The sequence below is a fragment of the Staphylococcus sp. HMSC062A01 genome (assembly GCF_001836805.1).
Taxonomy (GTDB): Bacteria; Bacillota; Bacilli; order Staphylococcales; family Staphylococcaceae; genus Staphylococcus; species Staphylococcus haemolyticus.
Genome location: NZ_KV830599.1, coordinates 57,672 through 115,342, shown reverse-complemented (window position 1 = coordinate 115,342; position 57,671 = coordinate 57,672). Strand labels below are relative to the sequence as shown.

Genomic DNA, 57,671 nt, shown 5'->3' with positions numbered 1-57,671 from the left:
AGACAACTAAATCAACATTTTCTGGTGTACCACTATTATAAATTTTTCCTGGTTCCACTTTATCAATTAAAGAATTAGGCACTACTTTAACATTGTTTTCACGGAACCATTTAGCGATATAATTGCTTAATTTTTCAGGAAAATTCCTTAAAATTCGCTCACCACGGTCATAAAGTATGACTTCTAAATCTTCACGACTTTCACGAAGCTCACTTGCTAACTCTATGCCGCTTAAGCCAGCACCAACAATACCTACACTAGCGCCACTAGGTAATTCACTAATACTATGAAATGTTTCGCGTGCCTTGGAGAGTGTTTGAATACTATGCGTGTATTCCTCAGCACCAGGAACATTATGATATTTATCTTCACAACCTAAGCCAATAACTAATTCATCATAATCTACTTTTGTATTACCAACAGATACGATTTGAGCATCTAAATCAATATCATTAATTTCTCCATAAATAGTATTAACGCGTTCTGAATCAGGAAAGTTCATACGAACATCACTATCAGACTTAGTACCCGCAGCTAAAGCATAAAATTCTGGTTTCAAGCCATGGAATGGCATACGATCAATTAACGTTAAAGTATAATTTTCTGGTAATGCATCAGGTAAGATACGCGACATGATACGCATATTACCATAGCCGCCACCAAGTAATACTAAATTTTTCATCTGTTATACCCCTTTATAAAAATTTGTTATTCCGAAATGATTTTGACTAATACCCTTTGAATTAAGCAAACTTTAGTAAATTATTTAAACTTTTATTTAAAAATTTCAAACAATCAAAGTAGTTTATCCACCACATTTATTGCCCCTAACAATAAAGTGCATGATATATGTATATGGTTATTATATCTTTTTTTCAAAATGACTACAATGAAATGTGTGGTAACGAAACTAAGCTAAAGATATAGGTGTGTATTGTTGTTCCAAATAATATAAAAATGATGAGCGAGGACAATGCAGGCCAAATCAAGATTTGTTATAATAATATAATTAAAAAAATGAAGAAGAAGGTGAAGTATGTTTCCATTAGTCGAATTTTGCATTTCAAATATGGCAAAAGGCGGAGACTACGTTTACGATAAGCTTGAGAATGATCCTGATGTGGATGTATTAGAATACGGATGTTTAAATAATTGTGGCGTATGTTCATGTGGGTTGTATGCATTGGTAGATGGTGATACTGTTGAAGGTGATACACCAGATGAGTTATTAAATAATATTTATAAACATATAGAAGAGAATGACTTTACTAACTTATTATAGGAGGAATGGTTTATGTCAACTGTAACATTAACTGAAGCGGCAGCTTATGAAGTAAAAGATATGTTGAAAAGTAATGACATGGCAGATGGATATTTAAAGATTAAAGTAAACGGTGGTGGCTGTACAGGTCTGACATATGGTATGTCAGCTGAAGAACAACCAGGAGAAAATGATGAAGTACTTGAATTTTATGGATTAAAAGTATTAGTAGACAAATATGATGTGCCTGTATTAAATGGTACGACAATTGATTTCAAACAATCTTTAATGGGTGGAGGATTCCAAATTGAAAACCCTAACGCAATCGCTTCATGTGGTTGTGGTAGTTCATTTAGAACTGCTAAAGTAGCTGGAAATCCGGAAGAATGCTAATATAATTGCAAGTAATTTATCACTAAGAGTAATCCTTTAAGACAGTAATTTTCAGGATAATATGATTATTTTAATAATAGTCTTGTTGTTGCTTGAAAATGAACTATAAAAACTATAGAATTGAAGATGGATTGAACTTTGTCTTTTTTGTGAACTAAAGTTCATAAAATCGAATTGAAAATGAAAGTGTTGACTAAGACTATAAATGGGGATGAACAATAGGTTAAGTGCAAAGTCTTTTGAATGAATCAGATAAACATATATTAAGGTAAAATATATTGTTACATCTGAACTTTGTTATGTTCTGAAATTTGTAGCCTTTTTCTACATTTAAGAAAATAATTATGAAAGCTTAGGTGAATGAAATGGCACAAGATCGTAAAAAAGTACTTGTTTTAGGTGCAGGTTATGCTGGTTTACAAACAGTAACTAAATTACAAAAAGAACTTTCTGCTGACGAAGCGGATATTACATTAATTAACAAAAATAAATATCACTACGAAGCAACTTGGTTACATGAAGCTTCAGCTGGTACATTAAACTATGAAGATTTAATTTACCCAATTGAAAGTGTAATTAAAGAAGATAAAGTTAAATTTATCAATGCAGAAGTAACTAAAATCGACCGTAACGCTAAAAAAGTAGAAACAAATCACGGTATCTATGATTACGACATTTTAGTAGTAGCATTAGGTTTCGAAAGTGAAACATTTGGAATTAATGGTATGAAAGACTATGCATTCCAAATTGAAAATATTGAAACTGCACGTAAATTATCTCGTCACATCGAAGATAAATTTGCAAACTATGCAGCTTCTAAAGAAAAAGATGATAAAGACTTAGCTATCTTAGTTGGTGGTGCAGGCTTTACAGGTATCGAATTCTTAGGTGAATTAACTGAAAGAATTCCTGAATTATGTAATAAATACGGTGTTGATCAAAGCAAAGTTAGAGTAACTTGTGTTGAAGCTGCGCCAAAAATGTTACCAATGTTCTCTGATGAATTAGTTAATTACGCAGTTAACTACCTAGAAGACCGTGGTGTTGAATTCAAAATTGCTACACCAATCGTTGCTTGTAACGAAAAAGGTTTCGTAGTTAAAATTAATGATCAAGAACAACAATTAGAAGCTGGTACAGCAATCTGGGCTGCTGGTGTTCGTGGTAGTAAATTAATGGAAGAATCATTTGAAGGTGTTAAACGTGGTCGTATCGTGACTAAACAAGATTTAACTATTGAAGGTCATGATGATATCTTTGTTATTGGTGACGTTTCAGCATTCATCCCAGCTGGTGAAGAACGTCCATTACCAACTACAGCACAAATTGCAATGCAACAAGGTGAACACGTTGCGAAAAGCATTAAAAACATCTTAAACGGTCAAGCAGCTACAGACTTTGAATATGTTGATCGTGGTACTGTATGTTCATTAGGTGCACATGATGGTGTTGGTATCGTATACGGTAGAGACATTACTGGTAAAAAAGCTGCATTCATGAAAAAAGTTATCGATACTCGTGCAGTATTCAAAATCGGTGGCGTAGGCTTAGCATTCAAAAAAGGTAAATTCTAAGTTTCTCATATAAATTATCTAATATGATTTTGAAAATAAATACTAATTTAAAGCTACAATGCCAATTCGCAGTAGCTGACTGAACTGAAAAAGCGTATAAATCAAGCTTTTCTCATTTCTAGTCATCCTTATGGGGGTGGAATAACGAATTCATTGTGAATTCTGTTCCACTCCTTCTTTTATATGATATAAAAAGGAAGTGTAGAGGTTATGGTTAATTTCAATATAAGTAATACAGTTTTAAATTCAGAAGTATTTATTATAGGGTTGCCTGATCACATCAATCAACTTGGTTATATTAATTACAATAATGAAGATATAACAAAACAAATTGATACATACCGTCATCATCATTTAATTAGCAGTCAATTAGGTAAAATATCTTCAACTTTGTTACCTTTAAAAGACTCATCAAAACGACTTATTACTGTTGGATTAGGAAATTTAAAGACGCTTGATTATGGTACGCTATTGAGAGCTTTCGGCAATTTGTTTCAATTTTTAAAAGAAGAACGTGTAACTGAAGCAGATGTATTATTCGATACATTGATTTCAAAGAAAATAGAGCAAACCAAAGTCGCAGAGGTTATGGGACTACAAAGTGAACAGGCAGTTTACAGTTTTGACAACTATAAATCTGATAAATCTGCACCCTATCAATTAGAGTTAAACATAAGTACGAATAAAGAGGACTTACATCGATATTTTATCAATGGTGCTATAATCGGACAATCGGTTAATGTTGCACGTGACTATAGCAATATGCCACCTAATATACTAACGCCTAATTATTTTGCTGAACAGGTTACGCAACACTTTGATGAAACATCAGTAAAAGTTGATATTAAAGATGGAAAACAATTATTAGATGAAGGATTCGGAATTATTCATGCTGTTGGTAAAGGGTCGGAGAATCCTCCAGTTGTAATAACTATGACATATAATGGTGGTGACAGTGAAGACGCACCAATTGCATTAGTAGGAAAAGGTATTACATATGATTCAGGTGGCTATAGCATTAAATCGAAGATAGGTATGCAGACTATGAAATTTGATATGTGTGGCGCAGCTAATGTAGTTGGAATGATTGATGCGATATCACGCTTGCAAATTCCTATCAATATTGTAGGAGTTATTGCTTCTGCTGAAAATATGATAAGTAGTAATGCAATGAAACCTGATGATGTATTGACGGCATTGAGTGGTGAAACAGTTGAAATGTTAAATAGTGATGCGGAAGGGCGTTTAGTACTAGGAGATGCTGTATTCTATGCTAATCAATTTCAACCTAAGATTATTTTAGATTTCGCTACATTAACAGGAGCTGCAGTTGCAGCACTAGGTGAAGATAAAGCAGCTTTATTTAACTCTAATGCAGATAAAGAGATTGAGGAAATACGAGTTAGTGCTAAAGAAATGGATGAATATGCTTTTGAATTACCTATGACTAAAACTGAGCAACGATTAATACGTCAATCTGACGTTGCAGATTTAGTCAATCATACAAACGGTCATGGAAAAGCACTCTTTGCAGCCACATTTATTACTCATTTTAGTGGATCTACACCACATATCCATTTCGATATTGCTGGTCCTGCGACAACTAACAAGACTAGCTATAAAGGTCCAAAAGGCCCAACTGGCAGTATGATTACTACTGTATTAAATTGGTTAAGATAAATAGAAAAGTAGAAATCATTTGGTTAAGGAGTAGAAACATGTGCTATTGCGTGTTTCTACTCCTTATTTAATATGAATAATCTTATTAACTTAGAATGTAATTCTACATTGACAACGTACCAGTTACTTGGTATGATAAGGAACATATTAAATACTTTAGTTCGGTAGAGAGATAAAGGATGTGTTGTTATGTTTAATGCAGTTGTAATAGCCGTATTATTAATGATTGTTTTATGCTTATGTAGACTAAATGTAGTTATTAGTCTGTTCATTAGTGCATTAGTAGGCGGTCTCATTTCTGGAATGAGTGTTGAAAAGGTAATCAGTGTATTTGGAAAAAATATTGTAGACGGTTCCGAGGTAGCGCTAAGCTATGCATTATTGGGTGGATTTGCAGCATTGATTTCATATAGTGGTATTACAGATTATCTTGTAACTAAGATAATCCGCGCAATTCACTCTGAAAATAGCAGACTATCAAGAATAAAAGTAAAAATCATTATTATCATAGCTTTACTCGCGATGAGTATAATGAGTCAGAACCTTATACCGGTTCACATTGCTTTCATTCCAATAGTTATACCGCCACTATTAAGTCTGTTTAATGATTTAAAAATTGATAGAAGACTTATTTCTCTAGTCATCGGATTTGGTTTGTGTTGGCCTTATGTCTTATTACCATATGGCTTTGGACAGATTTTCCACCAAATTATTCAAAGCGGTTTCCAAAAAGCACATCACCCTATCGAATTTAATATGATTTGGAAAGGCATGTTGATTCCTTCACTTGGTTATATAGTTGGTTTAATCTTGGGTATGTTTTATTATCGTAAACCACGAGAATATAAAACAGAAACTTATGTAGAAGATGAGAATACAATTAATGAAATTAAACCGTATGTACTCGTAGTTACAATAGTCGCTATATTAGCTACATTCTTAGTTCAAACTTTTACTGATTCAATGATTTTTGGTGCATTAGCAGGTGTACTCGTATTCTTTATTTCGGGTGTTTACAAATGGAGAGAATTGGATAGTCAATTTGTTGAAGGTATTAAAATCATGTCATTTATAGGTGTTGTTATTCTTTCAGCTAATGGTTTCGCAGGTGTCATGAATGCAACAGGAGATATCGAAAAATTAGTATCAAGTTTGACTGACATTTCAAATGGTCACAAGTTATTAAGTATTGTCATCATGTACATTATTGGTTTAATTGTAACTTTAGGAATTGGTTCATCATTTGCAACGATTCCTATAATTGCAACATTATTTATTCCACTTGGTGCTTCACTCGGCTTAAGTACTATGGCTCTAATCGCTTTAGTAGGAACTGCGAGTGCTTTAGGTGATTCAGGATCTCCTGCAAGTGATTCTACGCTAGGGCCAACAGCTGGGTTAGATGTGGATGGACAGCATGATCATATTCGCGATACATGTATCCCGAATTTCTTATTCTATAATATACCTTTAATGGTATTTGGTACGATTGCAGCTATGATATTATAGGTGTAATGAGGTGAACAATTAAATGACTAACTTATTGGAAACGTTCGAAATGCAGATTGAAGAAACATCAGAGGGTAAAGTAGTAATTTCAATGCCTGTTACTGATAAAGTTAAACAACCATTTGGTTATTTGCATGGTGGTGCAACAATTGCTTTAGGTGAAACAGCGTGTTCATTAGGCGCTACTAATCTAATCGATACGAATTCGTTCATACCACTAGGTTTAGAAATGAATGCTAACCATATTCATTCGGTTAAAGAAGGTCGTGTTATTGCTACAGCAACGATTATTCATAAAGGAAGTACAACTCAAGTTTGGAATATAGAAATAAAAAGTGAACAAGGCCAATTGATAAGTGTTATGAGAGGAACAATTGGAATTAAACTTTTAAAGCAATAAAATACCAAACGCTACTTTAGTTCAATTAAGTATCGTTTTAAATATACTAATTGTAAAAGTATTTGTCTAAGAAAGAACGCAGGCGTGGGATGGTGAATTCATAAAGAATTCTGTCCTGCGCCTGCTTTTTTTTATAAGAAATATACAAGAAATCGCATTTAAAAATAGTTTATAGTTGTTACGTTGACAATTACTTCTAATGAAATTATGCATGTTTTTGGATATGTTGAGCTGATAAACGTTTATAGGCCTGCTTAATTCTTTGAGCGGCTTCTCTTCCACCCATGATATTTCTAGCAAAAGGACCCAGTTCTAAATCTGCTAAACCACCTGACACAAACAATTGAGGTAACCACTCTAATTCAGAACTAATAGAAGGTAATCCACAATGTGTTAAAGGTGCACTTTCATTTTTAATTAATGATTGAATCATAGTCTGTTTTAATAGTGTTGGTTCAAAACCTGTTGCTAATAAAATGAAATCATACGGGACAGACGCTTGTTCTGTATGAATTTGATGTTGGTCAACTGATAAAATATTGTCTTTGTGAATTACGAGTCGTCCAGATTGAATATGTTTCTTAAGTCGTAAATATAACTCTCTAGGCATTGAACCTTTATGTCTTTCGTGTTGAATGATAGACTGCCGTTCTAAAGAGGATTCAATATTTAAAAAGTGATTCATATTTTTAGGACCTAACCAACCTGGATCTGCATCGAAATGTTGGATATCAATGTCTTTATTCATCCATAAATGAATAACTTTATCATGAGATTGATTTATAAGTTTTAAAGTTAAATGGGCAGCAGAAATACCACTTCCTATAACGTGAGAACTGAGTCCATACATAGTTGTATTAAATGATTTATCGAAAATGTGGCACACATCATCAGCATCTTGATAAATATTAGGAATGTAGGGTTTATGCGTACATCCATTTGCTAATATAACGCAATCCGTGAGTATGATTTGATTATCATTTAATTGTATTTGCCATTGCCCATCTTTCTTTGCTAATGCTTCTACATAGCCTTGAATATGATTTTCGTTTAAATCATAATGATGAACTTGTTCGTGAACATGATGCATAAACATATCTCTTTGTGGACGTTGGTATTGACCATAAGTACCGTGTGCATATTGTTGAACTTTAGCGAATTGTTTTAAATGGAATGGGTTAGGGTGGATGTGATGTACAATTGGTGAACGCAAATAGGGCATGCTGATACGATGAGAAAAATCATTAAATTGTTCACATAGTGAGACATATGGGTCTATAATTGTTAATTTCTCTTTAGATAGCCCTAATTCTCTTAGTTGAATCGCAATTGTTGTACCTTGTAAACCGCCACCGATAATTGTCCAATGCATAATAACACTTCTTTCTTTATAAAACGTAATAATTACGATTTATATTATCATAAATATGTAGACTAGACAATAAAAAATGAGCGGAGACAGAAATCATTTTGAATTCTGTCTCCACCCACAATTGTGACTTGAGCTATATAAAGTTTGCTATAAGAACTTTTTCATATTAGTCAGTTGCTTTTTTTAGTTAAATCATTTTATCTTTAAATTCATTTTTTAGTTCATCGATCTTCGTATCTTTAGTATAAGGTGTTTTATTATTATAAGCTGCTCTCATTATTAAATGACTTGAAAGTGGGCCAGTTATAAGAATAAAAAGAATACCAAAGATTAATTGCATATTAATATATCCATCTGTAGCGATAAAGTATAAGAATGTGCCAAACAATAGGAAAATAGCACCTAAAGTTGCTGATTTTCCTGCAGCATGACCACGCGAATAAATATCTTTTAATCTTATAATACCAATAGCAGTAACGGCACTTATAATAGCTCCTAAAATGACAAAGATAACTGCTAAACTAATGATAATGTTCGTTATCACGTTCAATCACCTTACCTTTATCCATATATTTTGAGAAGACAGCTGTTCCTAAAAAGGCCAAAATACCAATTAATAAAATAGCAACGAGTAAATATTCTGAACCTATGAATATACTATATAACGCGATACACGCCATTAGTTGTAAACCGATTGCATCAAGCGCTAAAATTCTATCGGCTAATGTGGGACCTTTGATGATACGTACAAACATCGCTAACATTGATATTGCAACAACAATTAAAGCAATAATCATGATGATTTTTACCATTAGTCTTCGCCCACCTCTCTAACTACTCTCTCTAATGAAGATTTTATACCTTCAACTTCTTCTTCTTTAGTACTGAAATCTATAGAGTGAATATATATTTTTCTTCTATCATCACTAATACCTAATACGACTGTTCCTGGCGTTAATGTTATTAAATTAGATAATAAAACGATTTGCCAATCAGTTTTTAAATCAGTGTGATATACGAAGAAACCTGGTTCATTCTTAAGTTTAGGTTGTAGAACAATTTTTAAAACGTCGATATTAGCTTTTAATAATTCTACAAAAAATACAACCGCTAATTTTAATATTTTATAAATTTTTATGAAATAAAATCTTCCTGGTAATATTCTACTAAATAAATATACAAATCCGAGTCCTAGTATGAAGCCGAGTAAGAGGTTATTTAATGTATAGCTACCACTTAAGAAAATCCAAATAAAAGCTAAGATAAAGTTTAAAATAATTTGAATAGCCATTATGATCTACCTCCTAAGACACTCTCAATATAGATGCTAGGATCGTAAAACGATTGAGCCGCCTCAGAAATTAATGGATATAATAAATCAGCAGATAATCCAAATAAGACTGTGATGACGACAGCAATTATTGAAATAGTAGTAGCGTGTTTAACGTTAACACTTTGAGTAGGCTCATAACCTTTAGGTTTCCCGAAAAAGCCTTTTAAGAAAATATGAATGACTGAATATAGCACAACTAAACTTGAAAGTAATACGATAATACCACTTACATAAAATCCTTTTTCAAAGGTTGCTTGTACAATGTAATATTTACCATAAAAACCACTTAGAGGCGGTATACCAGCGAGACTTAGCGCTGCGATGAAGAAAGTCCATCCTAGTACAGGGTAGTGTTTAATTAAACCGCCAAAGTCTTTAAGACTTGTAGATTTCGTAATTTGATACATCACACCTATAAGTAAAAATAGGGCAGTTTTGACTAACATGTCATGAATTGTGTAGTAAATCGCACCTATAATACCTGCTTCATTCATCATTGCTACGCCAACTAAGATAACTCCGACTGCAATCATGATATTATAAATAATAATCTTTTTAGTATCATCGTATGCAATTGCACCTACCGAACCAAAAATGATCGTTAATAACGCTAAGAATAAAATTGTATAGTGCGAGAAACTCATTGTGTTGTGGAAGAACAAGCTCAAAGTTCTTAAAATCGCATATACGCCTACTTTTGTTAGTAGGGCACCAAAAAATGCAATGATTGCAAATGGTGGTGCATAATATGAACCTGGCAACCATACGTACATAGGGAAAGCACCGGCTTTAGTTGCGAACACGAAGATAAATAAAATAAAGACTATACTTAAGAGTCCGCTATGTGTGTTAGACAATGTAGATAATTTTTCACTAATATCTGCCATGTTTAACGTACCAACGATGGAATATAAAATCGCTACTGCAATTACAAAGAATGTTGAGGTTACTATATTAACTAATAAGTATTTGACAGTTTCACGTAATTGAATTTGAGTGCCACCTAGTACAAGTAGTGCGTAAGATGACATTAGGAAGACTTCGAAAAATACAAATAAGTTAAATATATCTCCAGTTGTAAATGCACCTATAATTCCTACTAACATAAATGTGATAGAGAAGTGATAATAATAACGTTCTCTATCAATTCCTGCTGTGGTACTTGAAAATGCAGTAATTAAAATGGTGATAATGATACTAGTCACAATCAACATTGCACTAAAACTATCTAGTAAAAAGATAATGCCATAAGGTGCAGGCCAAGAACCCAATTCTACTTTAAGCGGACCATCGACATATACATTTCTTAAATTGATTATTGCCACAATTAGTGTCAGGACTAGACCAGTTAAAGTGATATATCGTTTCGCACGATAACGTTGTCCTAAAAAGACCAATATAATTGCTGTAAAGATAGGTACGACTAATGAAAGGACGACTAAGTTATTTTCAATCATCATCTAACACTCCTTTCATTCTTTCTACGTTGTCAGTACCTAATTCTTTGTATGTTCTAAATGCTAAGACTAAGAAAAAGGCAGTTGTCGCAAAAGCGATAACGATTGCCGTTAGTATTAATGCATGGGGGATAGGATCGACATATTGACTAATATTTTTTTCATAGATTGGCATTTCGCCATGTTTCAATCCACCCATAGTAATTAAAAATAAATTTGATGCATGTGTAATTAAAGTTGTCCCCATAACAATTCGTATCAAACTTTTAGATAAAACGAGATAGACACTAATTGAAGTGAGGATGCCACATACAAATATCATGATTATTTCCACTATTCGCTCTCTCCAATCGTTATAATAATTGTCATAATCGTTCCAACTACTGCGCAAAGAACTCCGAAATCAAAGAACATCGGTGTGTTCATATGAACAGGTTGAAGTAGGGGCAACGGTATATTAAATTCCGTGTGTGTGAAAAAGTTTTCACCATAGAACCAACTCGCTAATGGAGTACCAACACAGAATAATAAGCCAATTCCAATTAAAATTTTAAAATCCCACGGGAATACCTTTTCCATCGTTTTAATATCAAACGCAATTGCGATGATAGTTAGTGCACATGATAATAGTAGGCCACCTACGAAGCCACCACCAGGTGTATAATGTCCTGCAAAGAATAAAGTGACCCCAAATAAGGCGATTAGAAAGGCGATAATAACAGCAGCATATTGAAACATTAAATTATTGTTCTGTCTGTTCATCACGTTTCACCTCACTTGATTGATGTTTACGACGCAACTTAATCATTGTATACACACCTAAACCAGCAATACCTAATACAGATGATTCAAATAAAGTATCCATACCACGGAAGTCAACAAGTATGACATTTACCATGTTCTTACCGTGAGCTAAATCATAAACATGTGCTTTATAGTATTCTCCAATAGATGTAAAATGTCTGTTTCCGTACGCAATTAAACCTAAGATAATTACAACAAGTCCGACACCAATTGAAATAAGTGCGTTCGTTAATTTAAATGATCGTGTTTCATTATAACGATTTAAATTAGGTAAATGATAGAAACATAATAAGAATAACGCTGTAGAAATCGATTCTACTACGAACTGAGTTAAGGCAAGGTCTGGTGCTTTGAAAAATACAAATAATACAGATACTGAATAACCGACCACACCTAGCATGATAACGCTAAATAAACGTGATTTAGCAATAACAACCATAAATGCTGCGATAATTAATAATATTAAAATCGCAATTTCGTAAATATGAATATTATTTATATCTTTAAAATTAAAGTCAAAAGGAACACTTAGTAACGTCACAATCGTAACGACAATAAGCATACCGAATATAATGACTAAGCTATCTCTAACATAACCATTTACATAACTATTCGTCATATTCGCTGAATAATTAGGCAAGTATTTTCCAGTAGAATCGTACCAATGATTTAATGTTAGACGTGTTGGCTGAGCGTGTAAGAGTCGGATCCAATAACTAAATGTTAGTAATAAAAGAATACCTAATATCCAAATAATTAATGTTGAAATAAATGCAGGAGTAATACCATGGAATAAATGAAATTCCGCATTAACATTACTCATACCACTAATTGCAGTAGTCGCTGGATCTACAATAGATTGCGTTAATAATCCTGGGAATAACCCAAAGACAACAACGAGTACTGCTAAAATGATTGGAGATAATAACATCAATATTGAAGCCTCATGTGCTTTTTTAGGTAAAGCATTAGGTTGATGTTTACCAAAGAAAATATACATAATAAATTTAATTGAATATACAAACGTAAATATACTACCCACAATAGCTAAAATAGGAAAAACAATACCTAATGTATCTAAACTGAAAACATTAGCGTGAGAAATCTCAATCATGGCTTCAAGAAATTTTTCTTTAGAAAGGAAGCCGTTAAACGGTGGAATACCTGCCATACTTAATGCTGTAATAACAGTAATTGTAAATGATATAGGCATAATCGTTAGCAAACCACCAAGTTTTTTAACATCTCTTGTGCCTGTAACATGATCTACAGCACCTGTAATCATGAATAACGCACCTTTAAATGTGGCGTGATTCACTAGATGAAACACTGCTGCAGTAAATCCAGCAATGTACAATTGGCTTTGACTTCCCTCGAAATGATAACTTACGGCACCAATACCTAACATCGACATAATCATGCCAAGTTGAGATACTGTTGAGAATGCGAGTATACCTTTCAAATCTTGTTGTTTTGTTGCATTTAAAGATGCCCAGAAAAGTGTGATTAAACCAACTAAAGTAATTGTCCAAATCCATCCTTGTGATATCGCAAAAAGCGGTGTAACACGTGCAACTAAATATAATCCTGCTTTCACCATTGTTGCCGAGTGTAGATATGCACTGACTGGGGTAGGTGCTTCCATAGCGTCAGGCAACCAAATATAAAATGGAACTTGTGCAGATTTAGTAAATGCACCCAACATAATAAGTACCATTGCGAAGATAAAGAATGGACTATGTTGAATCTCAGATGCATTAGCAATTAGCTCGTGTAAGCTAAGTGAATCACCTGCTAGAGAAATTAAAATGAATCCCCCTAATAAACTTAATCCACCAAATACGGTAATGATTAATGACTTCTGTGCACCATAAATAGATGCCTTTTTTTCTCTCCAGAAAGAGATAAGTAAAAAACTTGAAAACGAAGTCAATTCCCAAAATAGATATAAAATAATTAAATTGTCTGAAAGGACAACGCCTAACATTGCACCCATAAATAGTAATAAATAACAATAAAAATTACCAAGCTGTTCAGATTTACTTAAGTAACCAATGGAATATAAAACCACTAACGATCCTATACCTGTTATAAGTAAACTGAATAAAATGCTTAAGCCGTCAAGATATAAATCAAAATTCATACCTATATGTGGCATCCAGTTTAATGTTTTTATTACTGTATTACCTGACTGAGTAGTCGAAATTAGAGATAAGAAATAGATAAATAAGGCAACAGGAATAGGTAATACAAACCAACCTAAATGAATCTTTTTAAAGAATCGATATAGAATTGGAATAATGAGTGCAAATATTAACGGTAAAATGACCGCAATATGTAACAAACTCACTATGTTATCCTCCTTAAAAAATATTTATGCAATATATTATACATGAATCATATTGTTCTGAAAAACGACGAAAACGCATATAAGTAGTGATTTTTCAGAACTTGTTAAATAAGAAGAAACAGGTTCAAATGACCTATAAAAATTTTTGTTTATATTGAATTGAATAGTCAATTTTTATATTTTCAAGATTGTTTAAGGCTAGTTTTGCAAATTCAGTATTTTGCTGTTTTAAATCATTTTCCATTTTTGTAATAGCTTGTTGAAGTGACGCTTCATAAGTCATTTCCTCAACATTAAACTCGCGCAATTGTGAACGCGTTGCATAACGTTTCTCATAATGACTTAGAGCACGTCTTTCATGGAAAAAGACACCTTCAGTTTGTCCTGGATTATGTAAATCACCTTGTTTCGGATGTTTAATCACTTGCTCAACTTGAACTAGAACTTGGTCGTCATTCTCTTCTTTAATTGTAACGCCGTAAGCGCCAGTCTTATGTGAGAATCGGTATAACATGCTATATTACTTCCTTTCAAATGTGTTAAGATGTATCTATATCATCATAACATGAATGGAGAATTGAAATGACTAACTATCCACAACTAAACAAAGAAATACAAGACAATGAAATTAAAGTTGTTATGCATACAAATAAAGGCGATATGACATTTAAGTTGTTCCCAGATATCGCGCCAAAAACTGTTGAAAATTTTGTGACACACGCTAAAAATGGTTATTATGACGGTATTACTTTCCACCGTGTTATTAATGACTTCATGATTCAAGGAGGAGATCCTACAGCAACTGGTATGGGTGGTGAAAGTATTTATGGAGGTTCTTTTGAAGATGAATTCTCTTTAGAGGCTTTTAACTTATATGGTGCGCTTTCAATGGCAAATGCAGGACCAAACACAAATGGTTCTCAATTCTTTGTTGTTCAAATGAAAGAAGTTCCAGAATCTATGGTTAACCAATTAGTAGATGGTGGCTGGCCTGAACCGATTGCCAAAGCATATGCGGATAATGGTGGCACGCCTTGGTTAGATCAAAAACACACTGTGTTCGGACAACTAATTGAAGGCGAAGCAACTTTAGAAGATATTGCAAATACTAAAGTAGGTGCACAAGATAAACCTGTACATGATGTAGTTATTGAATCTATTGATGTAGAAGATAAATAATGATTGATTATGAACAAATCTTACGAATCGACGGTTGATGTCGATTCGTTTTTTTATGGTTTAAACTTTCTATTCAATTGCAATTTTAAAAACGATAACCTTAAATGCGAACGTTAATTTAGTATTTGTCGGAAGGGTTATTATATTTTTGAAAAAATGTGGATTTTTATTGATTATAGTTAGTCCAAGTTTGTGATTTATGCTATTATAATTATGTTAAGTAAATCGAAGTAAGGGGTTATCAAGTTGAATAATCACTATAAAGAAGGTCAGCATATTAAAGTGCGTGTGACTGGAATTCAACCGTATGGCGCTTTCGTTGAGACCCCTGACCATACTGAAGGACTTATCCATATTTCTGAAATTATGGATGATTATGTCCACAACTTAAAAAAATTTCTATCAGAAGGACAAATCGTTAAAGCAAAAATTTTATCAATTGATGATGAAGGAAAACTAAATTTGTCTCTTAAAGATAATGATTACTTTAAGAATTATGAACGAAAAAAAGAAAAGCAGTCAGTATTAGATGAAATTAAAGAAACAGAAAAGTATGGGTTTCAAACACTTGAAGAACGCCTACCGGTCTGGATTAAACAGTCTAAACGTGCGATTCGTAATAATTGATTGACTGTTAACACGCTAAGCTAACGTTATATTTTAATATAGCGTTAGCTTTTTTATGCGTTTGATTATAAAAAAGTGACACAAATATATGCATATACAGTCAAGCAGAATATTGGAGGAGCTTTAATTCTGTGTGCTATAGTCTGGTCATAATTAAAAAGGAAAGGACTTACCTATGAATAAAAAATATGAAAAATTATTTGAAACCGTAACTTTGCCAAATGGGGTTGAATTAAAAAATCGTTTTGTATTGGCTCCATTAACGCATACTTCATCTAATGATGATGGTACAATTTCTGACGTGGAAATACCGTATATTGAAAAGCGCTCTAAAGATGTTGGTCTAGCCATCAATGCTGCAAGTAATGTTAACGATATTGGTAAAGCTTTTCCGGGACAACCTTCTGTTGCGCATGATTCAGATATAGAAGGACTCAAGCGTTTAGCACAAGCTATGAAGAAGAATGGTGCTAAAGCTTTAGTTCAAATTCATCATGGTGGCGCACAAGCATTAGCTAATTTAACACCGAATGGAGATGTTGTTGCACCAAGTCCTATCACTTTAAAAAGCTTCGGACAACAACATGAACATGATGCTAGAGAAATTACGCCTGAAGAAATTGAACAAACAATTAAAGATTTCGGTGAAGCGACGCGTCGAGTAATTGAAGCTGGGTTTGATGGCGTAGAAATTCATGGTGCTAATCACTATTTAATTCACCAATTTGTATCTCCATATTATAATAGAAGAAATGATGAATGGTCTGATCACATGAAGTTTCCAACTGCTGTTATAGATGAAGTATTAAAGGCTAAATCAGAATATGCGAGCGATGATTTCATAGTAGGGTATCGACTTTCTCCTGAAGAAGCTGAAACACCGGGTATTTCAATGGAAATTACCGAACAATTAATTAATACAATTACTGAAAAATCAATTGATTATGTTCATATATCTCTTGGAGATATTCATTCAACTACAAGAGAAGGTAAGTATGCAGGACAAGAGCGATTGAAATTAATTCACCAATGGGTGGATGGTCGTATCCCAGTTATTGGTATAGGATCTGTATTTAAAGCTGATGACGCATTAGACGCTATTAAATCAACAGGTGTTGAACTCGTAGCACTTGGTCGTGAAATATTATTAGATTATAATTTCATCAGCAAAATTCAAGAAGGAAAAGAAGACGAAATTTTATCAGAATTTGACCCTCATCGTGAAGATAAGCATGAATTACCACCTAATTTGTGGAAACAATTTAACCAAGGTTTTTATCCGTTACCTCGTAAAGATAAATAGTATTAATGAGTGAATAAATGTTAAACTTTGCGGTTAGTTTTAATCTAGTTAAAAAGAAGATGTTCAAAATATCTTTATAAATGTAGTTTGATAAATGTAGATGAACTTAGAGAGTTTATAAAAGATTATGGCAATCATTCTTGTCATAATCTTTTTTACGTAAACACCAAAGGAATCTTAATTAATTTTATTTATCGGAAAATTTTTAATATTTTGCTTGTAAAAATATTGATAGATATGTCATTATATCTGTAAGGGCTTTCATTTAGAAACGAAGGGCATATTTGATGTAACAATGAGTCATTTAATGCTCTTATTAATTTTGCAATTATACTTCTTTGTATATGACATCGAAAGCCGTAATCGTATGGCCATTAGTTTTAATATAAATTAAGCAAAGGGGAGATATTATGACTAAGTCAGAACAAATCATTGAATTAACCAACCATTATGGAGCTCAAAACTACGTACCACTACCAATCGTTGTTGCAGAAGCGGAAGGTATTTGGGTAACTGATCCAGAAGGTAATAAATATATGGATATGCTTTCAGCTTATTCAGCTGTTAACCAAGGACACCGTCATCCTAAAATTATTCAAGCACTTAAAGATCAAGCTGACAAAGTAACTTTGGTTTCTCGTGCTTTTCATAGTGATAATTTAGGTGAATGGTATGAAAAAGTTTGTAAATTATCAGGTAAAGATAAAGCACTACCAATGAATACCGGTGCGGAAGCAGTTGAAACTGCATTGAAAGCTGCACGTCGTTGGGCATATGATGTAAAAGGTCTTGAACCAGATAAAGCTGAAATTATCGCATTTAATGGTAATTTCCATGGTCGTACTATGGCGCCAGTATCTTTATCATCAGAAGCTGAGTACCAACGTGGTTATGGTCCGTTATTAGATGGTTTCCGCAAAGTGAATTTCGGCGATGTTGATAAATTAAAAGAAGCTATTAATGAGAATACAGCTGCTATTTTAGTTGAACCGATTCAAGGTGAAGCAGGTATTAATATCCCACCTGAAGGTTATTTAAAAGCTATCAGAGAATTATGTGATGAACATAATATTTTATTTATTGCCGATGAAATTCAAGCTGGTTTAGGACGTTCTGGTAAATTATTTGCGACTGATTGGGATAATGTTAAACCTGATGTTTATATTTTAGGAAAAGCGCTTGGTGGCGGCGTACTACCTATTTCTGTAGTCTTAGCTGACAACGAAGTACTGGATGTATTTACACCTGGTTCACATGGTTCTACGTTTGGTGGTAATCCATTAGCTTGTGCCGTTTCAATCGCTGCGTTAGATGTCATATTAGATGAAGATTTACCTGGCCGTTCACATGAATTAGGGGAATACTTTAAATCTGAATTACAAAAAATTAATCACCCAGCTATTAAAGAAGTACGTGGTCGTGGTCTCTTTATTGGTGTTGAATTACATGAAAGTGCTAGACCTTTCTGTGAAGCATTAAAAGAAAAAGGACTATTATGTAAAGAAACTCATGATACGGTGATTCGATTTGCTCCACCTTTAGTTATTTCTAAAGAAGAATTAGATGATGCATTAGATAGAATCAGAAGCGTGTTTAATTAAGTTCAAAAAGTTGTAACATTCATTTTGAAAACCCTTTAAAAAGCAAAGACATGTGTTACAATATGTATGAAAGCGAAATCATTTGTTAAAAAGAGGCGAAAGTGATTATGACTGAGAATAATAATTTAGTGACTTCGACACAAAGTATCATTAAAGAAGCTTTACACAAATTGGGATTTGACGATGGTATGTATGATTTAATCAAAGAACCATTAAGATTTTTACAAGTTCGTATCCCAGTACGCATGGATGACGGTACTGTTAAAACATTTACAGGTTATCGTGCTCAACATAACGATGCTGTTGGTCCAACTAAAGGTGGGGTCCGTTTCCACCCTGAAGTAGATGAAGAAGAAGTTAAAGCATTATCTATGTGGATGACTTTGAAATGCGGTATTGTTAATTTACCATACGGTGGTGGTAAAGGTGGTATCGTATGTGACCCACGTCAAATGAGTATTCATGAAGTTGAACGTTTATCTCGTGGATATGTACGTGCAATTTCTCAATTCGTTGGTCCTACTAAAGATATTCCAGCACCAGACGTATTTACTAACTCTCAAATTATGGCTTGGATGATGGATGAATATAGTGCTTTGGATAAATTTAACTCACCTGGTTTTATTACAGGTAAACCTATCGTATTAGGTGGTTCACAAGGACGCGATCGTTCAACTGCATTGGGCGTAGTGATTGCTATTGAACAAGCAGCTAAACGTCGTGGTAAGGAAATCAAAGGTTCTCGCGTAGTTATCCAAGGGTTTGGTAACGCAGGTAGTTTCTTAGCTAAATTCTTATATGACATGGGTGCAAAAGTCGTAGGAATTTCTGATGCTTATGGTGCATTACATGATCCAGAAGGTTTAGATATCGATTATTTATTAGATCGTCGTGATAGTTTCGGTACAGTTACAAACTTATTCGATAACACAATTTCTAACAAAGAATTGTTCGAGTTAGATTGTGACATTCTAGTACCAGCTGCGATTTCTAACCAAATCACTGAAGATAATGCGAATGATATTAAAGCCGATATTGTTGTTGAAGCGGCAAATGGACCTACTACACCTGAAGCTACACGAATTTTAACTGAACGCGGTATCTTATTGGTACCAGACGTACTAGCAAGTGCTGGTGGTGTAACAGTTTCATACTTCGAATGGGTGCAAAATAACCAAGGTTATTATTGGTCTGAAGAGGAAGTTAACGATAAATTACGTGAAAAATTAGTAGATGCTTTTGATTCAATATACGAATTAGCACAAAATAGAAAAATTGACATGAGACTAGCAGCTTATATTATAGGTATTAAACGTACTGCAGAAGCAGCTCGCTACCGTGGTTGGGCATAAACCGATATATAAACATAAATAAACGCTATAGCTTGTTATGGGAGTGAAACAAGTTATAGCGTTTTTGTTTTGATTCAAGAGCCTGGGACTTACATTATATAATGATGCTATTTTGCAAATTCGCAGTAGCTGAATGTATTAAAATTTTTACTTACTTTTGTGAACTTATTGCTTTATATTGATCAGCATAATTCGTAAACACACCATCAACACCGTATTGGTTCAAGCGCTGCATATCGGCAGTTTCATTCACGGTAAATGGATGTACGAGGAAACCTAAATCTTTTAAATGAGCTGTATTTTGTGCATTTAAATCACTATATTCAGGACCGACGCCAATTGCATAAGAATGAATACGTTGTAAATCTGTTTCACTTTGTTGAGCTAATTCACCTTTGTCCAATAGGCGTATTAATGGCACATTTGAATTTAATTGATGCATTTTTAATAAGCTAGCTTCTGAAAATGATTGTACCAGGACATGTCCATTTTCTAGAGAATTTGAAGTAAGCATGTTATGTCGGTTTAGTGTGTCTAGCAGTTGCTGTTCCATACCTGGATACACATCGGGTTGCTTAGTTTCAATATAATAATTTGCATTTGTACCATAACGTGACAATATCTCGTCTAACGTTGGCACTGTAGCCCCTTTATAACTATCTTTGGCTAATTGAGGATTTTGTTCATTAAATGATGAACCTGCATCTAATTTCTTTAATTCAGCTAATGTATAGTCCTCGACACGACCTGAGCCGTTTGTTGTACGATCAACTGTTTCGTCATGCATTGCAACTAAATGACCATCTTTAGTGCGTTGTTAATCTATTTCAATATATGAGGCACCTAATTCGTTATGACTTTTATCGTACGCTGCAAAAGTATGCTCTGGTGCATAGCCACTAGCACCACGATGTGCAATAGTAGTATGGCGCTCTCCTGTTAAATTTCTTGACCAATTAGTAAGATTGTTTTGATTTTTAGATGCATTAGTTAGATTCGTAGTTGTAGTGTTTGATGATTCACCACCACTTGCTTCAACGGGCGTATGTATAATCGCTAGACTCAAACTGGCTACTGTTAAACATGAAATGATACCTTTATTACTTGCTTTCAACAAACTCATCCTTTCATAGTTAAATATATAATTAAAATCTATCAGAGCAATTTTGTGTAAGAAAGTGAATTTGCAGAAGCTTTAAATAACTATTATATACTTAATGTTAACTCAATATATTTAACAAAAGGGTTGGGAATGGATAGAATTCATTCAGAATTCGTTAGCCCATACCCAACCTCTAAAATTAATCGTTATTTAATAATTTTTCAGCAACTTTAAGTTGATGACGTACTGCGTCTTGGCCTGTTGAACCATAACTTTTTCTTCGGCTAAGACAGTTTTCCGGTTTAAGATAATCATAAACATCTTGATCAATATTTGAATTTAATTCTTTGTAATGTTCAAGAGGTACATCTAATAAATAGATACCTTGTTGAATGCACTCAAAGACAATTTTACCAACAATTTCGTGTGCCTTTCTAAATGGTACATCTTTAGCTACTAAATAATCAGCTAATTCCGTTGCATTTGAAAAGTCTTGATGCACAGTTTCGTTTAAACGGTCTGTATTAACAGTCATTGTATCTAACATACCTTCAAAAATTCGTAGTGAACCTTTTATAGTACGTACTGAATCAAATAAACCTTCTTTATCTTCTTGTAAGTCTTTATTATATGCAAGTGGCAACCCTTTTAATGTTACAAGCATGCTCATTAAATGTCCTGTAGCACGTCCTACTTTACCACGAATAAGTTCTGCCATATCTGGATTCTTCTTCTGAGGCATAATAGATGAACCTGTAGAGAAAGCATCAGATAGGGTAATGAATTTCGCTTCATCCGTAGACCAAAAAATAATTTCTTCAGCAAAACGTGATAAATGAATCATAGTTAATGAAATATTATGCAAAGTTTCAATAATGTAATCACGATCACTCACTGCATCTAAACTATTCTCATAAACTGAACTAAATTCTAATAATTGTTGCGTTTCGTGTCTATCGATAGGGTGTGTTGTACCACTTAATGCAGCTGCACCCAATGGTGAAATATCAATACGTTTCATACTATCAATGAAACGTGAATAGTCTCTTTCTAGCATCCAGAAATATGTCATAACATGGTGTGCAAAAGAAATCGGTTGAGCACGTTGTAAGTGTGTATATCCTGGCATGATTGTATCCACATGTGATTGAGCTAGTTTAAGAATGGATGTTTGGAATGAACGAATAAGGTCTTGAATTTCAAGTACTTCTTTTTTTACGTATAAATGCAAGTCAGTAGCCACTTGGTCATTTCTACTACGACCCGTATGCAACTTACCTCCAGCGTCACCGACACGTTGAATGAGTTCATGTTCAATGTTTAAATGAATATCTTCAAGCGATTTTTTAAACGCAAGCTTCCCATTATGAAAGTCTTGTTGAATCTCTTTTAAGCCATTAATGATTGCGTCTTTATCATCTTGTGAAATGATATTTTGATTAGCTAACATGGTAGCATGTGCAATACTACCTTGGACATCTTCATCCAACAATGTTTGGTCGAAATCTATGGAAGCATTAAATTCATCTACCCAATCTTCCGGCTGTTGTTGAAAACGGCCACCCCATGCTTTACTACTCATTACTATAACCTCCATGAAGATATGCATTTACTTGAGTAGGTAAACCATAAATATCGATGAAACCTACTGCTGCTGATTGATTGAATGCATCTTCTTTAGTGTATGTTGCTAATTTTTCATCATATAGCGTGTATGGAGATTTTCTTCCATTAACAATGGCATTACCTTTAAATAATTTAATTCTAACATCACCTTCAACATATTGTTGCGTGCTATCAATGAATAATTTTAAGCTATCAGTTAATGGTGAGAACCATAAACCATTATAAGTTTGTTCAGCAAATTGTTTTTCAATCACTGGTTTGAAATGAGCTACATCTTTAGTTAACGTTAATGTTTCAAGTGCTTTATGTGCTTTTAATATTACTTCTGCACCAGGAGTTTCATATATTTCACGAGATTTAATACCAACTAGACGATTTTCTACATGGTCGATACGTCCAATTCCGTGTTTTCCAGCTAGTTCATTCAAAGTTAATATTAATTGATCTAAGTCATAATCTTGATGATTTAATTGAACTGGAACACCGTTTTTAAATGAAAGGATAATTTCATCAGGTGTATCTGGTGTATCTTCTAACTCTGCAGTCAAATCATAAGCGTCTTTTGGAGGGGCAGCATACGGATCTTCTAAAATACCACACTCATTTGCTCTACCCCATAAGTTTTGATCAATTGAATAAGGAGAATCGTGATTGATGCCAACGGGGATATTGTGTTTAATGGCATAATCAATTTCTTCTTCACGACTCCAACCCCATTCTCTTACTGGCGCAAATGCTTTTAGGTTAGGGTTTAATGCTTTAATAGCAACTTCGAAACGAACTTGGTCATTACCTTTACCAGTACAACCATGCGCGATACCGACAGAATTAGTTTGTTCAGCAATCTCAACTAATTTCTTAGCGATAAGTGGACGAGATAAAGCTGAAACGAGTGGATAACTATTTTCATACATTAAGTTACCTTTGATTGCATAACTTACAAAGTCATCACTAAATTCTTTAGTAGCATCAATAATATGACACTCAACTGCACCCATATCTAGTGCTTTAGAATATACAACATCTAAATCTTTACCTTCACCAACATCTAAACATACAACTACGACATCATAGCCTTTATCTATAAGCCATTTAACGGCTACACTTGTATCTAATCCACCTGAATATGCTAATACGATTTTCTCTTTCATTAAAATTCACCTCATAATTTTTCTGAAAATTGATATAAATTTATACTAACAGATATCAAATGAAAATAAAACCATTTTTTTACATAAATATACAAAAATTTGAAAATGTCTTTTTTATCAACATCTCAATTGTATTAAAGGATATGTTACATATTGATATAGAAATATAAGTATTATTTTATTTAGAAATTATTCATTTTAAAATTATTAAAAATGTCTTAAAATTGTTGAATTAATTTGAAAATATTCGAATAGTCAGTCATGTCAATTGAATAGCAGGCTTAAAGTTAGTAAAATTAAATCAACAAAGATATACAGGAGGCTTTTATAAAATGACTCATATTCAATTAGATTATGGAAAAGCATTGGAATTCTTTGGTCAACATGAAATTGATCAACAACAAGATATCGTTAAAACAATTCATAAAACGATTCACGAAGGTACTGGTGCAGGTAGTGATTTCTTAGGTTGGGTGAATCTTCCGGAAGACTATGATAAGAAAGAATTTTCAAGAATTGTGGAAGCATCAAAACGTATAAAATCTAATTCAGACGTATTAGTAGTAATTGGTATTGGAGGCTCATATTTAGGTGCACGTGCTGCTATTGAAATGTTAACTTCATCATTCCGCAATTCAAAGGAATACCCTGAAATTGTATTCGTGGGTAATCATTTATCATCAACGTACACTAAAGAATTAGTAGACTACTTATCAGATAAAGATTTTTCAGTAAATGTTATTTCTAAATCTGGTACAACTACAGAACCAGCAGTAGCATTTAGACTATTTAAACAATTAGTTGAAGATAAGTATGGAAAAGCAGAAGCTAAAAAACGTATCTTTGCTACTACAGATAAAGCAAAAGGCGCATTAAAACAATTAGCAGATAATGAAGGTTATGAAACGTTTGTAGTACCAGATGATGTTGGTGGTCGTTATTCTGTATTAACTGCTGTGGGTCTATTACCGATTGCAACAGCTGGCATAAATATTGAATCAATCATGATTGGTGCAAACAAAGCGCGTAAAGAATTATCATCAGATAAATTAGATGAAAATATTGCTTATCAATATGCGACAATCCGTAATATTTTATATAGCAAAGGCTACACTACTGAAATGTTGATTAATTATGAACCGTCAATGCAATATTTCAATGAGTGGTGGAAACAATTATATGGTGAGTCTGAAGGTAAAGACTTTAAAGGTATATATCCATCTAGTGCAAACTATACAACTGACTTACATTCATTAGGTCAATATGTCCAAGAAGGACGTCGTTTCTTATTTGAAACAGTTGTAAAAGTAAACAACCCTAAACACGATATTACAATTGAAGAAGATAGTGATGATTTAGATGGATTAAATTACTTAGCAGGTAAAACAATTGATGAAGTTAATACTAAAGCATTTGAAGGTACACTATTAGCTCACACTGATGGTGGCGTTCCTAATGTTGTTGTGAATATTCCACGCTTAGACGAAGAAACATTTGGTTATGTTGTATACTTCTTTGAATTAGCGTGTGCAATGAGTGGATATCAATTAGGCGTTAATCCATTTAACCAACCTGGAGTGGAAGCCTATAAACAAAACATGTTTGCATTATTAGGTAAACCTGGATTTGAAGATAAGAAGAAAGAATTAGAAGAGCGTTTATAATTCTCTAGTCATTCAATAGCGTCAATTAAATATGTCTTACAAAGTCGATATGGATCAAATTCCGTATCGACTTTTCTATTATATACCTTTATATTAAAGCTAAGGAATAAGTTCTAACTACTACCTGTGACTGATTTATTGTTATATAGGTAGATTTATAAATGAAACAGTGTACAATATTTCTATGAAATAATAACTGTTAATCCAATAGGAAGGATTTGATGTAACTATGTTTCATCAAATTGAACAATGGTTTGATTTATTACAAAGTTTTGGTTATCTAGCTGGATTTATTATTTTATTTTTTAGAGCCATTGTGCCAGTACTTCCTTTAACATTGTATGTTATTTTATGTGTTCATGCGTACGGCTTTATAGCAGGTACAATCATTAGTTGGTTAGGTGTTGTAGCAGGTACTTATACAGTGTTCTTTTTCTGTAGAAAATTTGTTAATGCTAACTTTATGAAACGGATTAAATCAAGACGATCGGTTGAACGCCTAATTCATTTTATAGATAGACAGGGCTTAGTACCAATATTTATATTAATGTGTTTTCCGTTTACACCCAATACACTAGTTAATTTTGTGGCAAGTTTCTCTCATATTAGAGGCAAATATTATTTTATAATTTTACTTATATCTAAGTTAATTTCTATTACATTTTTGGCGATTATGGGAAAAAGTGTAAGCTCATTTTTCACACATCCTGTTAGAGCAATAATGGTATTAATAGTTACTATAGCGTTATGGTTTATTGGTAAGAAAGTCGAGGGCTATTTCATGGGTTCGGACAAGGAGTGACAAGGTGCGTAGAGTGACAAGTTGGATTGTAGCATTCCTATTTGCTTGTCTGTTTGTCATGTTTATACAAATGTTCTTAGTTAAAGGTGCTGTAGTTCAAACTGATGATATGTCACCAACTTTGAATAAAGGTGACCGTGTCATTATTAATAAAATTAAAGTTACCTTTAACATGTTGAAAGACGGAGATATTATCATGTATCGACATAAAAATCAATTACACTTTGGTAGATTGGTCGGCAAGCCTGGTGAATCAATTGAAGTTAGAAACGGTAAATTGTATAGAGATGATAGACAAGTTAATAAATTTTATGCTAAAAATAGAGATATTAATAATTTTGCAATAAGAGATTTACATGATTCTGATGGTGATATTATTCCGCCAAATTCATATTTTATTTTAAATGATAATGGTGATAAACAACGTGATTCAAGAACATATGGATTAATAGATAAGGACCATATTGTAGGAGATGTTAGTTTAAAGTATTATCCATTTAAAGAATTTACCTATCAGTTTAATAAGTAGATGAGGTGTTAAAATTGAAGAAAGAAATAGTTGAATGGATTGTTGCCATAGCGGTAGGTTTATTACTTGTATGGGTAATGGTCAACTTCGTAGCTAAATCATATACTATAAAAGGCGATTCAATGGATCCGACACTAAAAGATGGTGAACACGTCATGGTTAACATTCTAGGATATAAAGTTGGAGACATAAAAAAAGGTAATGTAATCGTATTTCATGCGAATCAACAAGACGATTATGTTAAACGTGTCATTGGTGTACCTGGCGATAACGTTATTTATAAAAATGATAAATTATATGTTAATGGCAAAAAGATAAATGAACCTTATCTTGATTACAATGAAAAACGTAAACAAGGTGAATATATTACGGGTTCATTTGAAACTAAAGATTTACTAAATGCAAATCCTAAATCAAATATCATACCAAGAGGTAAATACTTAGTTTTAGGTGATAACAGAGAAGTCAGTAAGGATAGTAGGGCGTTTGGTTTAATTGATAAAGATCAAGTTGTTGGTAAAGTATCATTTAGATTTTGGCCGTTTAGTGAATTCAAGTTTAACTTTAATCCAGATAATGAAAAATAAGAAAAATTAGTATTAATGAATTAATTTTTAACATAGCAAGACTGGTAATGGAATGTTCATAGAGGTTCCGCCAGTCTTTTTTTGTTCAAAATTTCGATCTAACAAAACATTTTTAAGAACGTATGTTCTATGTTAAAATAAGATCAAAGGAGTGTGGAAATAATGGAGTTGAACGCATACATTGGCAGGGCAGGGACAGGCAAATCTCATCATATGATTGATAATATTAAGCAACAAATGAAAGAGGATCCTCTAGGTGATCCAATTGTTTTAATAGCACCAACACAGAGTACTTTTCAATTAGAACAAGCATTTGTTAATGATAAAGAATTGAATGGAAGTCTAAGAACTGAAGTGCTTCACTTTGAACGCTTAAGTTATAGAGTTTTTCAAGAGGTTGGAGGATTAACTGAAGAACGACTAACGCAAGCGGCTACCGAGATGATGATTTATGATTTAGTTCAACAACATCAATCGGAATTAAAACTATATCAATCACAAGTAAATTATTATGGTTTTAGTGAGAAGTTAAGTGAACAAATTCAAGATTTTAAGAAATATTCTGTTACGCCAGAACATTTACATACATTTTTGCAAGATAATGACTTGAAGACGAGAACTAGACATAAATTAGAAGATATATCGCTTATTTATCAGTATTTTGAGGAACGCATAAATGGCGAATTTATTACTTCAGAGGATAGTTTAAATCATTTTATTAATATTTTAAGTCAATCAGAATGGATTAAAAGAGCAGAGGTATACATAGATGGATTCCACAACTTCTCTACATTGGAGTATCAAATTATTAAAGCACTCGTTCAAAGCGCCAAAAAAGTTACTGTTCTTTTAACAACTGATGGTAATGAAGATCCATTTAGTTTATTTAGAAAACCATCAGAGGTATTAACGCATCTAAAGGAAATTGCCAATGATTTAAACATAGAATTACAACAACAATTCTTTAAACAACAATATCGTTTTAACAATAAAGATTTAATACAACTGGAACAACAATTTGACGCATTGCAAATTAATCCTATCGCTTACGATGGTAATATTAATATTTTAGAATCCTCAAGTATACGTGAAGAAGTTAATGAAGTAGCTCGCCAAATTATTAAAGATACACGTGATAAACAATATAGATATCAAGACATTGCTATCTTGTATCGTGATGACTCTTATGCATATTTATTTGACTCTGTTCTTCCACAGTATGATATTCCATTTAATATCGACACTAAAAGATCAATGACACATCATCCGATCATGGAAATGGTACGCTCACTTTTGGAAGTTATTCAAACAAACTGGAATATTAGTCCTATGATGCGTTTAATTAAAACCAATATTCTATCTAATCACTTTAAGGATAGTGCATATTTAATTGATTTATTAGAAAACTTTGTCGTTGAACGTGGTGTTTATGGCAAACGTTGGCTTGATGAAAAACTGTTTAGTATTGATAACTTTACGAAAATGGGACGTAAAGAACATAAATTAACTACTGAAGAACGAGAAGATTTCGAGCAAGTAGTTCATTTAAAGAATGATATTATTGATAAAATATTAACTTTTGAAAAAGCAATGAACGAAGCAGAAAATGTGAGAGGTTTTGCGACAGCTTTCTATGAGACAATGGAGGCATTTGATTTACCTAAATATTTAATGACTCACCGTGACCAATTAGACGTCGATGGTCGTCATGAAGAAGCTGAAGAAATAGATCAAATTTGGAATGGTCTTATTCAAATTTTAGATGATTTAGTCACTGTATTTGATAATGAAGAAATGACTCTTAAACGCTTTTTAGAGGTATTTGATATTGGTTTAGAACAATTAGAATTTGTAATGATTCCTCAAACCCTCGATCAAGTGAGTATAGGGACAATGGACTTAGCGAAAGTAGACAATAAAAAGCATATTTATATGGTTGGAATGAACGATGGTGCTATGCCGCAACCGGTTTCTTCTTCTAGTCTTATAACTGATGAAGAAAAGAAAGTGTTTGAACAACAAGCACAAGTTGAATTAAGTCCTACATCAGATATCTTACAAATGGATGAAGCGTTTGTTTGTTATATTGCAATGACACGAGGCAGTGAACAAGTTACATTTTCATATAGTTTAATGGGTGCACAAGGTGAGGATAAAGAAAAAAGTCCATTTATTGACCAAATACAAGGGTTGTTCAATGGATTAGATGTAACGAATATTCATTATCAACATAATGCACAACCTTTATCGTTAATGGAGCATCCACATCAAACTAAAGTCGTCTTATTCGAATCTTTAAAATCTTGGCTAGAGGCAGAGATGGTTGCTGATGTATGGGTTGATGCTTATCAAGTCATGCGTGATAATGACAAATTGAATAATGGTTTAGAGTACCTATTAACTGCGTTGACATATGACAACGAAACAGTGAAATTAGATGAACCATTGGCTGCATCTTTATATGGTTCAACAATTAACGCAAGTGTATCTAGATTTGAAGGGTATAATGATTGTCCGTTTAAACATTATGTTAATCATGGTTTAAGGTTAAATGAGCGAACGAAATATAAGCTTGAAAATTTTGATTTAGGAAATATTTTCCATACAGCATTGAAGTATATTTCGGATAAGGTAGATGGAGACTTTAAAAATCTTGATAATAAGAAGATACATGCTTTAACTGTTGAAGCTTTAGAGAATGTTTTACCTCAAGTCCAATTCAATCTCATGGATTCAAATGCATACTATCGGTATGTGTCAAAACGAATTGGTGTCATTGTCGAAAGTACTTTGAAAGCATTACGCTATCAAAATAAAAATACAAAGTTCAAACCACAACGTTTCGAAGCAGGGTTTAGAAAGAAACCGAACAACAATGAAGAACTTATTGCGCAACCATTAATTACAAAACAAGGCATTCCAGTTAATATACGAGGACAAATTGATCGTATAGATGCTTACACTAAAGATGATAAGAGCTACATTAATATTATTGATTATAAGTCATCTAATCCCAGTGCGAAATTAGATTTAAAGAAGGTTTATTATGGTAAACAAATGCAAATGATGACTTATATGGATATTGCTTTGCAAAATGCCCAACGTCTGGGATTATCTAACGAAATTAAACCAGGTGGCCTATTGTATTTCCATGTACATGATGAACGTCTCAGTTTTAAAGATTGGGGAGAATTGGAAGATGATGCTTTAACACAGGACAAACTTGAACAAGCATTTTTAAAAGAATATAAATTACGTGGCTTAGTTAATAGCGATATGGATGTAGTAGACGCATTGGATATTCGTTTAGAAGAAATTGGTAAATCCGACATTGTTCCAGTTAGCCTGAAGAAAGATGGAAGTATTGGAAGTAGGGGGAGCAGTGTTGCTGATGAAACAACAATTTATAAATTTATCAAACATAATAAAGATAACTTTATAAAGACTGCTACAAATATTATGGAAGGTCATACCGAAGTTGCACCACTTAAATTCGATGACCAATTACCATGCCAATTTTGTAATTTTAAATCAGTGTGCCATGTGGATACTATTATTGATAGTAAACATTATCGCCATGTAGATGAAACTATAGATCCTATCAAAGCAATACAAGATGTCGAGTTAGAAAGCGGTGATCATAATGAATAACATCCCCATCAAACCTAAAGATGCTCAATGGACAGATGCACAGTGGAAGAGTATATACGCTAATGGTCAAGATGTATTAGTAGCAGCAGCAGCAGGGTCTGGTAAAACTGCTGTATTAGTAGAAAGAATTATTCAAAAAATTATTAGAGATGAAATAGATGTTGATAAGTTACTCGTTGTTACATTTACTAATTTAAGTGCGAGAGAAATGAAGCATCGTGTTGATCAGCGCATTCAACAAGCGTCAATAGAAGATCCTAGAAATGAACATTTAAAGAATCAACGCATTAAAATTCATCAAGCACAAATTTCGACATTACATAGCTTCTGTTTAAAGATTATTCAACAGCATTATGATGTCATTGATTTGGATCCTAATTTCCGCACAATTAGTGATGTAGAGAATGTGCTGTTACTTGAACAGTCTATTGATGAAGTTTTAGAAAAACATTATGATACACCGGATATTGAATTTCTTACTTTAGTAGAACAATTATCAAGTGATCGCAATGATGATAATTTTAGAGATTTGTTAAAACGTTTCTATAATTTCAGTATAGCCAATCCTTCACCGTTCGAGTGGTTGGATTCTTTAGTTGAAATTTACACGGACGATAATAAACATAAATTATATCTAGACGAATTAGAAAGATTATCGAAAATTTATATCAAAGCTGCATATCATACTTTGTTAGAAGCGGAAAATAACTTTCTGAATTGTATAGAAGCGGAAAAGCATTTAGATGTTATCAAACTAGAAAAATATAAATGCGAAAAAATGATTGAGGGTAATGTGATAAATTTTGAAGAAATCATCAATTATACCTCTGAAAAATTGCCTACAATAACTAAAAAATTAAAAGATACGAATGAAGATGAAGGTATAAGTTCTCAGTTTTTAACAAACGCTAAAGATTTTTATGATGATTATAAAAAACTATTATCGGAAGTAAAAAATAAGTATCTAATGCGTTCTTATGAAGATTTAAAAGTAGATATGAAACGTTTGGCTCCTAGAATTCAATACCTTGTACAAATCGTTAAGGATATTATTAATGACTTTGCTGAAAAAAAACGTAGTCGCAATGTACTGGATTTTTCTGATTATGAACACTTCGCTCTACAAATATTAACTGACCAAGAGGGCAATGCTTCGTCAATTGCGAAAGAATATCGATCACAATTTGAAGAGATTTTAGTAGATGAATACCAAGATACTAACCAAGTACAAGAAGCAATCATATCTAAAATTAAACGTGGTGACGAATCTAATGGAAATTTATTCATGGTAGGGGACGTTAAACAATCTATCTATAAATTTAGACAAGCTGATCCAACGCTATTTATGGATAAATATCATCGTTTCACAAAAGATGGCAATCAATCAGGGTTACGTATCGATTTATCTAAGAATTTCCGTTCACGTAATGAAGTACTCGCCACAACAAATTACTTATTTGACCATATGATGGATGAAGAAGTAGGTGAAATTGAGTACGATGCTGATGCGAGACTTTATTTTGGTGCTACTAAATATTCTGATAAATCTATGCCTCTCGAACTACATGCATTAATTCAAGATAAAAGTAGCGATAATGATTTAGAAAAGTCAGAACAAGAAGCTCGCTATATTGCTGAGCAAGTTAAATATATTATTGAACATAAACAAGTTTATGATATGAAGTCAGAAACTTATAGACAAGCTACTTTCAAAGATATCGTCATACTTGAAAGAGGGTTGAAAAATGCGCGCAATTTACAACAAGTATTTAAAGACTATAATATTCCGTTCCATGTAAATAGTAAGGAAGGGTACTTTGAACAAACTGAAGTACGTCTCGTCTTATCATTTTTAAGAACCGTTGATAATCCTTTACAAGATATATATTTAGTAGGATTGATGAGATCGGTTATATACCAATTTACGGAAGATGAATTAGCAACCATTCGAGTTCAAAGTATGAACGATGATTATTTCTATCAATCCATATTGCATTATATGAAAGATCAAGAAGCGAACCCAACGTTAGTTGAGAAATTAGAACATTTTATGGATGATATAAACATGTATCAAGAATATAGTCAATCTCATCCTGTGTATCAATTAATTGATAAGTTCTATAATGATCATTACGTTATTCAATATTTTAGTGGTCTTATTGGTGGTAAAGGTAGACGCGCAAATCTATATGGATTGTTTAATAAAGCAGTAGAATTTGAAAATTCAAGTTTTAGAGGGCTGTATCAATTTATTAGATTTATTGACGAACTAATAGAACGCAACAAAGACTTTGGTGAAGAGAATGTTATAGGTCCTAATGATAATGTGGTACGTATGATGACAGTTCACAGTAGTAAAGGTCTAGAGTTCCCATATGTTATTTATTCGGGACTTTCAAAGAATTTTAATAAAGGCGACTTACGTAAACCACTCATCTTAAATCAAAAATATGGTCTAGGTATTGATTATTTTGATTTAGAGCGAAATGTAACCTATCCGTCATTATCGTCAGTTGTCATTAAATCAATTACTGAAAAAGAACTTGTTTCTGAAGAAATGCGATTAATGTATGTAGCTTTAACGCGAGCGAAAGAGCAACTCATTCTTATTGGTACTATTGATAAGGAAGAAACATTAGAAAAACTTGAGCGATTGCCAATTTCAGGTAATCAAATTGCATTGCATAAACGGTTATCAGCAGATCGACCTTTTGATTTAATATATAGTATTTTGGCTAAATACCAATCTACATCTTTATTACCAGAGTATCAGTTTGAGAAATCCATTGATAATTTAGATGAGAGTCTGCGTCCTACTGTAGATATTAAAATTGCACAATTTGAAGAACTTTCGATTGAGGACAGTGAATCAGAACAAGAAAGTCGCGATGTTTCAGATTTAGAAGTAGAAGGCTCGCATGATGATACATTAAAGCAACAAATTAATGATCAATTATCATTTAAATATCCTTTTTTAAAAAATACGGAGAAACCATCTAAACAGTCTGTTTCAGAATTAAAGCGTCAATTAGAAACAGAAGAAAGTGGTACAAGTTACGAAAGGGTAAGACAATACCGTATAGGTGTATCAACTTATGAGAGACCTAAGTTTTTACGTGAAAATAAAAAACGTAAAGCAAATGAAATTGGTACTTTAATGCATACAGTTATGCAACATCTACCATTTAAAGAAACTCGTATGACTGAAACAGAATTGAATGACTATATTAATGAATTAATTGAAAAGCATATTATTGAAGAAGATGCAAAAAAAGATATTCAATTTGAAGCAGTTATGAATTTTATTAGAAGTGACTTGTATATGACTATTACAAAAGCTGACAAAGTTTATAGAGAGTTACCATTTGTCGTAAATCAAGCGCGTGTAGACGAAATGCCTGAATTAGATGAAGATGTGTCAATTATTCAAGGTATGATTGATTTAATATTTTTAAAGGACGGTCAATATTACTTTGTAGATTATAAAACAGATGCATTTAATAAGCGTAGAGGTATGACAGACGAAGAGGTAGGTATACAACTTCGTGATAAGTACAAAATTCAAATGAAATATTATAAAAATACATTAGAAACGATTTTAAATTCTAAAGTATACGGTTACCTTTATTTCTTCCAATTTGGTCAAATGAGTATTGAAGAAGATGTTTAATAGATTTTTAATCCAATGAATGAAGTGTGTATTAAATTTCAAAAATTTCAGACATATATATTTGTGGTTTAGCAAAGATTAAAGTTATAATATGTATTAAGATATAGATGAGGAGTTGATACTGAATGAAATTTCTATCATTCAATTATAAAGACGCTGAATCTTACGGCGTAAAAGTTAAGCGTGAAGACGCAGTTTGGGATCTTAAAAAGGTATTTGCGGAATTTGGAGAAGATGACTTCCACCCTCAAACATTATTAGAGGGATTACAACAAAACCAAACATTAGATTTCCAAGAACAAGTACGTAAAGCAGTTGTAGCGGCTGAAGATAGTGGTAAAGCAGATGAATTCAAAATTGCTTTTAATGACATTGAATTCTTACCACCAGTTACACCACCAAATAATGTTATTGCATTTGGTCGTAATTACCAAGATCACGCAAGTGAATTAAATCATGAGGTACAACGATTATACGTATTTACTAAAGCAGCATCATCATTAACTGGTGATGAATCAACAATTCCAAATCATAAAGATATCACTGATCAATTAGATTACGAAGGTGAATTAGGTATCGTAATCGGTAAATCTGGAGAAAAAATTCCGAAAGCATTAGCATTAGACTACATCTACGGATATACAATTATTAATGATATTACTGATCGTAAGGCGCAAAATGAACAAGATCAGGCATTTCTATCTAAAAGTTTGACAGGTGGTTGCCCAATGGGACCTTATATTGTAACTAAGGATGAGTTACCAACACCTGAAAATGTTAATATCGTAACTAAAGTTAATAATGATATTCGTCAAGATGGTAATACAAGTCAAATGATTAATAAAATTGATGATTTAATTGAAGAAATTTCTAAATATGTAGCATTACATCCAGGAGATATCATTGCTACTGGCACACCAGCTGGTGTAGGTGCAGGTTTACAACCGCCTCAATTCTTACAACCAGGTGATGAAGTCAAAGTTACTATTGATAATATTGGTACATTAACTACTTATATTGCTAAATAATAATTAATATTTCAAAAATGTTATAAGGATTGTCTATCATAATTAGTTCATAATAAATGATTGAATTGAGACATCTTATATTATAAGTATTTCTTAATTGTAATCAGTTAATGCAGGTGAGCCTGGGACATAAATCAATCTCCCGGGCTCTAATTATATATTGCCAGAAGTTGTCAGAAATAAAAACGCACTTGATACAAGCGTTTTAATTCAGGGGCCCCAGCAGAGAGAATTTCACATGGAAATTCTACTAAACCATTATTTTAGTTTCATATCCATCTCATATAGCGTTTAACAATACGTTCAAGTGTTTATGTGATATGATAGGTAAGTAAAAAGGTAATAAATAGTATTGGGGGAATTCGGTCTTGTTACATATGCATATTGCAAGTTGGGCGTTGACAATTATTTTATATGTAATTGCATTTTTACATATTTCAAAATCACAAGGTCCTACACCTATGTTTAAACCTTTACAAATGGCATTAAGAGTCTTTATGTTACTCACTTTATTCTCAGGGTTCTGGTTGTTAATTCAAGAATTCATGGCTGCTAGCCATGGTGGTGGGGGCAACCATATGTTGTTAACATTGAAGATGCTTTGTGGTATAGCGGTAGTTGCACTAATGGAAGTATCTATTGCCAAACGCAAGAAACACGAAGCAAGTCATGGTTTATTCTGGGCAACAATTATTTTAATAATTATTACTATGGCGTTAGGTATTATCCTACCATGGGGTCCAATTAGTAGCCTTTTTGGAATTAGTTAAAATTTAAATTATTAATGATATAGGGATAGCCCTTAAATGATTGAATTTGCTGTAATCATTTAAGGGCTATTTTTTATAAATCTCTAGCTTTGTAACCAATCATATTAACTAAATCTTTTGGATGACTGTAAGGTGGTGCGTATGCCACTTCAAATTCAGTTAATTCATCAATGGTTAATTCGCTCATCATTGCCATTGATAATACGTCAATACGCTTATCAACACCTGTTTTACCTACTGCGGCAGCACGTAAAAGACGACGATTATTTGTGTCAAAGTAAACGCGTAAGTGGACATTAGTATTTCCAGGGTAATAACCAGCATGAGTGCCAGAATTTAATTCAACCATTTGATAATCAAAATGCGTTAATTCTTCGACTTTGATGCCGACGCTTGCTAATGTATAATCGAAAAATTTAACGATATTGGTACCTAAAAAACCTTTGAAAATGATATTTTTATTACCAGCTAGTTGTTCTGCAATGACGCTTGCGCCACGATGTGCTCCCCAAGCTAATGGAACTTGTGCGGGTAGATTTACATGACGGTACGAAGAGGTAATCACATCACCCAAAGCATAAATATTTGGGATGTTTGTTTCAAACTTATCGTTAACTTTAACGAAGCCTTTATCATCTAATTCTACGTTAGATGACTCGATAAATTTCGAATTTGGATGTGTACCAACGCCTTCAATAATTATATCGTAATCTTCTTGAATGCCTGATTTAAAAGTAACCATATGATCATTAACACTTACAATTTCCTCATTTAATCGATAAGGTATGTGTCGCGAATCTAGCTCGTCAAAGATAACTTGATTCATATCTTGGTCCATCAACTTGTTAATTTTATCAGAGCGGTGAATTAGAGTAACATCTAATCCTCTAGCATATAAATTCTCCAAGACTTCTAATGAAATATAACCTGCTCCTACTACTAATGCTTTCTTAGCCTGATGTTGATCTATAAATCGATCGATGGCATCAGTATCCTCCATATTGCGTAAAGTGAATATGTAATCACTATCAAAGCCTAAAGAATTAGCACCTGCACCAGGACTCAATATTAATTCGTCATAACTCGCTTCAAATTTTTCATTCGTTTGACGATTTACTACCGTCACTGTTTGATCTTTGTCATTAATAGCAATTACTTCATGATACGTTTTAACTGTAATATCTTTCTTTTCTTTAAAGACGTCTGGCGTAATTGGTAAAACATCTTTACGTTCATTAACAATGTTACCTATAAAGTAGGGTAATCCACAATTTGCGAAACTCATGTCGCGGTCTTTTTCAAAAATAGTAATTTCACTGTCTTTATCTAAACGTCGTATTTGGCTAGCACAGGTTGCACCACCGGCGACAGCACCGACTACAATTATTTTACGCATGATACATTCCCCCAGAAAAAATATATTAAAAAAGTGAGACATTATAAAAGTATACATTTATCTAACTTTAAGAATTGTTGTTTAACCTTTATAAGGTATATTTAATTTAAAGAAATCATTTAAATAACGGCCGATACCATCATCATTATTTGAATAAGTAATATGGTTTGCAATATGTTTTAATTCATCTAGACCATTGTCCATTGCGATACCATATTTAGCATATTTAATCATTTCAATATCATTATCCTCGTCTCCGAAGGCTATAATATGTGAAGGTTCAATTCCTAAATAGTCTTTGACTTGATCAATACCACGCGCTTTACTAATCCCGCGTTTAACGATTTCGATTACTGGGAAAGGCGCTCCCCAACGTCTGTGCTCAATATTCTCTGCATAGAAACGCGTCAACATTTGCTTGATTCTAGGTATGTAAATCTCTTCTGCTTCTACTAATAACGACGTTGGTGCTTCATCTAATTCTTCTAATAAATTACCTGTTTCAATTTTAGGATTACCCATTGAAAAACCCTCAAATAATCTAGGATCATGATTATTAATAAACACGTGATCGCGAACCTCAGCAATAATATTTGTAACTTTTGCTTTTTGAAGTGTTTCGATCATGTTTCTAGCGAGGTCCACATCTAGTACCTCGTGTGTCGTTTTAAAATCATCTGATTTAGGATGATGAACATAAGCCCCATTGAAGTTTACAATAGGTGTGTCCATGTTTAATTCATGATAATAAATTTGGCTTGCACGGTATGGTCTTCCAGTCGCAATCATAATGCGATGACCTTGCTTTTTTAATGTTGTAAGTACTTGCTTAGTATAGTCGCTAATTTCTTTATTATCATTTAATAATGTCCCATCTAAGTCTAAACAAATTAAATAAGGTTTCATATATTTCTCCTTAAGCTACATATCTATAGAATAAAATACATTAACATTTCATATTAAATGTTTTTAAAATTGATACATAAATCAACTTTATAATGTTATTATAACGTCTTTATTCGCTTAGTTGTATCATAGCATTTTATTGGCGTTTTGTCGGATATTTGATATATTAGTGTAAAGATAAATAATGAGAGGTGATACTAATGGAAGAGGCATTAAAAGACAGTATCCTAGGTGCACTTGAAATGGTTATTGACCCTGAATTAGGTATTGATATCGTTAATTTAGGTTTAGTATATAAAGTGAATGTTGATGATGATGGTTTGTGTACAGTTGAAATGACTTTAACATCAATGGGTTGCCCACTTGGGCCACAAATTATCGAACAAATTAAAACAGTATTAGCTGAGATTCCAGAAATACAAGACACAGAAGTTAATATTGTTTGGAATCCACCTTGGAACAAAGATATGATGTCAAGATACGCTAAAATTGCATTAGGCGTTGGCTAATTAATCGCTTTTGAACAATAGTACACGATTAGGATGTACTATTGTTTTTTTATTTATAATAGAAACAATTTAAATGTTCATTTTCAATGCTTTTAGTGACAAAGTTAAGTTAATAAATGACATAATTGTAATATAAATTGAATTTGTTTAAGCGTTATACTACAATACATAAGAATTACAATATAAAATAATTTAAATTGTACTTGCATTTATGAAAAATAATAATAAATGGGTCAAATTATATAAAATATTATTATATTTCAAGCTTAGACATCTAAGTATAAAACTCGATTCAATCATATACATTAAAATATAAAAGTATATTAACTTAAATCATATTTTTTCATGTTGTTGATCATCGGCTTTCGTTTTATCCTGATTTTCAGTGCTTTAGTAATTAATGAATTTATTAAAATTTATTATTTAATAGGGAAAGAATGTGAACAATGAAACAAGATTTTGAAAAAGGGAAACAACGTAAGACTAAAATGCGTTACATGCCAGGTTTAGATGGACTAAGAGCAATTGCTGTCTTAGGTATTATCATTTACCATTTAAACAGGAAATGGCTTACAGGTGGTTTCATAGGTGTAGATACCTTCTTCGTTATTTCTGGATATTTAATCACAAGTTTACTTTTAAAGGAATACGAGGAGCGAGGTATTATTAGCCTTAAACAATTCTGGATTCGACGAGTTAAAAGGTTACTTCCAGCAGTTGTTGCGCTATTAATTGTCGTTGGGATTGCTACATTAATATTTGAATCACAACAAATCGTTCGAGTTAAACATGATATTATCGCTGCATTATTCTATGTGTCGAATTGGTGGTATATTGCCAAGGATGTTAACTACTTCGAACAATTTTCATTTATGCCATTAAAACACCTGTGGTCACTTGCAATAGAAGAACAGTTCTATTTGTTCTTCCCATTTGTGTTGGTCATTTTACTCTTAACGATTAAAAAATATCGCAATGTTACTTTGATATTATGGATTATTTCTCTAGTGTCTTTATTAGCGATGGTCATTATTTCACAACCCAATGTTGGGTATTCAAGAGTTTATTTTGGGACAGATACTCGCTTGCAAACGTTATTATTGGGTGTGATATTAGCATTTGTATGGCCACCGTTTAAATTAAAAGCCAATCCACCAAAAGTATTGCAACGTTCTATTGATGGTATAGGTATCTTAGGTCTAATAACACTTATCTTCTTATTCTTTACAGTGAAAGATACTAGTGCATGGATTTATAATGGTGGATTTTATCTCATCTCAGGTATGACATTATTTATTATTGCTAGTGTCGTACATCCTTCTAGTATCCTAGCAAAGGTCTTAGGTCATCGTATATTTGTTTATATAGGTAAACGCTCTTATAGTTTATATTTATGGCATTTTCCTGTCATAAGTTTTATACACATTCATTTTGTTGATGGACAACTTCCTATTTATGTGTACTTTGTTGATATCATACTTACAGTTTTATTTGCTGAGTTATCATATCGTTATATTGAAACACCATTTAGACGTGAAGGTTTAAAGGCATTTTCATTCAATTATTTAAAACGACCTAAATTTATTCGGACAATAGTGTCAATTATTGCTGTGATACCAATAGTACTATTATTCTTAGGTGTCTTCGATCGTTTTGGAAAAGATGAAATTGAAAACAAAGCAAATTCATTCAACACGAGTGATCAAGATAAATATTTAGTAAGAATGATGCCTGGGGAAAATATAAAAATCGATGGCTCAAGTAGTAATAGTAAAAGTAAAAAACAAGTTTATACTAATATTAGTCCATTACTTATTGGAGACTCAGTGATGGTAGATATTGGTGAAGAATTTAAATCTCAAGTACCTAAAGCAACCATTGATGGTAAAGTTGGTCGTCACCTACAAGAAGCGTTGTCAATAGCAGGCAATTATTCAAATTATAATAAACCATCAGATAAAATCGTTTTAGAACTAGGTACAAATGGTGATTTTACAGAGGAAGAATTAAATCAATTAATTAATAAGTTTGGTAAAGCACAAATTTACCTTGTTAATACACGTGTTCCTCGAGATTGGCAAGATAATGTTAATAAACAACTAGCTAATGCTGCTAAGAAGCATAAGAATGTAACTTTAGTGGATTGGTACCAACGTTCTGCGGGACATTCTGAATATTTTGCACCAGATGGTGTGCATCTTGAAAATAGTGGTGTAAAAGCTTTATCCGATGAAATAATCAAAGCTATAAAGAAAAATCCAAAAAACAAATAATTCATTCTAAACCAGTTTAGTGATTTTAAATCATTGAACTGGTTTTTTTATATGCAGTTTTAACGTATATTTGATGTTTATAACAGAAAAAAGTGTGATAAAACAAGTAATAAAAGAGACTCACTAATCGCTTCAAACAAGCTTGAATAGGCAGTTTGAGAAATTTTTAAAAGTTGAGTATAAGTGTTGCGTAATCATATAAGAGAGTCTATAATGTAATTAAGGTCAAAGAAAGTCAAAGTCAAAACGAACTAATTGACCTTACTCTTATCAAATATATAGGGGTGAATAAATTTGGATATTAATCAAATGACATATGCAATTCAAGGTGCATTACAAAAAGCTGTTGAATTGAGTAAAGAAAATGAATTACAAAATATTGAAATTGAAACTATATTAAAGGGAACTTTAGAAGAAACTGATAGTTTATTTAAAAGCATATTAGAACGAGCAAATATAGATACAGATGAATTAAATCAAGCGTATACAAATAAATTGAAAAATTATCCTTCTGTACAAGGAGGTAATATTCAATATGGACAATATATAGGATCTAAAGCAAATGAATTATTAAATAAAGCTGAATCATATATGAAAGAATATGAAGATGAATATATTTCAATGGAACACGTCCTTCGTGCTGCGATGGATATTGATGATACTACTAAACAATTTGTTGGAAATAAAGAAGAAGTTGTGAAAGAAATAATAACTAAAGTAAGAGGGGGAAATCATGTGACTTCACAAAATCCAGAAGTAAATTATGAAGCTTTAGAAAAATATGGTCGTGACTTAGTAGAAGAAGTACGTCAAGGTAAAATGGACCCTGTTATTGGCAGGGATGAAGAAATTCGTAACACAATTCGAATCTTAAGTCGTAAAACTAAAAATAATCCAGTATTAATCGGGGAACCTGGTGTAGGTAAAACTGCAATTGTTGAAGGTTTAGCGCAACGAATTGTACGAAAAGATGTGCCTGAATCATTACTCGATAAAACAATTTTTGAATTAGATTTAAGCGCATTGGTTGCTGGCGCAAAATTTAGAGGTGAATTTGAAGAGCGACTTAAAGCAGTACTTAAAGAAGTAAAAGAGTCAGATGGACGCATTGTTTTATTCATTGATGAAATTCATATGCTAGTTGGTGCAGGTAAAACAGATGGTGCAATGGATGCTGGTAACATGTTGAAACCGATGTTAGCACGTGGCGAATTGCATTGTATTGGTGCAACTACTTTAAATGAATATAGAGAATATATTGAGAAAGATTCTGCATTAGAACGTCGTTTCCAAAAAGTAAGTGTAAGTGAACCAGATGTAGAAGATACAATTTCAATTTTACGTGGATTAAAAGAACGCTATGAAGTTTATCATGGTGTACGTATTCAAGACCGTGCTTTAGTTGCAGCAGCTGAATTATCAGATCGATATATTACTGATAGATTCTTACCTGACAAAGCAATCGATTTAGTTGACCAAGCATGTGCAACAATTCGAACAGAAATGGGTTCAAATCCAACTGAATTAGACCAAGTTAATCGTCGTGTTATGCAATTAGAAATTGAAGAAAGTGCTTTGAAAAATGAATCTGACAACGCAAGTAAACATCGTTTAGAAGAATTACAAGAAGAACTTTCAAATGAAAAAGAAAAACAAGCTTCCTTACAATCTCGTGTTGAACAAGAGAAAGAAAAAATTGCGAAAGTACAAGAAAAACGTGCTGAATTAGATCGTAGTCGTCAAGCTCTAGAAGATGCACAAACTGAGGGCAATCTAGAAAAAGCAGCAGAATTACAATATGGTACAATACCTCAATTAGTAAAAGAATTAAAAGAATTTGAAGAAGCCTATCAAGATGAACAAGGTGACAGCGAACGCATGATTCGTGAAGTTGTTTCTGATGAAGAAATTGGAGACATCGTAAGTCAATGGACTGGTATTCCAGTATCAAAATTAGTTGAAACTGAACGAGAAAAATTATTGAACCTAAGTGATATCTTACACGAACGTGTTGTGGGTCAAGATAAAGCAGTAGACTTAGTATCTGATGCTGTTATAAGAGCACGTGCAGGTATTAAAGATCCTAATAGACCGATTGGTAGTTTCTTATTCTTAGGACCAACTGGTGTAGGTAAAACTGAATTAGCAAAATCATTAGCTGCATCATTGTTTGATTCTGAGAAACACATGATTCGAATCGACATGAGTGAGTATATGGAGAAACATTCAGTTTCTAGATTAATTGGTGCCCCTCCAGGTTATGTAGGTCATGATGAAGGCGGACAATTAACAGAAGCGGTTAGACGTAATCCATATTCAGTCATTTTATTAGATGAAGTTGAAAAAGCACATAGTGATGTATTCAACGTTTTACTTCAAATATTAGATGAAGGTCGTTTAACTGATTCTAAAGGACGCAGTGTTGACTTTAAAAACACTATCATTATTATGACAAGTAACATCGGTTCACAAGTATTACTTGAGAATGTTAAAGATACTGGTGACATTACTGAAGACACTGAAAAAGCTGTAATGGATAGCTTACATGCATTCTTTAAACCAGAAATCTTAAACCGTATGGATGATATAGTATTATTTAAACCATTATCTATTAATGATATGAGTATGATTGTTGATAAAATCTTAACTCAATTAAATATACGCTTAATGGATCAACGTATTTCAATTGATGTGTCTGATGACGCGAAAAAATGGTTAGGAGAAGAAGCATACGAACCACAATTTGGTGCAAGACCATTGAAACGTTTTGTTCAACGTCAAATTGAAACACCATTAGCACGTATGATGATTAAAGAAAGCATGCCTGAAGGTACTGTGGTAAAAGTTGATATAAATGATGATCATGAATTAACATTTGATGTACAAAAGCTTGAAAATGAATAATGAATGTTTAGGTAAACCTAGGGAGTGTGATGAGCACTTTCTAGGTATTTTTGTTTTTAAGTGCAGTTCAGTGTATTGTTGCATTCACTTGCCTTAGTTATAACTTAAACTAAATATTAGTAAGAATAAGTAATTCCTCACTTCAAAACCTTTTTCAAAGTCATGAAGGTTGTAATGTATCGCTATAATAGTAAGGGTTCATCTATATCTAGTTTAATAAAGAAAAACACTTGAAATTTGATTAATAAATTCAAATTCCAAGCGTTTTTAACGTATTGTATTATTATGTAGTAATAAGACTATCTGTTACCTGAACGGGTAAAATCATCTGGTTTAATCATGGCAGTTAGAATAGCAATTACAATTGTAAAGATAACTGCTAGAACTATTGGGGTGATAAAGTTTAATGTTCCACCGCCATTTAAACTATTTAATACAAAGTTAACCATTTGTAATAAAATGACTGCCCAAATAAAAGTTACGAGGTATTTCATACCGATGACCTCCATTATTTATATACATTCATTTTAAAGTAAAGTAATCCATTTGTATAGAGATAGCAGTTAACTGATAAAAATTTGTAATGAAATCTGTGTTTGTGAAAGGGTAACTACTTGAGTAGTGATAAAAAAATGTGTTAAATTAATACCTGGTATTAAAAAATGAAGTAAGAAGGTGTACGTTCATGAACGTAGGTATAAAAGGATTTGGTGCATATGCGCCAGAGAAAGTCGTTGATAACGCTTATTTCGAAAGTTTTTTAGAAACTTCAGATGAATGGATTTCTAAAATGACTGGAATTAAAGAGAGACGCTGGGCAAGTGAAGATCAAGATACATCTGACTTAGCATTCGAGGCAAGTAAAAAAGCGATTGAAGATGCAGGAATCACACCTGCTGATATAGATATGATTATTGTTGCAACTGCTACTGGAGATATGCCATTCCCATCGGTTGCCAATATGTTGCAAGAAAAATTGGGTACACGTAAAGTACCAACAATGGATCAATTAGCTGCATGTTCTGGATTTATGTATTCTATGATTACAGCAAAACAATATGTTCAATCAGGTGATTATAAAAATATCCTAGTAGTAGGTGCAGATAAATTATCTAAGATTACTGATTTAACAGATCGTTCAACAGCAGTCCTTTTTGGTGATGGTGCTGGTGCAGTAGTTATTGGAGAAGTTTCAGAAGGACGAGGTATCATTAGTTATGAAATGGGATCTGATGGTAACGGTGGAAAATACTTATACTTAAACAAAGATACTGGTAAACTAGTAATGAACGGACGAGAAGTCTTCAAGTTTGCGGTAAGAATTATGGGTGAAGCATCAACACGAGTGGTTGATAAAGCTGGTCTACAATCAGATGATATTGATATGTTTATACCTCACCAAGCAAACATTAGAATTATGGAATCAGCTCGAGAAAGACTAGGTATAGAGAGGGAAAAGATGAGTGTATCTGTTAATCGCTTTGGTAACACATCTGCTGCCTCAATACCTTTAAGTATTTCACAAGAATTAGAAAATGGAAGAATTAAAGATGATGACACACTAGTATTAGTAGGTTTTGGTGGTGGCCTAACATGGGGCGCTATGGTTATCAAATGGGGTAAATAGGAGGAAATAATGTATGACTGAGAATAAACGAGTTGTAATTACTGGTATGGGTGCATTATCACCTATTGGCAATGATGCCCAGACAAGTTGGGAAAATGCCTTGAAAGGTGTTAATGGAATCGATACTATTACTAGAATAGATACAGAAGATTATAATGTTCATTTAGCAGGTGAACTTAAAGATTTTAATATTGAAGACCATATTGAAAAGAAAGAAGCTCGACGTATGGATCGTTTCACACAATATGCGGTAGTGGCAGCACGTCAAGCAGTTGAAGATGCTAAATTGGAAATCAATGATGAAACTGCTAATCGCATAGGTGTATGGATTGGTTCAGGAATTGGTGGTATGGAAACGTTTGAAACAGCACATACAACACTTCAAAATAAGGGACCAAGAAGAGTAAGTCCATTCTTCGTACCTATGTTAATTCCTGATATGGCAACTGGCCAAGTATCAATTGATTTAGGTGCAAAAGGGCCAAATGGTTCTACAGTTACAGCATGTGCTACTGGTACAAACTCAATTGGTGAAGCATTTAAAATTATACAACGTGGCGATGCAGATGCGATGATAACAGGTGGTACAGAAGCACCAATTACACACATGGCACTTGCAGGATTCAGTGCTAGTCGTGCCTTATCTACAAATGATGATAAAGAAACAGCTTGTCGTCCATTCCAAGAAGGTCGAGATGGCTTCGTTATGGGTGAAGGTGCTGGTATTTTAGTGATTGAATCATTAGAATCGGCACAAGCGCGTGGTGCTCAAATCTATGCTGAAATAGTTGGTTATGGTTCAACTGGTGATGCATATCATATTACAGCTCCCGCTCCTGAAGGTGAAGGTGGTTCACGTGCAATGCAAGCAGCACTTGATGATGCAGGTATTGAAGCAAAAGATGTTCAATATCTTAATGCACATGGCACGAGTACACCTGTAGGTGATATGTATGAAATTAGAGCGATCAAGAATACGTTTGGAGATGCTGCTAATCAACTAAAAGTTAGCTCTACTAAATCAATGACTGGTCATTTATTAGGTGCTACTGGTGGTTTAGAGGCTATCTTCTCAGCATTATCTATTCGTGACTCTAAAGTCGCACCAACTATTCATGCGAATACACCAGATCCTGAATGTGATCTAGACATTGTTCCAAATGAAGCGCAAGATTTAGAAATTACTTATGCAATGAGTAACAGTCTAGGCTTTGGTGGTCATAATGCAGTATTAGTATTTAAGAAATTTGAAGATTAATTTTGAAAAATGATATTAGATCAAGGACACTAATTGATAATGTCCTTGATCTATTTTTTGTATGTAGAATGATTTATAGTAGAAATGAAATTATTATAGTCATCACAAAGTATGCAATATTACATATCAAAGCTGGAGCAATCCATGTAGATATAAAATAATGCTCCTTTTTAACTTGTTGAGGATTTAAAAATTCATCATCCGCCATTGTTCTCTTTTTTGAACGAGACGATAGTTGATATCTTATTCTTCTAAAACCATAGCTCGTTGCATCAAAAATTCCCTCTTGAACTAATAAAATGAAAAAAATGGCGATGAACATAATAAGAGATAAATAAAAAAGTGTATTAATATATGAAATAAAAGTATGATTTGTAAATATAATCCACAGTATCATAGATAAAATGGGAGTAATTATCAACCATATCATCCAGTTCCTTAAATTCTTCATAATAAAGCCCCCAGTTGACGATTTAATTTATTGTAACTTAAATTTTATAAATTATATATTCTTATTTATAGTTAGAATAAAAAAACTGTCAAAGTAATCCTTAAAATGTTTTTATTTAAACGCTTACTTTTTTAATTTTGTGAAAAATTATATTGCAATTATATGAAAATTGTATATAATATTACTAAATATTTCTGAAAATTTTGAAGGGAATGTTAATTTTGAAAATTCAATAAGGGGGTTATTTAATGACGCGATATATTTTTAAACGTTTGGGGTACATGTTTTTATCGCTTTTCATTATTATTACAATTACATTTTTCTTAATGAAATTAATGCCCGGTTCACCATTTAACGATGCGAAACTAAGTGCTGAGCAAAAGGCAATCCTTAATGAAAAGTATGGTTTAAATGATCCGGTTGCCATTCAATATCTTCATTATTTAAAGAATGTAGTAACTGGAGACTTTGGGTATTCATTCCAATATCATAATCAACCGGTATGGGAGCTTATAAAACCGAGATTGATTCCTTCTATGGAAATGGGTATTACAGCTATGATTATCGGGGTTATTTTAGGGTTAATCCTTGGCGTAGCAGCAGCTACTAAACAAAATACCTGGGTAGATTATACAACAACTATAATTTCAGTAATCGCAGTATCAGTACCATCATTCGTATTAGCCGTACTTTTACAATATGTGTTTGCGGTACGTTTACGTTGGTTCCCAGTAGCTGGGTGGGAAGGATTTTCAACAGCAGTCTTACCTTCACTAGCATTGTCCGCGACAGTTTTAGCAACAGTAGCAAGGTATATTCGAGCAGAAATGATAGAAGTATTAAGTTCAGATTACATATTATTAGCACGTGCAAAAGGTAACTCTTCTATAAGAGTGCTATTTGGACATGCATTACGTAATGCATTAATTCCAATTATTACAATTATTGTACCAATGTTAGCAGGGATTCTAACTGGTACGTTAACAATAGAGAATATCTTTGGTGTTCCAGGATTAGGGGATCAATTCGTAAGATCGATTACAACAAATGATTTCCCAGTTATCATGGCTACAACAATATTATTTAGTACATTATTTATTGTTTCAATCTTTATTGTAGATATTCTTTACGGAATTATTGATCCTAGAATTCGTGTGCAAGGAGGTAAAAAATAATGACAAATGATAAATTTGAAAAGTCGTTGGATGATCATTCAAATGCGGCGATGACACATACCTCTGAAGGCATTGCAGCTTCTGACTTTGTTATTAGAGATTTAGATTTAAATAAAGAACCTGAAATGCAGCGAGAAAGTAAAAATTTCTGGGAAGATGCATGGGCACAGCTAAAACGAAATAAACTTGCTGTAATAGGGATGATTGGCCTTATACTTATAATAATTTTAGCTTTAGTTGGTCCACTAATAAGTAAACATGATTTTGCTGAACAAAATGTCGATTATCGAAATCTTCCAGCAAAAATTCCCGTATTAGACAAAGTTCATTTTTTACCATTTGATGGTACAGGTTCTGACGGTAAAGATGCTTATGCAAAAGTGGGAGCTAAAGAAAATTATTGGTTTGGAACAGATCAACTAGGTAGAGATTTATGGACACGTACATGGAAAGGCACTCAAATTTCTCTAGTTATTGGTATTGTGGCTGCCTTATTAGATATTTTTATCGGAGTAGTATATGGCGCTATTTCAGGATTTTTTGGTGGGCGAGTAGATGATGTAATGCAACGTATTTTGGAAATCATTGCTTCAATTCCAAACCTTATTGTAGTAATTTTATTCGTACTTATTTTTGAACCTTCTATTTGGACGATTATACTAGCCATGTCAATCACAGGTTGGTTAGGAATGAGTAGGGTTGTTCGTGGTGAATTCTTAAAATTAAAAAACCAAGAATTTGTAATGGCATCAAGAACTTTAGGCGCATCAAAAGTCAACTTGATTTTCAAACATATTCTCCCTAATACATTAGGGGCTATAGTAGTAACATCTATGTTTACTGTCCCAAGTGCGATTTTCTTTGAAGCATTCTTAAGTTTCATTGGTATAGGTGTCCCAGCACCACAAACCTCATTAGGATCTTTAGTTAATGATGGTCGTGCAATGTTATTAATTCATCCACACGAGTTATTCATTCCAGCAACAATTTTAAGTTTATTAATTTTATTTTTCTATCTATTTAGTGATGGTTTACGCGATGCATTTGACCCTAAAATGCGTAAATAATAAAGGAGGCACACGTTATGTCAGAAAGAGTATTAGAAGTCAACGACTTGCATGTTTCCTTTGATATTACTGCTGGGGAAGTGCAAGCGGTTAGAGGCGTAGATTTTTATTTGAACAAAGGGGAAACGTTAGCAATAGTGGGAGAGTCTGGTTCTGGAAAATCAGTAACCACTAAAGCAATTACAAAGTTATTCCAAGGGGATGTTGGAAGAATAAAAAAAGGTAAAATCGATTTTTTGGGAGAAGATTTAGCTACTAAATCGGAAAGTGAATTAATCAAATTACGTGGAAAAGACATTTCAATGATATTCCAAGATCCTATGACATCACTTAATCCAACGATGCAAATTGGTAAACAGGTAATGGAGCCACTTATTAAACATAAAAATTATAGTAAATCTGAAGCAAAAAAACGTGCTTTAGAAATATTAAATTTAGTAGGCTTACCAAATGCAGAGAAACGTTTTAAAGCTTTTCCACATCAGTTTTCAGGTGGACAAAGACAAAGAATTGTTATCGCAACAGCTTTAGCTTGTGAACCTAAAGTATTGATTGCAGATGAACCAACAACAGCATTGGACGTAACAATGCAAGCTCAAATTTTAGATTTAATGAAAGATTTGCAGAAAAAGATTGATACATCAATCATATTTATTACCCATGATTTAGGTGTAGTAGCTAATATTGCAGATAGAGTAGCTGTTATGTACGGAGGACAAATGATTGAAACAGGGAATGTTGAGGAAATATTTTATGACCCTAAGCATCCTTATACATGGGGATTATTATCATCAATGCCTGATTTAACTACTAGTAATGATACAGAACTAATTGCTATTCCAGGAACACCACCTGATTTACTTCATCCTCCTAAAGGAGATGCATTCGCACGTAGAAGTCAATATGCTTTAGATATTGATTTTAAACAAGAGCCACCATGGTTCAAAGTGTCACCAACACATTTTGTTAAATCATGGTTATTAGATGAGAGAGCTCCTAAAGTAAAACCACCAGAAATGGTAGTAAAAAGACATCGTCAAATGCCGAATAATTACGACAAACCACGTCAAGTAGAAAGGGTGTCGTTCGATGGATAAAAATAATGAAGTATTATTAGAAATTAAAAATTTAAAACAATATTTTAATGAAGGTAAACGTAATGAAGTAAGAGCAATTGAGGACATATCTTTTGATATCTATAAAGGGGAAACATTAGGATTAGTTGGAGAGTCAGGATGTGGTAAATCGACTACAGGTAAAGCAATTATAAAGCTAAATGATATTACAAGTGGAGAAATTTTATATGAAGGACAGGATATTCAAAAAATTTCTAAACGTAAAGATTTATTAAAGTTCAATAAAAAGATTCAAATGATTTTCCAAGATCCATATGCATCACTTAACCCTAGATTAAAGGTCATGGATATCGTTGCAGAAGGTATTGATATACATAAATTAGCAAGCAGTAAAAAAAACCGTAAACGTCGTGTTTATGACTTACTTGAAACGGTAGGTTTAAGTAAAGAACATGCGAATAGATATCCACACGAATTTTCTGGTGGACAACGTCAACGTATCGGTATCGCGCGTGCGCTAGCAGTGGAACCAGAATTTATTATTGCGGATGAGCCTATTTCAGCTCTAGACGTATCAATACAAGCTCAGGTAGTTAATTTAATGTTAAAACTTCAACGAGAAAGAGGAATTACCTTCTTATTTATTGCCCATGATTTATCAATGGTTAAATATATTTCTGACCGTATTGCGGTAATGCATTTTGGGAAAATTGTTGAATTAGGTTCAGCTGACGAAATTTATTATCACCCATTACATGATTATACGAAATCATTGTTATCAGCGATTCCTCAACCTGACCCAGATAGTGAGAGAACACGTAAACGTGTAGCATATCAAGAAGATGAATCTAAAAATTCTGAGCGAAAACTTCAAGAAATAAGACCAGATCATTATGTTTTTGTAACTGATGAAGAAGCTGCTCAATTAAAACAAGAACATCAAACGCAAAGTGTTTAAATGCAGGGGAAGGAGGATGAATTTACTATGAAATCTTTAAAATATATAGCAACTTTATTAATAGTGGTTTTAGTACTTTCAGCTTGTAGTAATAATAAAAGTTTATATTCAGATGATGGCCAAGTCTTTAGAAAAGTTATTACACAAGATATAAGTACTTTAGATACGGCATTAATTTCAGATGCAGTATCAGGAGATATAGCTGGCCAAGCATTTGAAGGCCTATATTCAATTGATAAAGGCGATAAGGTTACTTTAGGTGTAGCTAAAGAAATGCCTAAAAAAAGTAACGGGGGCAAAACTTTAACAATTAATTTAAGAAAAAATGCTAAGTGGTCTAACGATGACCCAGTAACTGCGGATGACTTTGTTTATGCATGGAGAAAAGTTGTGGACCCCAAAACAGCATCTGAATTTGCTTACATAATGAGTGATATTAAAAATGCAGATTTAGTTAATTCAGGAAAAAAACCAGTGAGTGAATTAGGAATTAAAGCACTAGATAAATATAAACTTCAAGTTGAATTAGAAAAACCTGTGCCTTATATAAATGAACTATTGGCTTTAAATACTTTTGGTCCTCAAAATTCTAAAATTGCCAAAAAATACGGAGAAAAATATGGTACAAAAGCCGATAGAGCAGTATATAATGGGCCTTTTAAAGTAATTAATTGGCAAGTGGAAGATAAAATTCAACTTGTTAAAAATGACAAGTATTGGGATAAAAAGAATGTTAAATTAGATAAAGTAAATTATAAAGTACTAAAAGATCAACAAGCTGGTGCATCATTATATGATACAAATTCGGTTGATGATACAATCGTAACATCTGAGCAGGTTAACAAATATAAAAATAGTAAAGCATTGAATCATCGTTTAACTGCTGCTACATTCTATATTAAAATGAATGAAAAAACTGTTCCGGAATTTAAAAATAAACACATAAGATTAGCTATTGCGCAAGCTATTAATAAAAAAGGATATGTAAAATCTGTTTTAAATGACGGTTCTTTAGCCTCAGATAATTTCACTGGTATTGGAACTGCTAAAACACCAGACGGCAAAGATTTCGCAAGTACAGTTTCATCTCCATTAAAATATGATACCAAAGAAGCAAAACAAAATTGGGAAATTGCGCAAAAAGAATTAGGTAAAAAAGAATTTACTTTTACTATGAATACTCAAGACACCCCAGCAGCGAAGATTGCTGCTGAATATATAAAATCGCAGATTGAAACAAATTTACCTGGTGTTACTCTAAAAATTAAACAAATGCCATTTAAACAAAAAATAACTCTAGAGTTAGCAAATAATTATGAAACGTCATATTCAGGGTGGAGTCCTGACTATCCAGACCCAACGGCTTTCTTGGAAATAATGACAAAAGGTAATGCTCAAAATAATACTGATTGGGGTAACGAAGAATACGATAATCTTATCAAAGAAGCTAATGGTTCTTTACTACGTGAATCTGATAAGAGAAATGAAGCTTTACAAAAAGCTGAAAGTATTTTACTTCACGACGCACCAGTTGCACCTATATATCAAAAAGGAGAAGCACATTTAACTAATCCACAAGTTAAAGGGTTACAGTATCACAAAGTAGGCCCAGATACTACACTTAAGCACGTGTATATCGATAAATCTATTGATCGTGAAACAGGTAAAAAAAAGAAAAGTGAATAATAGAAATAGCCATGGGAATGATTTCCATGGCTATTTCTATTACTAATGTATTATCTTTTACGTCCCAATCCCATGGCACGTTCCATTTTTTTCAATGTTTTGAATGACGCTTTTTGAGCTTTATCGCGACCATGATCTAGGATTTCATCTAGTTTATCTGAATTGTAAAATTCATTATATTTTTCTTGGAAGTTAATTAAGAAATCTTTGACGATTTCTGATAAGTCTGTTTTGAACTTACCGTATCCTTCATTTTCGTACTTAGCTTCTAAATCTTTAATAGATTCATTTGTTAAGCTAGAGTATATTGTTAATAAATTTGAAATACCTGGTTTGTTATCACGATCAAATTTAATAATTCCATCTGAATCTGTTACAGCACTTTTAATTTTCTTTGCTGCCACATTAGGCTCGTCTAGTAATGAAATAAAGTTTTTCTGATTATCATCACTTTTACTCATTTTCTTCGTTGGGTCTTGTAAACTCATGACGCGACCACCTACTTTAGGCATACGAATTTCTGGTTTAACCAAAATGTCATTATAACGACTATTAAAACGTTCGACTAAGTTACGTGTTAATTCCATATGTTGCTTTTGGTCTTCACCAACTGGAACAATATTAGTATTGTATATCACAATATCTGCAGCCATTAATGGTGGGTAAGTTAGTAAACCTGCTGGAATACCATCAGTACGTTTTTGAGCTTTATCTTTATATTGAGTCATACGTTCAAGTTCTCCAACACTTGAAATTGTTGTGAGCATCCAACCTGCTTGCACGTGTGCTGGTACTTCAGATTGTATAAATAAGGTAGCTTTTTCTGGGTTTATGCCAGATGCTAAATAAATAGCCGCAAGTTGACGGATTTGTTTACGTAACTTGATTTTATCTTGTGGCACAGTAATTGCATGTTGGTCGACGATGCAAAAATAACAATCATAATCATTTTGAACATCAGCAAATTGTTTTAATGCCCCAATATAATTACCAATTGTGGGTATTCCACTAGGTTGAATTCCTGAAAATAATGTCTCCATATTAGATGCCTACTTTCTTAGTTTTAATTCATATTATTTAAATTATAACAGTATTTCTTTAAAATGTAAGTTATGTTAGTATGTAGTTATACGTTAATTCTGAATTTTTAAATTTAGGTTTTTAGAAAATTTGAGATTTCTCAGAAAAATTAGGGTTTTCTCATTTAATTTTAATGTTAGTTGGTTATACTAGTATTGTAAGGTTAAGAGGACTAAATAAATTATCATTTCTTAATCAATAAATTCAAAAATAATGAATAATATTCATTCAATAGGAGAGTGAGATGTATGGTAACATTATTTACTTCACCAAGTTGCACATCTTGCCGTAAAGCGAAAGCATGGTTACAAGAACATGACATTCCATATACGGAGCGTAACATTTTTTCTGAACATTTAACAATTGATGAAATCAAACAAATTTTAAAAATGACTGAAGACGGTACTGACGAAATTATTTCTACTCGTTCTAAAACATACCAAAAATTAAACGTTGACATTGATTCTTTACCACTACAAGATCTTTATGCGATCATTCAAGATAATCCAGGACTATTACGTCGTCCAATTATTCTAGATGAAAAACGTTTACAGGTTGGCTATAACGAAGATGAAATCAGACGTTTCTTACCTAGAAAGGTTCGTACTTTCCAATTACAAGAAGCGCAACGTCTTGTTGATTAATTTTAAAATTTAATTGAAGATTATAATAATATGAAACAGCACTATTTTAGTGCTGTTTTTTGTAACTAAAAAAGGGAATATGTTAGTATATATAACGATTGTAAAATAGTTAAATTTAATCAAACAAATAGATTGTAATTTCCACTACGTTCTAATACAATATGGTTACTATTCATCGACTGTAAGGAGTGAGATGATATGAGAATAGAACGCGTTGATGACACAACAGTCAAATTATTTATAACTTATAGTGATATTGAAGCTAGAGGATTCAGTCGAGAAGATTTATGGACTAACCGTAAGAGAGGCGAAGAATTCTTCTGGTCAATGATGGATGAAATCAATGAAGAAGAAGACTTCGTAGTTGAAGGACCTCTTTGGATACAAGTACATGCCTTTGAAAAAGGTGTGGAAGTTACGATTTCTAAATCTAAAAATGAAGAAGCTATGAATATGTCTGATGAAGATGCAAACGAGCAATTTGAAGAACAAGTTAACGAATTACTTGCAAATACATTAGAAAATGAAGAGAGCATTGAAGATTTATTCGAACAAAGAGCACAACAACAAAAGCACTCTCATAAGTCTGAACAAAAACAAACGAAACAACGTCCGAACATAAGAACAGTTATCGTTAAATTTGATGATTTAGAGCAAGTTATTAGTTATGCATATCACCATAATTTATCAACTGATGAATTTGAAGATTTATTATATATGAATGACAATAAATATTACTATGCTATTCACTTTGATGAATCAGTCAGTCAAGAAACGATTAACGATAGTTATAGTCAGATGTTAGAGTTTGCATATCCAACAGATAAAACTGAAGTATACTTAAATGATTATGCTAAGATTATTATGAGTCATAATGTAACTGCTCAAGTGAGACGTTATTTCCCAGACACAGTTGAATAATGAAAGTTTTTACCGAGGCAATGAATATTGCTTCGGTTTTTTTGTGTTGAGAAGAAAAATCACCATTTCATACGTTTATTCTTATGAGGTGAGTGAAATTTATGTTAATCGCTATAAATCAACAAGGCGAGCAAGTATATGCACATCGTGCAAAGAAACAAGACAGCTATTTTTGTCCGCATTGTAGCGCACAACTACTATACAAATGTGGCCCCAAAAAAATCCCGCATTTCGCGCATAAGGTTGATAGCGTATGTTATTGTGCAAAACAAGAATCCGAACAACATTACTTTGTAAAGTGTTTTATTGCGAAGATGTTATCACAACTACATTATCACGTTCAAATTGAACCTTATTGTCCAACTATTCAACAATACCCAGACATACTAGTGAATTCAAAATATGTAATTGAAATTCAATTTTCTAGAATAGGTATTGAAGAGATCATAGAACGAACAAAGGGATTTAAACAGCTGAATATGGAAGTCATTTGGTTAATTCAAGATTGTCGATATCATATGGGAAGGCTATATCTCAATTCATTTCAAGCACATTTTATTCATCCAATTAACAGGTGTTTATATGTATGGAATCAAAAGAACAAGTGTGTTGTTTTATATAGTCAAATTCAGCATATTGGTGGCAGACAATTTATCGCAAAACAAACAGTAATTAAAATCAATGAATTAGTGAATCAGATTAGTATAATGCCTACGCCATATCAACACATTTTCAAGCTAACTAAATCTGAAATACATTATTACTTGAATCAATGTAGAAGGAAAAATTCTGTCCTTGAACCATCGTTAAGCGCAATGTACCAGTTAAGATTAACAGATGAGGCTATTTATCATAACTTCGGCTACATATTCCCTTATCAACTCTATATTGAGAATCATCCAGTTCAGTGGCAATTACAATTTAAATTATTTAATGAACAAGAGTGTGATGTACATCAGCGTTTA

The 57,671-nt window shown here is 32.8% G+C and carries 49 protein-coding genes and 1 pseudogene (2 of these 50 cut by a window edge); 32 read left to right on the top strand and 18 right to left on the bottom strand.

Annotation, left to right across the window (positions count from 1 at the left end):
• Nucleotides 1-682, bottom strand: the 5' portion of a protein-coding gene (locus HMPREF2715_RS00700) for an NAD(P)/FAD-dependent oxidoreductase (protein ID WP_037559160.1). The gene continues 383 nt to the left of window position 1, outside the view; the window shows 682 of its 1,065 coding nt (coding positions 1-682); its start codon is at nucleotides 680-682; its stop codon lies beyond the left edge, outside the window.
• Nucleotides 683-1,036: 354 nt separating this feature from the next.
• On the opposite strand from HMPREF2715_RS00700, the gene HMPREF2715_RS00695 reads away from it, so the two are divergent.
• The 6 genes from HMPREF2715_RS00695 to HMPREF2715_RS00670 all read left to right on the top strand — a co-directional run bounded on the left by HMPREF2715_RS00695 (nucleotide 1,037) and on the right by HMPREF2715_RS00670 (nucleotide 6,817).
• Nucleotides 1,037-1,282, top strand: a complete 246-nt coding sequence (locus tag HMPREF2715_RS00695) for a YuzB family protein (protein WP_037538976.1) — start codon at nucleotides 1,037-1,039, stop codon at nucleotides 1,280-1,282.
• 12 nt (nucleotides 1,283-1,294) lie between these two features.
• A complete protein-coding gene (locus HMPREF2715_RS00690; RefSeq protein WP_037559158.1) occupies nucleotides 1,295-1,654 on the top strand; it encodes a HesB/IscA family protein in 360 nt (119 codons plus the stop codon).
• A gap of 365 nt (nucleotides 1,655-2,019) precedes the next feature.
• Nucleotides 2,020-3,228 carry an NAD(P)/FAD-dependent oxidoreductase gene (locus HMPREF2715_RS00685; protein ID WP_070581507.1) on the top strand — a complete coding sequence of 403 codons (1,209 nt, stop codon included), beginning with the start codon at nucleotides 2,020-2,022 and terminating at the stop codon, nucleotides 3,226-3,228.
• A gap of 210 nt (nucleotides 3,229-3,438) precedes the next feature.
• A complete protein-coding gene (locus tag HMPREF2715_RS00680) occupies nucleotides 3,439-4,908 on the top strand; it encodes a M17 family metallopeptidase (RefSeq protein ID WP_070839143.1) in 1,470 nt (489 codons plus the stop codon).
• 189 nt (nucleotides 4,909-5,097) lie between these two features.
• Nucleotides 5,098-6,417, top strand: a complete 1,320-nt coding sequence (locus tag HMPREF2715_RS00675; protein ID WP_037559151.1) for a Na+/H+ antiporter family protein — start codon at nucleotides 5,098-5,100, stop codon at nucleotides 6,415-6,417.
• Nucleotides 6,418-6,439: 22 nt separating this feature from the next.
• Nucleotides 6,440-6,817, top strand: a complete 378-nt coding sequence (locus HMPREF2715_RS00670) for a PaaI family thioesterase (RefSeq protein WP_070581505.1) — start codon at nucleotides 6,440-6,442, stop codon at nucleotides 6,815-6,817.
• A 205-nt stretch (nucleotides 6,818-7,022) separates the two neighbouring features.
• Here HMPREF2715_RS00670 and HMPREF2715_RS00665 read toward each other — a convergent pair whose 3' ends face one another.
• The 9 genes from HMPREF2715_RS00665 to kapB all read right to left on the bottom strand — a co-directional run bounded on the left by HMPREF2715_RS00665 (nucleotide 7,023) and on the right by kapB (nucleotide 14,647).
• Nucleotides 7,023-8,189 carry an NAD(P)-binding domain-containing protein gene (locus tag HMPREF2715_RS00665; RefSeq protein WP_070839140.1) on the bottom strand — a complete coding sequence of 389 codons (1,167 nt, stop codon included), beginning with the start codon at nucleotides 8,187-8,189 and terminating at the stop codon, nucleotides 7,023-7,025.
• A gap of 187 nt (nucleotides 8,190-8,376) precedes the next feature.
• Nucleotides 8,377-8,733, bottom strand: coding sequence for a Na+/H+ antiporter subunit G1 (locus HMPREF2715_RS00660; RefSeq protein WP_011276272.1), 357 nt, complete (start codon nucleotides 8,731-8,733; stop codon nucleotides 8,377-8,379).
• The gene (locus HMPREF2715_RS00655; RefSeq protein ID WP_070581504.1) at nucleotides 8,711-9,001 is read right to left on the bottom strand and encodes a Na(+)/H(+) antiporter subunit F1; all 291 of its coding nucleotides are present in this window, start codon (nucleotides 8,999-9,001) and stop codon (nucleotides 8,711-8,713) included. Before HMPREF2715_RS00655 ends, HMPREF2715_RS00660 begins: the two co-directional genes overlap by 23 nt.
• Nucleotides 9,001-9,480: a Na+/H+ antiporter subunit E gene (locus HMPREF2715_RS00650; RefSeq protein ID WP_037548993.1), complete on the bottom strand. Its 480-nt coding sequence runs from the start codon at nucleotides 9,478-9,480 to the stop codon at nucleotides 9,001-9,003. Before HMPREF2715_RS00650 ends, HMPREF2715_RS00655 begins: the two co-directional genes overlap by 1 nt.
• A complete protein-coding gene (locus HMPREF2715_RS00645; protein ID WP_070678364.1) occupies nucleotides 9,480-10,979 on the bottom strand; it encodes a Na+/H+ antiporter subunit D in 1,500 nt (499 codons plus the stop codon). Before HMPREF2715_RS00645 ends, HMPREF2715_RS00650 begins: the two co-directional genes overlap by 1 nt.
• Nucleotides 10,972-11,313: a Na+/H+ antiporter Mnh1 subunit C gene (mnhC1, locus tag HMPREF2715_RS00640; RefSeq protein WP_070581502.1), complete on the bottom strand. Its 342-nt coding sequence runs from the start codon at nucleotides 11,311-11,313 to the stop codon at nucleotides 10,972-10,974. The genes HMPREF2715_RS00645 and mnhC1 overlap by 8 nt, the downstream gene beginning before the upstream one ends.
• Entirely contained in the window at nucleotides 11,313-11,741 is a 429-nt protein-coding gene (locus HMPREF2715_RS00635) for a Na(+)/H(+) antiporter subunit B (protein WP_016931159.1), read from the bottom strand. Before HMPREF2715_RS00635 ends, mnhC1 begins: the two co-directional genes overlap by 1 nt.
• On the bottom strand, nucleotides 11,722-14,133 hold the full coding sequence (locus HMPREF2715_RS00630) for a Na+/H+ antiporter subunit A (protein ID WP_070581501.1): 2,412 nt from the start codon (nucleotides 14,131-14,133) through the stop codon (nucleotides 11,722-11,724). Before HMPREF2715_RS00630 ends, HMPREF2715_RS00635 begins: the two co-directional genes overlap by 20 nt.
• A gap of 133 nt (nucleotides 14,134-14,266) precedes the next feature.
• Nucleotides 14,267-14,647 carry a sporulation phosphorelay system protein KapB gene (gene kapB / locus HMPREF2715_RS00625; protein WP_070581500.1) on the bottom strand — a complete coding sequence of 127 codons (381 nt, stop codon included), beginning with the start codon at nucleotides 14,645-14,647 and terminating at the stop codon, nucleotides 14,267-14,269.
• A 68-nt stretch (nucleotides 14,648-14,715) separates the two neighbouring features.
• On the opposite strand from kapB, the gene HMPREF2715_RS00620 reads away from it, so the two are divergent.
• From HMPREF2715_RS00620 to HMPREF2715_RS00600, 5 genes are all read left to right on the top strand, one after another.
• Nucleotides 14,716-15,312: a peptidylprolyl isomerase gene (locus tag HMPREF2715_RS00620; protein WP_016931161.1), complete on the top strand. Its 597-nt coding sequence runs from the start codon at nucleotides 14,716-14,718 to the stop codon at nucleotides 15,310-15,312.
• A gap of 246 nt (nucleotides 15,313-15,558) precedes the next feature.
• Entirely contained in the window at nucleotides 15,559-15,939 is a 381-nt protein-coding gene (ygs, locus tag HMPREF2715_RS00615; protein ID WP_011276262.1) for a S1 domain-containing post-transcriptional regulator Ygs, read from the top strand.
• 175 nt (nucleotides 15,940-16,114) lie between these two features.
• On the top strand, nucleotides 16,115-17,242 hold the full coding sequence (locus HMPREF2715_RS00610; RefSeq protein ID WP_070581499.1) for an NADH-dependent flavin oxidoreductase: 1,128 nt from the start codon (nucleotides 16,115-16,117) through the stop codon (nucleotides 17,240-17,242).
• 410 nt (nucleotides 17,243-17,652) lie between these two features.
• Nucleotides 17,653-18,843 (top strand): ornithine--oxo-acid transaminase, encoded by a 1,191-nt coding sequence (locus HMPREF2715_RS00605; protein WP_070581498.1) that lies wholly within the window; start codon nucleotides 17,653-17,655, stop codon nucleotides 18,841-18,843.
• A gap of 107 nt (nucleotides 18,844-18,950) precedes the next feature.
• Nucleotides 18,951-20,195: a Glu/Leu/Phe/Val family dehydrogenase gene (locus HMPREF2715_RS00600; protein ID WP_070581497.1), complete on the top strand. Its 1,245-nt coding sequence runs from the start codon at nucleotides 18,951-18,953 to the stop codon at nucleotides 20,193-20,195.
• Between the two features lie 151 nt (nucleotides 20,196-20,346).
• On the opposite strand, the pseudogene HMPREF2715_RS00595 reads toward HMPREF2715_RS00600, so the two are convergent.
• From HMPREF2715_RS00595 to HMPREF2715_RS00585, 3 genes and pseudogenes are all read right to left on the bottom strand, one after another.
• Nucleotides 20,347-21,309 (bottom strand): annotated as a pseudogene (locus tag HMPREF2715_RS00595) (glycerophosphodiester phosphodiesterase).
• 187 nt (nucleotides 21,310-21,496) lie between these two features.
• On the bottom strand, nucleotides 21,497-22,879 hold the full coding sequence (gene argH / locus HMPREF2715_RS00590) for an argininosuccinate lyase (RefSeq protein ID WP_070581496.1): 1,383 nt from the start codon (nucleotides 22,877-22,879) through the stop codon (nucleotides 21,497-21,499).
• Nucleotides 22,872-24,074 (bottom strand): argininosuccinate synthase, encoded by a 1,203-nt coding sequence (locus tag HMPREF2715_RS00585; RefSeq protein ID WP_070581495.1) that lies wholly within the window; start codon nucleotides 24,072-24,074, stop codon nucleotides 22,872-22,874. Before HMPREF2715_RS00585 ends, argH begins: the two co-directional genes overlap by 8 nt.
• A gap of 332 nt (nucleotides 24,075-24,406) precedes the next feature.
• Here HMPREF2715_RS00585 and HMPREF2715_RS00580 point away from each other — a divergent pair, with 332 nt between their 5' ends.
• The 8 genes from HMPREF2715_RS00580 (at nucleotide 24,407) to HMPREF2715_RS00545 (ending at nucleotide 36,775) form a co-directional block, all read left to right on the top strand.
• The gene (locus tag HMPREF2715_RS00580; RefSeq protein ID WP_037549027.1) at nucleotides 24,407-25,738 is read left to right on the top strand and encodes a glucose-6-phosphate isomerase; all 1,332 of its coding nucleotides are present in this window, start codon (nucleotides 24,407-24,409) and stop codon (nucleotides 25,736-25,738) included.
• 229 nt (nucleotides 25,739-25,967) lie between these two features.
• A complete protein-coding gene (locus tag HMPREF2715_RS00575) occupies nucleotides 25,968-26,540 on the top strand; it encodes a TVP38/TMEM64 family protein (protein WP_070581494.1) in 573 nt (190 codons plus the stop codon).
• 4 nt (nucleotides 26,541-26,544) lie between these two features.
• Nucleotides 26,545-27,069: a signal peptidase I gene (gene lepB, locus HMPREF2715_RS00570; RefSeq protein ID WP_070581493.1), complete on the top strand. Its 525-nt coding sequence runs from the start codon at nucleotides 26,545-26,547 to the stop codon at nucleotides 27,067-27,069.
• A gap of 14 nt (nucleotides 27,070-27,083) precedes the next feature.
• On the top strand, nucleotides 27,084-27,656 hold the full coding sequence (gene lepB / locus HMPREF2715_RS00565; protein WP_070581492.1) for a signal peptidase I: 573 nt from the start codon (nucleotides 27,084-27,086) through the stop codon (nucleotides 27,654-27,656).
• Nucleotides 27,657-27,818: 162 nt separating this feature from the next.
• Nucleotides 27,819-31,307, top strand: coding sequence for a helicase-exonuclease AddAB subunit AddB (gene addB, locus HMPREF2715_RS00560; RefSeq protein ID WP_070581491.1), 3,489 nt, complete (start codon nucleotides 27,819-27,821; stop codon nucleotides 31,305-31,307).
• Entirely contained in the window at nucleotides 31,300-34,977 is a 3,678-nt protein-coding gene (addA, locus tag HMPREF2715_RS00555; protein WP_070581490.1) for a helicase-exonuclease AddAB subunit AddA, read from the top strand. Before addB ends, addA begins: the two co-directional genes overlap by 8 nt.
• A gap of 125 nt (nucleotides 34,978-35,102) precedes the next feature.
• On the top strand, nucleotides 35,103-36,005 hold the full coding sequence (locus HMPREF2715_RS00550; RefSeq protein ID WP_070581489.1) for a fumarylacetoacetate hydrolase family protein: 903 nt from the start codon (nucleotides 35,103-35,105) through the stop codon (nucleotides 36,003-36,005).
• Nucleotides 36,006-36,373: 368 nt separating this feature from the next.
• On the top strand, nucleotides 36,374-36,775 hold the full coding sequence (locus HMPREF2715_RS00545; RefSeq protein WP_037538693.1) for a YisL family protein: 402 nt from the start codon (nucleotides 36,374-36,376) through the stop codon (nucleotides 36,773-36,775).
• A 73-nt stretch (nucleotides 36,776-36,848) separates the two neighbouring features.
• Here HMPREF2715_RS00545 and HMPREF2715_RS00540 read toward each other — a convergent pair whose 3' ends face one another.
• Together HMPREF2715_RS00540 and HMPREF2715_RS00535 are read right to left on the bottom strand one after the other, a co-directional pair.
• Nucleotides 36,849-38,171: a CoA-disulfide reductase gene (locus tag HMPREF2715_RS00540; RefSeq protein ID WP_070581488.1), complete on the bottom strand. Its 1,323-nt coding sequence runs from the start codon at nucleotides 38,169-38,171 to the stop codon at nucleotides 36,849-36,851.
• A gap of 81 nt (nucleotides 38,172-38,252) precedes the next feature.
• Nucleotides 38,253-39,077: a Cof-type HAD-IIB family hydrolase gene (locus HMPREF2715_RS00535; RefSeq protein ID WP_016931172.1), complete on the bottom strand. Its 825-nt coding sequence runs from the start codon at nucleotides 39,075-39,077 to the stop codon at nucleotides 38,253-38,255.
• A gap of 200 nt (nucleotides 39,078-39,277) precedes the next feature.
• Here HMPREF2715_RS00535 and HMPREF2715_RS00530 point away from each other — a divergent pair, with 200 nt between their 5' ends.
• The 3 genes from HMPREF2715_RS00530 (at nucleotide 39,278) to clpB (ending at nucleotide 44,763) form a co-directional block, all read left to right on the top strand.
• A complete protein-coding gene (locus HMPREF2715_RS00530; RefSeq protein WP_011276244.1) occupies nucleotides 39,278-39,586 on the top strand; it encodes a metal-sulfur cluster assembly factor in 309 nt (102 codons plus the stop codon).
• A gap of 446 nt (nucleotides 39,587-40,032) precedes the next feature.
• Nucleotides 40,033-41,859, top strand: coding sequence for an acyltransferase family protein (locus tag HMPREF2715_RS00525; RefSeq protein WP_070678346.1), 1,827 nt, complete (start codon nucleotides 40,033-40,035; stop codon nucleotides 41,857-41,859).
• A gap of 294 nt (nucleotides 41,860-42,153) precedes the next feature.
• Nucleotides 42,154-44,763, top strand: a complete 2,610-nt coding sequence (gene clpB / locus HMPREF2715_RS00520) for an ATP-dependent chaperone ClpB (RefSeq protein WP_070581486.1) — start codon at nucleotides 42,154-42,156, stop codon at nucleotides 44,761-44,763.
• Between the two features lie 299 nt (nucleotides 44,764-45,062).
• Here the strand turns inward: clpB and HMPREF2715_RS00515 are convergent, their stop codons facing one another.
• Nucleotides 45,063-45,257 carry a YjzD family protein gene (locus HMPREF2715_RS00515; protein WP_037549058.1) on the bottom strand — a complete coding sequence of 65 codons (195 nt, stop codon included), beginning with the start codon at nucleotides 45,255-45,257 and terminating at the stop codon, nucleotides 45,063-45,065.
• Between the two features lie 191 nt (nucleotides 45,258-45,448).
• Between HMPREF2715_RS00515 and HMPREF2715_RS00510 the strand changes: the two genes are divergently transcribed.
• Complete coding sequence (locus HMPREF2715_RS00510) at nucleotides 45,449-46,390, top strand: beta-ketoacyl-ACP synthase III (protein WP_037538680.1); 942 nt, start codon at nucleotides 45,449-45,451, stop codon at nucleotides 46,388-46,390.
• Nucleotides 46,391-46,403: 13 nt separating this feature from the next.
• Nucleotides 46,404-47,648: a beta-ketoacyl-ACP synthase II gene (gene fabF / locus HMPREF2715_RS00505; protein WP_011276239.1), complete on the top strand. Its 1,245-nt coding sequence runs from the start codon at nucleotides 46,404-46,406 to the stop codon at nucleotides 47,646-47,648.
• 73 nt (nucleotides 47,649-47,721) lie between these two features.
• Here the strand turns inward: fabF and HMPREF2715_RS00500 are convergent, their stop codons facing one another.
• On the bottom strand, nucleotides 47,722-48,099 hold the full coding sequence (locus HMPREF2715_RS00500) for a DUF3899 domain-containing protein (protein ID WP_070581485.1): 378 nt from the start codon (nucleotides 48,097-48,099) through the stop codon (nucleotides 47,722-47,724).
• A 248-nt stretch (nucleotides 48,100-48,347) separates the two neighbouring features.
• Here HMPREF2715_RS00500 and opp3b point away from each other — a divergent pair, with 248 nt between their 5' ends.
• From opp3b to HMPREF2715_RS00475, 5 genes are read left to right on the top strand one after another with little or no spacing between them, the layout of a single operon-like run.
• Nucleotides 48,348-49,274 (top strand): oligopeptide ABC transporter permease, encoded by a 927-nt coding sequence (opp3b, locus tag HMPREF2715_RS00495; RefSeq protein WP_070581484.1) that lies wholly within the window; start codon nucleotides 48,348-48,350, stop codon nucleotides 49,272-49,274.
• The gene (opp3C, locus tag HMPREF2715_RS00490; RefSeq protein ID WP_070581483.1) at nucleotides 49,274-50,341 is read left to right on the top strand and encodes an oligopeptide ABC transporter permease; all 1,068 of its coding nucleotides are present in this window, start codon (nucleotides 49,274-49,276) and stop codon (nucleotides 50,339-50,341) included. The genes opp3b and opp3C overlap by 1 nt, the downstream gene beginning before the upstream one ends.
• A 17-nt stretch (nucleotides 50,342-50,358) precedes the next feature.
• Nucleotides 50,359-51,438 carry an ABC transporter ATP-binding protein gene (locus tag HMPREF2715_RS00485; protein WP_070581482.1) on the top strand — a complete coding sequence of 360 codons (1,080 nt, stop codon included), beginning with the start codon at nucleotides 50,359-50,361 and terminating at the stop codon, nucleotides 51,436-51,438.
• A complete protein-coding gene (locus HMPREF2715_RS00480) occupies nucleotides 51,431-52,375 on the top strand; it encodes an ABC transporter ATP-binding protein (RefSeq protein ID WP_070839137.1) in 945 nt (314 codons plus the stop codon). Before HMPREF2715_RS00485 ends, HMPREF2715_RS00480 begins: the two co-directional genes overlap by 8 nt.
• A gap of 27 nt (nucleotides 52,376-52,402) precedes the next feature.
• Complete coding sequence (locus HMPREF2715_RS00475; protein WP_070839134.1) at nucleotides 52,403-54,061, top strand: peptide ABC transporter substrate-binding protein; 1,659 nt, start codon at nucleotides 52,403-52,405, stop codon at nucleotides 54,059-54,061.
• Nucleotides 54,062-54,111: 50 nt separating this feature from the next.
• On the opposite strand, the gene trpS is transcribed toward HMPREF2715_RS00475, so the two are convergent.
• Entirely contained in the window at nucleotides 54,112-55,101 is a 990-nt protein-coding gene (trpS, locus tag HMPREF2715_RS00470; RefSeq protein WP_070581480.1) for a tryptophan--tRNA ligase, read from the bottom strand.
• Nucleotides 55,102-55,389: 288 nt separating this feature from the next.
• Between trpS and spxA the strand changes: the two genes are divergently transcribed.
• From spxA to HMPREF2715_RS00455, 3 genes are all read left to right on the top strand, one after another.
• Nucleotides 55,390-55,785 carry a transcriptional regulator SpxA gene (gene spxA / locus HMPREF2715_RS00465; protein WP_011276230.1) on the top strand — a complete coding sequence of 132 codons (396 nt, stop codon included), beginning with the start codon at nucleotides 55,390-55,392 and terminating at the stop codon, nucleotides 55,783-55,785.
• 198 nt (nucleotides 55,786-55,983) lie between these two features.
• Nucleotides 55,984-56,706 (top strand): adaptor protein MecA, encoded by a 723-nt coding sequence (mecA, locus tag HMPREF2715_RS00460; protein WP_037535464.1) that lies wholly within the window; start codon nucleotides 55,984-55,986, stop codon nucleotides 56,704-56,706.
• A gap of 101 nt (nucleotides 56,707-56,807) precedes the next feature.
• On the top strand, nucleotides 56,808-57,671 hold the 5' portion of the coding sequence (locus HMPREF2715_RS00455) for a competence protein CoiA (RefSeq protein WP_070581479.1). 96 nt of this gene lie beyond the right edge of the window; 864 of the gene's 960 nt are visible here — the first part of the coding sequence; the start codon lies at nucleotides 56,808-56,810; its stop codon lies off the right edge, out of view.

What these genes read in the sequence shown, in the direction of transcription:
- HMPREF2715_RS00695 (WP_037538976.1), top strand. Translation starts at nt 1,037, where the DNA reads ATGTTTCCATTAGTCGAATTTTGCATTTCAAATATGGCAAAAGGCGGA.
- HMPREF2715_RS00690 (WP_037559158.1), top strand. Translation starts at nt 1,295, where the DNA reads ATGTCAACTGTAACATTAACTGAAGCGGCAGCTTATGAAGTAAAAGAT.
- HMPREF2715_RS00685 (WP_070581507.1), top strand. Translation starts at nt 2,020, where the DNA reads ATGGCACAAGATCGTAAAAAAGTACTTGTTTTAGGTGCAGGTTATGCT.
- HMPREF2715_RS00680 (WP_070839143.1), top strand. Translation starts at nt 3,439, where the DNA reads ATGGTTAATTTCAATATAAGTAATACAGTTTTAAATTCAGAAGTATTT.
- HMPREF2715_RS00675 (WP_037559151.1), top strand. Translation starts at nt 5,098, where the DNA reads ATGTTTAATGCAGTTGTAATAGCCGTATTATTAATGATTGTTTTATGC.
- HMPREF2715_RS00670 (WP_070581505.1), top strand. Translation starts at nt 6,440, where the DNA reads ATGACTAACTTATTGGAAACGTTCGAAATGCAGATTGAAGAAACATCA.
- HMPREF2715_RS00665 (WP_070839140.1), bottom strand. Translation starts at nt 8,189, where the DNA reads ATGCATTGGACAATTATCGGTGGCGGTTTACAAGGTACAACAATTGCG.
- HMPREF2715_RS00655 (WP_070581504.1), bottom strand. Translation starts at nt 9,001, where the DNA reads ATGGTAAAAATCATCATGATTATTGCTTTAATTGTTGTTGCAATATCA.
- HMPREF2715_RS00650 (WP_037548993.1), bottom strand. Translation starts at nt 9,480, where the DNA reads ATGGCTATTCAAATTATTTTAAACTTTATCTTAGCTTTTATTTGGATT.
- HMPREF2715_RS00645 (WP_070678364.1), bottom strand. Translation starts at nt 10,979, where the DNA reads ATGATTGAAAATAACTTAGTCGTCCTTTCATTAGTCGTACCTATCTTT.
- HMPREF2715_RS00635 (WP_016931159.1), bottom strand. Translation starts at nt 11,741, where the DNA reads ATGAACAGACAGAACAATAATTTAATGTTTCAATATGCTGCTGTTATT.
- kapB (WP_070581500.1), bottom strand. Translation starts at nt 14,647, where the DNA reads ATGTTATACCGATTCTCACATAAGACTGGCGCTTACGGCGTTACAATT.
- HMPREF2715_RS00620 (WP_016931161.1), top strand. Translation starts at nt 14,716, where the DNA reads ATGACTAACTATCCACAACTAAACAAAGAAATACAAGACAATGAAATT.
- HMPREF2715_RS00610 (WP_070581499.1), top strand. Translation starts at nt 16,115, where the DNA reads ATGAATAAAAAATATGAAAAATTATTTGAAACCGTAACTTTGCCAAAT.
- HMPREF2715_RS00605 (WP_070581498.1), top strand. Translation starts at nt 17,653, where the DNA reads ATGACTAAGTCAGAACAAATCATTGAATTAACCAACCATTATGGAGCT.
- HMPREF2715_RS00600 (WP_070581497.1), top strand. Translation starts at nt 18,951, where the DNA reads ATGACTGAGAATAATAATTTAGTGACTTCGACACAAAGTATCATTAAA.
- argH (WP_070581496.1), bottom strand. Translation starts at nt 22,879, where the DNA reads ATGAGTAGTAAAGCATGGGGTGGCCGTTTTCAACAACAGCCGGAAGAT.
- HMPREF2715_RS00585 (WP_070581495.1), bottom strand. Translation starts at nt 24,074, where the DNA reads ATGAAAGAGAAAATCGTATTAGCATATTCAGGTGGATTAGATACAAGT.
- HMPREF2715_RS00580 (WP_037549027.1), top strand. Translation starts at nt 24,407, where the DNA reads ATGACTCATATTCAATTAGATTATGGAAAAGCATTGGAATTCTTTGGT.
- HMPREF2715_RS00575 (WP_070581494.1), top strand. Translation starts at nt 25,968, where the DNA reads ATGTTTCATCAAATTGAACAATGGTTTGATTTATTACAAAGTTTTGGT.
- addB (WP_070581491.1), top strand. Translation starts at nt 27,819, where the DNA reads ATGGAGTTGAACGCATACATTGGCAGGGCAGGGACAGGCAAATCTCAT.
- addA (WP_070581490.1), top strand. Translation starts at nt 31,300, where the DNA reads ATGAATAACATCCCCATCAAACCTAAAGATGCTCAATGGACAGATGCA.
- HMPREF2715_RS00550 (WP_070581489.1), top strand. Translation starts at nt 35,103, where the DNA reads ATGAAATTTCTATCATTCAATTATAAAGACGCTGAATCTTACGGCGTA.
- HMPREF2715_RS00540 (WP_070581488.1), bottom strand. Translation starts at nt 38,171, where the DNA reads ATGCGTAAAATAATTGTAGTCGGTGCTGTCGCCGGTGGTGCAACCTGT.
- HMPREF2715_RS00535 (WP_016931172.1), bottom strand. Translation starts at nt 39,077, where the DNA reads ATGAAACCTTATTTAATTTGTTTAGACTTAGATGGGACATTATTAAAT.
- HMPREF2715_RS00530 (WP_011276244.1), top strand. Translation starts at nt 39,278, where the DNA reads ATGGAAGAGGCATTAAAAGACAGTATCCTAGGTGCACTTGAAATGGTT.
- HMPREF2715_RS00525 (WP_070678346.1), top strand. Translation starts at nt 40,033, where the DNA reads ATGAAACAAGATTTTGAAAAAGGGAAACAACGTAAGACTAAAATGCGT.
- HMPREF2715_RS00515 (WP_037549058.1), bottom strand. Translation starts at nt 45,257, where the DNA reads ATGAAATACCTCGTAACTTTTATTTGGGCAGTCATTTTATTACAAATG.
- HMPREF2715_RS00510 (WP_037538680.1), top strand. Translation starts at nt 45,449, where the DNA reads ATGAACGTAGGTATAAAAGGATTTGGTGCATATGCGCCAGAGAAAGTC.
- fabF (WP_011276239.1), top strand. Translation starts at nt 46,404, where the DNA reads ATGACTGAGAATAAACGAGTTGTAATTACTGGTATGGGTGCATTATCA.
- HMPREF2715_RS00500 (WP_070581485.1), bottom strand. Translation starts at nt 48,099, where the DNA reads ATGAAGAATTTAAGGAACTGGATGATATGGTTGATAATTACTCCCATT.
- opp3b (WP_070581484.1), top strand. Translation starts at nt 48,348, where the DNA reads ATGACGCGATATATTTTTAAACGTTTGGGGTACATGTTTTTATCGCTT.
- opp3C (WP_070581483.1), top strand. Translation starts at nt 49,274, where the DNA reads ATGACAAATGATAAATTTGAAAAGTCGTTGGATGATCATTCAAATGCG.
- HMPREF2715_RS00485 (WP_070581482.1), top strand. Translation starts at nt 50,359, where the DNA reads ATGTCAGAAAGAGTATTAGAAGTCAACGACTTGCATGTTTCCTTTGAT.
- HMPREF2715_RS00480 (WP_070839137.1), top strand. Translation starts at nt 51,431, where the DNA reads ATGGATAAAAATAATGAAGTATTATTAGAAATTAAAAATTTAAAACAA.
- HMPREF2715_RS00475 (WP_070839134.1), top strand. Translation starts at nt 52,403, where the DNA reads ATGAAATCTTTAAAATATATAGCAACTTTATTAATAGTGGTTTTAGTA.
- trpS (WP_070581480.1), bottom strand. Translation starts at nt 55,101, where the DNA reads ATGGAGACATTATTTTCAGGAATTCAACCTAGTGGAATACCCACAATT.
- spxA (WP_011276230.1), top strand. Translation starts at nt 55,390, where the DNA reads ATGGTAACATTATTTACTTCACCAAGTTGCACATCTTGCCGTAAAGCG.
- mecA (WP_037535464.1), top strand. Translation starts at nt 55,984, where the DNA reads ATGAGAATAGAACGCGTTGATGACACAACAGTCAAATTATTTATAACT.